46 protein-coding genes and 1 pseudogene (2 of these 47 cut by a window edge) are annotated in these 56,999 nt (G+C 71.7%); 22 read left to right on the top strand and 25 right to left on the bottom strand.

Going from position 1 to position 56,999, the window contains the following annotated elements:
- From ACZ4EG_RS09560 to sthA, 3 genes are all read right to left on the bottom strand, one after another.
- A protein-coding gene (locus tag ACZ4EG_RS09560) for a hypothetical protein (RefSeq protein WP_453546246.1) crosses the window boundary here: on the bottom strand, window positions 1-431 show its beginning. It extends 529 nt beyond the left edge of the window; only the first 431 of its 960 coding nucleotides appear in the window; the start codon lies at window positions 429-431; its stop codon lies beyond the left edge, outside the window.
- Window positions 432-442: 11 nt separating this feature from the next.
- Window positions 443-1,915, bottom strand: coding sequence for an APC family permease (locus ACZ4EG_RS09555; protein WP_467790201.1), 1,473 nt, complete (start codon window positions 1,913-1,915; stop codon window positions 443-445).
- A gap of 293 nt (window positions 1,916-2,208) precedes the next feature.
- On the bottom strand, window positions 2,209-3,618 hold the full coding sequence (gene sthA, locus ACZ4EG_RS09550; RefSeq protein WP_363301129.1) for a Si-specific NAD(P)(+) transhydrogenase: 1,410 nt from the start codon (window positions 3,616-3,618) through the stop codon (window positions 2,209-2,211).
- A gap of 178 nt (window positions 3,619-3,796) precedes the next feature.
- On the opposite strand from sthA, the gene ACZ4EG_RS09545 reads away from it, so the two are divergent.
- Window positions 3,797-4,945 carry a sulfite oxidase gene (locus ACZ4EG_RS09545; RefSeq protein WP_467790200.1) on the top strand — a complete coding sequence of 383 codons (1,149 nt, stop codon included), beginning with the start codon at window positions 3,797-3,799 and terminating at the stop codon, window positions 4,943-4,945.
- A 153-nt stretch (window positions 4,946-5,098) separates the two neighbouring features.
- On the opposite strand, the gene ACZ4EG_RS09540 is transcribed toward ACZ4EG_RS09545, so the two are convergent.
- The gene (locus ACZ4EG_RS09540) at window positions 5,099-5,305 is read right to left on the bottom strand and encodes a hypothetical protein (RefSeq protein WP_453546253.1); all 207 of its coding nucleotides are present in this window, start codon (window positions 5,303-5,305) and stop codon (window positions 5,099-5,101) included.
- 167 nt (window positions 5,306-5,472) lie between these two features.
- Between ACZ4EG_RS09540 and ACZ4EG_RS09535 the strand changes: the two genes are divergently transcribed.
- Entirely contained in the window at window positions 5,473-7,305 is a 1,833-nt protein-coding gene (locus ACZ4EG_RS09535) for a glycoside hydrolase family 15 protein (protein ID WP_453546255.1), read from the top strand.
- A gap of 74 nt (window positions 7,306-7,379) precedes the next feature.
- Window positions 7,380-7,859 (top strand): putative zinc-binding protein, encoded by a 480-nt coding sequence (locus tag ACZ4EG_RS09530; protein ID WP_390705968.1) that lies wholly within the window; start codon window positions 7,380-7,382, stop codon window positions 7,857-7,859.
- 7 nt (window positions 7,860-7,866) lie between these two features.
- On the opposite strand, the gene ACZ4EG_RS09525 is transcribed toward ACZ4EG_RS09530, so the two are convergent.
- From ACZ4EG_RS09525 to ACZ4EG_RS09515, 3 genes are all read right to left on the bottom strand, one after another.
- The gene (locus tag ACZ4EG_RS09525) at window positions 7,867-8,616 is read right to left on the bottom strand and encodes a helix-turn-helix transcriptional regulator (protein WP_467790199.1); all 750 of its coding nucleotides are present in this window, start codon (window positions 8,614-8,616) and stop codon (window positions 7,867-7,869) included.
- A 78-nt stretch (window positions 8,617-8,694) separates the two neighbouring features.
- Window positions 8,695-9,069: a hypothetical protein gene (locus ACZ4EG_RS09520; RefSeq protein WP_467790198.1), complete on the bottom strand. Its 375-nt coding sequence runs from the start codon at window positions 9,067-9,069 to the stop codon at window positions 8,695-8,697.
- Window positions 9,066-11,471: a nitric-oxide reductase large subunit gene (locus ACZ4EG_RS09515; RefSeq protein ID WP_467790197.1), complete on the bottom strand. Its 2,406-nt coding sequence runs from the start codon at window positions 11,469-11,471 to the stop codon at window positions 9,066-9,068. Before ACZ4EG_RS09515 ends, ACZ4EG_RS09520 begins: the two co-directional genes overlap by 4 nt.
- A gap of 428 nt (window positions 11,472-11,899) precedes the next feature.
- Between ACZ4EG_RS09515 and ACZ4EG_RS09510 the strand changes: the two genes are divergently transcribed.
- Window positions 11,900-13,408 (top strand): FG-GAP repeat protein, encoded by a 1,509-nt coding sequence (locus ACZ4EG_RS09510; RefSeq protein ID WP_453546264.1) that lies wholly within the window; start codon window positions 11,900-11,902, stop codon window positions 13,406-13,408.
- A 283-nt stretch (window positions 13,409-13,691) separates the two neighbouring features.
- Here ACZ4EG_RS09510 and ACZ4EG_RS09505 read toward each other — a convergent pair whose 3' ends face one another.
- From ACZ4EG_RS09505 to ACZ4EG_RS09495, 3 genes are all read right to left on the bottom strand, one after another.
- The gene (locus ACZ4EG_RS09505) at window positions 13,692-15,011 is read right to left on the bottom strand and encodes a tetratricopeptide repeat protein (protein WP_467790419.1); all 1,320 of its coding nucleotides are present in this window, start codon (window positions 15,009-15,011) and stop codon (window positions 13,692-13,694) included.
- 66 nt (window positions 15,012-15,077) lie between these two features.
- Window positions 15,078-17,816, bottom strand: coding sequence for a SpoIIE family protein phosphatase (locus ACZ4EG_RS09500; RefSeq protein WP_453546268.1), 2,739 nt, complete (start codon window positions 17,814-17,816; stop codon window positions 15,078-15,080).
- An 84-nt stretch (window positions 17,817-17,900) separates the two neighbouring features.
- Window positions 17,901-20,411 carry a SpoIIE family protein phosphatase gene (locus tag ACZ4EG_RS09495; protein WP_467790196.1) on the bottom strand — a complete coding sequence of 837 codons (2,511 nt, stop codon included), beginning with the start codon at window positions 20,409-20,411 and terminating at the stop codon, window positions 17,901-17,903.
- 304 nt (window positions 20,412-20,715) lie between these two features.
- On the opposite strand from ACZ4EG_RS09495, the gene ACZ4EG_RS09490 reads away from it, so the two are divergent.
- Window positions 20,716-21,720: an AraC family transcriptional regulator gene (locus tag ACZ4EG_RS09490; RefSeq protein ID WP_467790195.1), complete on the top strand. Its 1,005-nt coding sequence runs from the start codon at window positions 20,716-20,718 to the stop codon at window positions 21,718-21,720.
- A gap of 23 nt (window positions 21,721-21,743) precedes the next feature.
- Here the strand turns inward: ACZ4EG_RS09490 and ACZ4EG_RS09485 are convergent, their stop codons facing one another.
- From ACZ4EG_RS09485 to ACZ4EG_RS09470, 4 genes are all read right to left on the bottom strand, one after another.
- The gene (locus tag ACZ4EG_RS09485) at window positions 21,744-22,430 is read right to left on the bottom strand and encodes a 2-phosphosulfolactate phosphatase (protein WP_467790194.1); all 687 of its coding nucleotides are present in this window, start codon (window positions 22,428-22,430) and stop codon (window positions 21,744-21,746) included.
- 43 nt (window positions 22,431-22,473) lie between these two features.
- Entirely contained in the window at window positions 22,474-22,761 is a 288-nt protein-coding gene (locus ACZ4EG_RS09480) for a DUF1232 domain-containing protein (protein ID WP_453546278.1), read from the bottom strand.
- 15 nt (window positions 22,762-22,776) lie between these two features.
- Window positions 22,777-23,934 carry a hypothetical protein gene (locus tag ACZ4EG_RS09475; protein WP_467790193.1) on the bottom strand — a complete coding sequence of 386 codons (1,158 nt, stop codon included), beginning with the start codon at window positions 23,932-23,934 and terminating at the stop codon, window positions 22,777-22,779.
- Window positions 23,935-24,258: 324 nt separating this feature from the next.
- Window positions 24,259-25,224, bottom strand: a complete 966-nt coding sequence (locus ACZ4EG_RS09470) for a DUF1152 domain-containing protein (protein ID WP_467790192.1) — start codon at window positions 25,222-25,224, stop codon at window positions 24,259-24,261.
- Window positions 25,225-25,316: 92 nt separating this feature from the next.
- On the opposite strand from ACZ4EG_RS09470, the gene ACZ4EG_RS09465 reads away from it, so the two are divergent.
- Window positions 25,317-26,066, top strand: a complete 750-nt coding sequence (locus tag ACZ4EG_RS09465) for a hypothetical protein (protein ID WP_467790191.1) — start codon at window positions 25,317-25,319, stop codon at window positions 26,064-26,066.
- A gap of 64 nt (window positions 26,067-26,130) precedes the next feature.
- Here the strand turns inward: ACZ4EG_RS09465 and ACZ4EG_RS09460 are convergent, their stop codons facing one another.
- The gene (locus ACZ4EG_RS09460; RefSeq protein ID WP_453546286.1) at window positions 26,131-27,495 is read right to left on the bottom strand and encodes an FAD-dependent oxidoreductase; all 1,365 of its coding nucleotides are present in this window, start codon (window positions 27,493-27,495) and stop codon (window positions 26,131-26,133) included.
- Window positions 27,496-27,740: 245 nt separating this feature from the next.
- Here ACZ4EG_RS09460 and ACZ4EG_RS09455 point away from each other — a divergent pair, with 245 nt between their 5' ends.
- Window positions 27,741-28,793, top strand: a complete 1,053-nt coding sequence (locus tag ACZ4EG_RS09455) for an NAD-dependent epimerase/dehydratase family protein (RefSeq protein WP_453546289.1) — start codon at window positions 27,741-27,743, stop codon at window positions 28,791-28,793.
- Between the two features lie 30 nt (window positions 28,794-28,823).
- On the opposite strand, the gene ACZ4EG_RS09450 is transcribed toward ACZ4EG_RS09455, so the two are convergent.
- The gene (locus tag ACZ4EG_RS09450; protein WP_467790190.1) at window positions 28,824-30,164 is read right to left on the bottom strand and encodes a C40 family peptidase; all 1,341 of its coding nucleotides are present in this window, start codon (window positions 30,162-30,164) and stop codon (window positions 28,824-28,826) included.
- A gap of 411 nt (window positions 30,165-30,575) precedes the next feature.
- Here ACZ4EG_RS09450 and ACZ4EG_RS09445 point away from each other — a divergent pair, with 411 nt between their 5' ends.
- A complete protein-coding gene (locus ACZ4EG_RS09445; RefSeq protein WP_467790418.1) occupies window positions 30,576-32,558 on the top strand; it encodes a DUF1996 domain-containing protein in 1,983 nt (660 codons plus the stop codon).
- A gap of 59 nt (window positions 32,559-32,617) precedes the next feature.
- On the opposite strand, the gene ACZ4EG_RS09440 is transcribed toward ACZ4EG_RS09445, so the two are convergent.
- Window positions 32,618-33,325: a lipoprotein gene (locus ACZ4EG_RS09440; protein ID WP_467790189.1), complete on the bottom strand. Its 708-nt coding sequence runs from the start codon at window positions 33,323-33,325 to the stop codon at window positions 32,618-32,620.
- Window positions 33,326-33,450: 125 nt separating this feature from the next.
- On the opposite strand from ACZ4EG_RS09440, the gene ACZ4EG_RS09435 reads away from it, so the two are divergent.
- Together ACZ4EG_RS09435 and ACZ4EG_RS09430 are read left to right on the top strand one after the other, a co-directional pair.
- Complete coding sequence (locus ACZ4EG_RS09435) at window positions 33,451-33,909, top strand: flavodoxin family protein (protein WP_453546294.1); 459 nt, start codon at window positions 33,451-33,453, stop codon at window positions 33,907-33,909.
- A 119-nt stretch (window positions 33,910-34,028) separates the two neighbouring features.
- Entirely contained in the window at window positions 34,029-35,333 is a 1,305-nt protein-coding gene (locus tag ACZ4EG_RS09430) for a beta-ketoacyl-[acyl-carrier-protein] synthase family protein (RefSeq protein WP_467790188.1), read from the top strand.
- Here the strand turns inward: ACZ4EG_RS09430 and ACZ4EG_RS09425 are convergent.
- Together ACZ4EG_RS09425 and ACZ4EG_RS09420 are read right to left on the bottom strand one after the other, a co-directional pair.
- Entirely contained in the window at window positions 35,330-37,825 is a 2,496-nt protein-coding gene (locus ACZ4EG_RS09425; protein WP_467790187.1) for a helicase associated domain-containing protein, read from the bottom strand. The genes ACZ4EG_RS09430 and ACZ4EG_RS09425 overlap by 4 nt on opposite strands.
- Before the next feature lie 103 nt (window positions 37,826-37,928).
- A complete protein-coding gene (locus ACZ4EG_RS09420; RefSeq protein WP_453546299.1) occupies window positions 37,929-38,837 on the bottom strand; it encodes a DUF6424 family protein in 909 nt (302 codons plus the stop codon).
- Between the two features lie 340 nt (window positions 38,838-39,177).
- Between ACZ4EG_RS09420 and ACZ4EG_RS09415 the strand changes: the two genes are divergently transcribed.
- From ACZ4EG_RS09415 to ACZ4EG_RS09405, 3 genes are all read left to right on the top strand, one after another.
- Window positions 39,178-39,732 (top strand): hypothetical protein, encoded by a 555-nt coding sequence (locus ACZ4EG_RS09415; protein WP_453546301.1) that lies wholly within the window; start codon window positions 39,178-39,180, stop codon window positions 39,730-39,732.
- A gap of 125 nt (window positions 39,733-39,857) precedes the next feature.
- A complete protein-coding gene (locus ACZ4EG_RS09410; protein ID WP_453546303.1) occupies window positions 39,858-40,505 on the top strand; it encodes a class F sortase in 648 nt (215 codons plus the stop codon).
- Between the two features lie 48 nt (window positions 40,506-40,553).
- The gene (locus tag ACZ4EG_RS09405) at window positions 40,554-41,027 is read left to right on the top strand and encodes an SRPBCC domain-containing protein (protein ID WP_467790186.1); all 474 of its coding nucleotides are present in this window, start codon (window positions 40,554-40,556) and stop codon (window positions 41,025-41,027) included.
- Between the two features lie 107 nt (window positions 41,028-41,134).
- On the opposite strand, the gene ACZ4EG_RS09400 is transcribed toward ACZ4EG_RS09405, so the two are convergent.
- A complete protein-coding gene (locus tag ACZ4EG_RS09400) occupies window positions 41,135-42,220 on the bottom strand; it encodes a glycerophosphodiester phosphodiesterase family protein (protein WP_467790185.1) in 1,086 nt (361 codons plus the stop codon).
- 510 nt (window positions 42,221-42,730) lie between these two features.
- On the opposite strand from ACZ4EG_RS09400, the pseudogene ACZ4EG_RS09395 reads away from it, so the two are divergent.
- Window positions 42,731-43,576, top strand: a pseudogene (locus ACZ4EG_RS09395) (carboxylesterase family protein); the annotation flags it as partial.
- Window positions 43,577-44,000: 424 nt separating this feature from the next.
- Here ACZ4EG_RS09395 and ACZ4EG_RS09390 read toward each other — a convergent pair.
- Together ACZ4EG_RS09390 and ACZ4EG_RS09385 are read right to left on the bottom strand one after the other, a co-directional pair.
- Window positions 44,001-44,990 carry an aldo/keto reductase gene (locus ACZ4EG_RS09390; RefSeq protein ID WP_453546307.1) on the bottom strand — a complete coding sequence of 330 codons (990 nt, stop codon included), beginning with the start codon at window positions 44,988-44,990 and terminating at the stop codon, window positions 44,001-44,003.
- A gap of 79 nt (window positions 44,991-45,069) precedes the next feature.
- Entirely contained in the window at window positions 45,070-46,527 is a 1,458-nt protein-coding gene (locus ACZ4EG_RS09385) for a purine-cytosine permease family protein (protein ID WP_453546309.1), read from the bottom strand.
- Between the two features lie 204 nt (window positions 46,528-46,731).
- Between ACZ4EG_RS09385 and ACZ4EG_RS09380 the strand changes: the two genes are divergently transcribed.
- The 3 genes from ACZ4EG_RS09380 (at window position 46,732) to ACZ4EG_RS09370 (ending at window position 50,359) form a co-directional block, all read left to right on the top strand.
- Window positions 46,732-49,425 (top strand): winged helix-turn-helix domain-containing protein, encoded by a 2,694-nt coding sequence (locus tag ACZ4EG_RS09380; protein ID WP_467790417.1) that lies wholly within the window; start codon window positions 46,732-46,734, stop codon window positions 49,423-49,425.
- A gap of 65 nt (window positions 49,426-49,490) precedes the next feature.
- Window positions 49,491-50,009, top strand: a complete 519-nt coding sequence (locus ACZ4EG_RS09375) for a hypothetical protein (RefSeq protein WP_467790184.1) — start codon at window positions 49,491-49,493, stop codon at window positions 50,007-50,009.
- Window positions 50,010-50,152: 143 nt separating this feature from the next.
- A complete protein-coding gene (locus ACZ4EG_RS09370; RefSeq protein ID WP_316754361.1) occupies window positions 50,153-50,359 on the top strand; it encodes a hypothetical protein in 207 nt (68 codons plus the stop codon).
- 21 nt (window positions 50,360-50,380) lie between these two features.
- Here the strand turns inward: ACZ4EG_RS09370 and ACZ4EG_RS09365 are convergent, their stop codons facing one another.
- Window positions 50,381-50,950, bottom strand: a complete 570-nt coding sequence (locus ACZ4EG_RS09365) for a potassium channel family protein (protein ID WP_467790183.1) — start codon at window positions 50,948-50,950, stop codon at window positions 50,381-50,383.
- A 224-nt stretch (window positions 50,951-51,174) separates the two neighbouring features.
- Between ACZ4EG_RS09365 and ACZ4EG_RS09360 the strand changes: the two genes are divergently transcribed.
- From ACZ4EG_RS09360 to ACZ4EG_RS09350, 3 genes are all read left to right on the top strand, one after another.
- The gene (locus tag ACZ4EG_RS09360) at window positions 51,175-51,309 is read left to right on the top strand and encodes a hypothetical protein (protein WP_453546317.1); all 135 of its coding nucleotides are present in this window, start codon (window positions 51,175-51,177) and stop codon (window positions 51,307-51,309) included.
- Between the two features lie 81 nt (window positions 51,310-51,390).
- The gene (locus ACZ4EG_RS09355; RefSeq protein ID WP_467790182.1) at window positions 51,391-51,864 is read left to right on the top strand and encodes an SHOCT domain-containing protein; all 474 of its coding nucleotides are present in this window, start codon (window positions 51,391-51,393) and stop codon (window positions 51,862-51,864) included.
- 33 nt (window positions 51,865-51,897) lie between these two features.
- Window positions 51,898-52,326, top strand: coding sequence for a DUF7144 family membrane protein (locus ACZ4EG_RS09350; protein ID WP_453546321.1), 429 nt, complete (start codon window positions 51,898-51,900; stop codon window positions 52,324-52,326).
- 84 nt (window positions 52,327-52,410) lie between these two features.
- On the opposite strand, the gene ACZ4EG_RS09345 is transcribed toward ACZ4EG_RS09350, so the two are convergent.
- Both ACZ4EG_RS09345 and ACZ4EG_RS09340 read right to left on the bottom strand, forming a co-directional pair.
- Window positions 52,411-53,856 carry a glyceraldehyde-3-phosphate dehydrogenase gene (locus ACZ4EG_RS09345; RefSeq protein WP_453546323.1) on the bottom strand — a complete coding sequence of 482 codons (1,446 nt, stop codon included), beginning with the start codon at window positions 53,854-53,856 and terminating at the stop codon, window positions 52,411-52,413.
- Between the two features lie 106 nt (window positions 53,857-53,962).
- Window positions 53,963-54,181, bottom strand: coding sequence for a hypothetical protein (locus ACZ4EG_RS09340; RefSeq protein WP_467790181.1), 219 nt, complete (start codon window positions 54,179-54,181; stop codon window positions 53,963-53,965).
- A 197-nt stretch (window positions 54,182-54,378) separates the two neighbouring features.
- Here ACZ4EG_RS09340 and ACZ4EG_RS09335 point away from each other — a divergent pair, with 197 nt between their 5' ends.
- The gene (locus tag ACZ4EG_RS09335; RefSeq protein ID WP_467790180.1) at window positions 54,379-55,338 is read left to right on the top strand and encodes a LysR family transcriptional regulator; all 960 of its coding nucleotides are present in this window, start codon (window positions 54,379-54,381) and stop codon (window positions 55,336-55,338) included.
- A 146-nt stretch (window positions 55,339-55,484) separates the two neighbouring features.
- Window positions 55,485-56,999 carry the 5' portion of a collagenase gene (locus tag ACZ4EG_RS09330; protein ID WP_467790179.1) on the top strand. Its footprint extends 402 nt past the window's final position, so the window shows 1,515 of its 1,917 coding nt (coding positions 1-1,515); it begins with the start codon at window positions 55,485-55,487; its stop codon lies beyond the right edge, outside the window.

Genomic DNA, 56,999 nt, shown 5'->3' with positions numbered 1-56,999 from the left:
CGCACCCCTGCCGGATACAGGCGGGCCACCGAGATCAGCGAGATCCAGGGCGTGGGGTCCTCCGGCCACGCCTCGGTGGCCTGCAGACAGGCCAGCACGGCGGTGTCGATACGGTCCCGGTCGATCGGCACCCCCCGGCCCGCGGAGATGGCCAGTGTGAAGGCCCTGGCCGTCTCCGTGGCCGCCCGCAGCACCAGCGCGTCGGCGCTGCGGGGCTCGGCGGCCAGCCAGGACTCCACCGTCGAACTCCCCGTGCAGGCCTGGGCGAGCTGCCGGATCCGGTGCCCCCGGGAGAGCCAGTCGGTGCCGGTGGCCCGCAGCAGTTCCCGCAGGCCCTGCCAGCGGCCGATCACGATGTCCTGCCGTGCCGAGCTGAGGGGCGAGTCCCCGCAGTCGGGATCGAAGTCGGGCGTGAAGCGGTCTCGCGCCATCGGGTGCTCCCTCAGAAGTCGGTGGGGAGACCCTCGTAGGCGCCGGCCCGCGCGGTCGTGCGGTCGTCGGGGACGTAGTCGGCCTCGACCGTGTGCGTCGCGTCGAGCCTGGCGGGCCGGTAGTAGTCGCTGCCCTGCTTCCAGTACCAGAGCATCGGGATCAGTCCGACGGCCAGACCGCCGAGGCCGATCGCGATCGCCGCGCCGCTCAGCTCGCCCAGGGACTCGACGAAGATCCAGAACATGAACAGGGCGCCGAACAGCGGCCACAGCCCGCCGAGGACGAAGTTGCCCACGGACTTCAGCAGCATCTTGCGGTAGGCGACGACCACCGCGAGACCCGCGAGACCGTAGTAGACGGCGATCTGCAGACCGATCGCGGAGATGGCGTCGGAGAGGATGTCGCCCACCGAGCCCAGGGCGTTGGAGGCGATGAACATCACCAGCGCCACCCCGCCGACCACGGTGATGGCGACCCAGGGCGTGTTCCAGGTGCGGTGCACCCGGCCCAGCGCGGATGGCATCGTACGGTCGCGGCCCATCGCGAACAGCGAGCGCGTGACCTGGATGAGCGTGGTCTCCAGCGTGGCGATGGTGGACAGCATCACGGCGACGATCAGCAGCTTGCCGCCCCAGCCGGGCCAGACCTCCTCGCCGAGGACGGCCAGCACATTGGCGTCGTTCTCCTCGATCTGCTTCGAGGACAGGATCACGTTCACCGCGATCGTGAACACCTCGAACAGCAGGAAGACCACGCCCACGCCGATCAGGCCCGCGAGCCCGGTCGTACGACGGCTGTTGCGGGTCTCCTCGCTGAGGTTGCTGGTGACGTCCCAGCCCCAGTAGTAGAACGCGGCGATCAGCGCCCCCGAGGCGAACCCGGCCATCCCGTCGAAGTGGGAGAAGCCGAACCAGGACCAGTCGAAGGCGCGGGCGTCGCCGGTGTGGAAGAGCGCCAGCACCGCGAACAGGCCCAGAACGACCAGCTCGACGCCGGACATCAGCAGCTGCGCGCGGACGGTGAGCCGGGCGCCGCCGAGCACCACCCCGAGCATGATCAGGAACCAGGCCGCACCGATCACCGTCGACAGGGCCGTGTTGTCGGCGAGGTTCTCGTCGAACAGCGCGAGCGTCATCGAACCGGCGGGCAGTGAACCGGCCACCATGAAGATGGTCGCGGAGACCACCAGCGCCCAGCCGCTGACGAAGCCCAGGAACGGGTGCAGGGTGCGGCCCACCCAGGAGTAACTGGCGCCCGCGTTCACATCGATCCGGCCGAGGTAGCTGAACGCCAGCGCGATGCCCAGCATGGGTATCGCGCAGTACAGCAGGGCCGCCGGACTGGCCAGTCCCACCGCGCCGACCAGCACCGCCGTGGTCGCGGCCAGCGAGTACGCCGGTGCGCTGCCCGCGACGGCCATGACCACGGTGTCGAACGTACCGAGGGCATTGGCCTGCAGCCCTCTGCCCCTGTTGTTGCTCATGGATGTGCTGCTTTCGGTTGTGCACGCGCACGGACGGGCCGGCCCGCGGCGCACGGGTGGGGGGTGTGGGACCCGCCTCGAACCCGTAGAGGGATGGCCTCGGGTCAGCGGCCGGCCAGGAGAAGAAGAAAGACTGGTGAATTCCGATCAGCCCTGCGTCGACAGTCGGTCACACCGCGTGTGGGTGTGATGATAGCGGCCCTCTTTGACCTTTCAAGATTGACCAGCCGGTAATCTCCCTCGCCGGGCGAGGGCCCAACTCCCGCCCCGGAAGCGCCCCTTCCACGCCCCGGTCAGTCCTCCAGGTGGTCGATCTGGCGCAGTTTGTTGGTGGCGTCCAGTGCCGCGACCTTGTACGACTCGGCCAGCGTCGGGTAGTTGAAGACGGCGTCGACCAGGTAGTCGACCGTGCCGCCGCAGCCCATCACGGACTGCCCGATGTGGATCAGCTCGGTGGCCCCCGTACCGAAGCAGTGCACGCCGAGCAGCGTGCGGTCCTCGGGGGAGACCAGCAGCTTGAGCATGCCGTGGGAGTCGCCGATGATCTGCCCCCGGGCCAGTTCCCGGTAGCGGGCGATGCCGACCTCGAACGGCACGCAGTCCTCGGTGAGCTGGTCCTCGGTGCGGCCCACGAAGCTGATCTCCGGAATGGTGTAGATGCCGATCGGCTGCAGGTTGTGCATGCGGCCGACGGGCTCCCCGAAGGCGTCGTACGCGGCCGCCCTGCCCTGCTCCATCGAGGTCGCGGCGAGCGCCGGGAAGCCGATGACGTCGCCGACGGCATAGATGTGCGGAACCTCGGTGCGGTAGTGCTCGTCCACCCGGATCCGGCCGCGCGGGTCCGCGGCCAGCCCCGCCTTGGCCAGGTCGAGTTCATCGGTGAGGCCCTGGCGTCCCGCGGAGTACATCACCGCGTCGGCGGGGATCTTCTTGCCGCTCTCCAGGACGGTCAGGGTGCCACGGGCGTGCCGCTCCACGGCGGCGACGGTCTCCCCGAAGCGGAAGGTGACGGCGAGGTCCCGCAGGTGGTACTTGAGCGACTCGATGACCTCGACGTCGCACAGGTCCAGCATCCCCGGGCGCTTCTCCACCACGGTCACCTTGCTGCCCAGCGCGGCGAACATGGAGGCGTACTCCATGCCGATCACCCCCGCGCCGACGATGACCATGGACCGCGGCACCCGCTCCAGCGTGAGCACGTTGTCCGAGTCCATGATCGTGCGCCCGTCGAACTCGACGCTGTCCGGCCGGGCGGGCCGGGTGCCGGTGGCGATGACGATGTGCTCCGCGCTCAACAGCCTTTCGTGGCCGGTGACTTCGCGCAGGCCGATGGTGTGCGGGTCGACGAAGCGGCCCGTACCGGCGTAGAGGGAGACGTGGTTGCGGGACAGCTGGCTGCGGATGACGTCGACCTCCCGGCCGACCACGTGCTGGGTGCGCGCGGTCAGATCGGCGACGGTGATGTCCTCCTTCAGCCGGTAGCTCTGCCCGTACAGATCGCGCTGGGTGAGACCGGTGAGATACAGCACCGCCTCGCGCAGGGTCTTGGAGGGGATGGTGCCGGTGTGGATGGAGACCCCACCGACCATGTCGGGGCGGTCGACGACGGCGACCCGGCGGCCGAGTTTGGCCGCGGCGATGGCGGCCTTCTGGCCGCCCGGGCCGGATCCGATGACGAGCATGTCGAAGTCGAAGTCGGGCACCTTCCGGAGTGTGTCAGCCCTCGGGCTCTCTTCGAAAGGGTGAACGGGAAACCATCGTCCCGAACGGAACCCGCATCCGGCTCGCGGGAGTTGCCCGACCCCGACCCCGACCCCGACCCCGACCCCGACCCCGTCGACGTACTCGCCGTACCGCACCAGCCGGAGGGACAATACGGTCATGGGCCGTCGACTCGACGATGTGAGCGCACCCGCCCGGCTGGCCGGACCCGAGGAGGGCATCGGTCCGGACGAACTCGCGCTCGCCGCCCGCAACCACGGACTCCCGCTGGAAGCCCTGCGCCACGACATCACCCCGCCCGGCCTGCACTACGTCCTCACCCACTACGACATCCCGTACGTCCCCGACGCCACCCGCTGGCGCCTGACGGTGGACGGCCTGGTCCGCCGCCCGCTCCGGCTCACCCCGGCCGACCTGCGGGCGTTGCCCGCGGTCACCACCCGGGTGACCCTGGAGTGCGCCGGAAACGGCCGTGCCCTGCTGGCGCCCCGCCCGGTGAGCCAGCCCTGGCTGGTCGAGGCCGTCGGCACGGCCGAGTGGACCGGTGTGCCGCTGCGGCTGCTGCTCGCCGAGGCGGGCGTGGACCCGGCGGCCGTCGACGTGGTCTTCACCGGAGCCGACCACGGGGTGGAGCGCGGGATCGAGCAGGACTACCAGCGCGCCCTGCCGGTGGCCGTGGCCATGGGCGACGACCCCGAGGTGCTGGTGGCGTACGGCATGAACGGCGCCCCGCTGCCCCCGCAGCACGGCCACCCGATCCGGCTGGTGGTGCCCGGCTGGTACGGCATGGCGCAGGTGAAGTGGCTGCGGGACATCACGGTGAGTGCGCGACCGTTCACGGGATTCCAGCAGGCCGTGGCCTACCGGCTCCGGCAGTGCCCCGAGGACGAGGGCGAGCCGGTCACCCGTATCGCGGCGCGGGCCCTGCTGGTCCCGCCGGGCTTCCCGGACTTCATGTCCCGGACCCGGGTGGTCCGGCCGGGACCGGTACCGCTGGAGGGCCGGGCCTGGTCCGGGCAGGCGCCGGTGACGGCGGTCGAGGTCAGCACCGACGGGGGAGCGAAGTGGCACCCGGCCGGCCTCGACCCGTCGGACGGGCACCGCTGGGCCTGGCGCCGCTGGCACTGGACGTGGACCGCCACCTCGGGACCCCATGTCCTCGCCGCCCGCGCGACCGACGCCGACGGCCACACCCAACCCGCGGACCAGCACTGGAACCGCGGCGGCTTCGCCAACAACGCGATCCAACGCGTCCGGGTCGTCTGCGTGACCACGGAGGACGCCGGTGAGGGCAACGGCTGCCGGTGAGGGCAACGGCCAGTGCCCCCGCATCCGCCCCCAGGACAGCGCCGAGCGCCCGGTCCGCGTCTTCGGTGGAGTCGTGGGCCGGGCGCGTGCCGCGTCTCCGGTCGGTCGTGCCGAGCCGGTTTCCCCCGTCTGTGAGTTGACCCCGGACGGCCCTCAGGGGAGCAGCTTCTCGATGGCTATCGGGCCCTCGGTCTCCAGCTTGCGCCGTGCCCATTCGAGATTGGCCGGTGTGATGTCCCGGCCGCTGGCGAGTACCAGATCCTCGGGCGCCACGCCCGTGCCGGGGCAGGTGTGGAGCAGGGCGTCCGGGGTCGCCCGGTCGTCGGCGGACCGGGACTCTTCGGGTTGTGACGTCGACATGATGCCTCCTCCTCCGGACCGGCCGCCCGCACCGCTGCCGGTGCCGCGAAACCGGCCCACTCTCACGATTCACCGCCGGAGCCCGCCCTGCATCCGGAAGAGCCCACGGCCCCCATCCCTCCTAAGCTGGAGACAGTCCGCACGCCCGTATCCGGGAGGCTGCCGCGATGACCGAGACGCCGTACCAGGACGCACCCGGGAGTCCCCGCTATCTGCCGATCGCCGAGCACGGACTGATCGGCGACCTGCGGAGCGTGGCCCTGGTGGGCAGCAACGGCACGATCGACTGGTACTGCAGCCCGTCCTTCGACTCCCCGAGCGTCTTCGCGTCGATCCTGGACGCGGAGCGCGGCGGCTGCTTCGAGCTCGCCGCCTCCGTGCCGGCCCGTACCAAGCAGTTCTACTTCCCCGACACCAATGTGCTGATCACCCGGTTCTTCACCGACGACGGGGTCGGCGAGGTCCAGGACTTCATGCCCGTCACCGGAGAGTCCGCGGAGGCCGACCGGCACCGTCTGATCCGCCGCGTCCTGTGCGTCCGCGGCACCGTCCCCTTCCGGGTCCGGGTGGCCCCGCGCTTCGACTACGGCGCCGCCCCGCACACGCTGAAGCTCCTCGGCGACACGGCCGTCTTCGAGTCCCCGGAGATGGCCCTCGCGCTCACCTCCACGGTGACCCTGGAGAGCGACGGCGTGGACGCGCGCGCCGACTTCAAGCTCGCCGAGGGCGAGTCCGCGGTGTTCGCCCTCGACCGGGTCGGCGACGCCATAGCGCCCCGCGGCTGCGCCCGCATCGAGGCCGAGCACGAATTCGAGGCCACGGTCCGCTACTGGCGGCGCTGGCTGCACCAGTCCCGCTACCGCGGGCGCTGGCGGGAGATGGTGCACCGCTCCGCCCTCACCCTGAAACTGCTCACCTACGCGCCGACCGGCGCCATCGTGGCCGCGCCGACCACCAGCCTCCCCGAACAACTCGGCGGCGAGCGCAACTGGGACTACCGCTATGTGTGGATCCGGGACGCCGCGTTCTGCGTCTACGCACTGCTGCGGCTGGGCTTCAGCGGCGAGGCCCGGGCGTTCATGAACTTCCTGACCGGCCTCATCGGCCCGGGCGACGGCTCGCCCTCGGGCCCACTGCAGATCATGTACGGCATCGACGGCCGCACCGACCTGCCCGAACGCGAACTCGATCATCTGGAGGGCCACCTGGGATCGGCTCCGGTCCGGGTCGGCAACGCCGCCGCCGACCAGCTCCAGCTCGACATCTACGGCGCCCTCATCGACTCGATCTATCTCTACGACAAGTGGGCCGAGCCCATCTCCAGCGACCAGTGGGACAACGTCTCCCGGCTGGTCGACTGGGTCTGCGACCACTGGGACCAGCCCGACGAGGGCGTGTGGGAGACCCGCGGCGGCCGCAAGAACTTCCTGTACTCGCGCCTGATGTGCTGGGTGGCGATCGAGCGCGCCATCCGGCTCGCCAACCGGCGTGGCCTGCCGGCCGACCACCGCCGCTGGCGGACGAGCCGTGACGCCATCTACCGGCGGATCATGGACCTCGGCTGGTCGCCGGTGCGCCGCACCTTCGTCCAGCACGAGGGCGGCGAGGTCCTCGACGCGTCGCTGCTGATGATGCCGCTGGCTAAGTTCATCGCACCCACCGACCCCAAGTGGCTGTCCACCCTGGACGCCCTCACCGACGACCTGGTCTCCGACTCCCTCGTCTACCGCTACGACCCCCAGGCCAGCCCCGACGGGCTCCGCGGCGACGAGGGCACCTTCTCGATCTGCTCCTTCTGGTACGTCGAGGCGCTGGTGCGCGCCGGGCGGCTGGACGAGGCGCGGCTGGCCTTCGAGAAGATGCTCACCTACGCCAACCATCTCGGCCTCTACGCCGAGGAGATCGGCCGCACCGGCGAGCAGCAGGGCAACTTCCCCCAGGCGTTCACCCACCTGGCACTGATCAGCGCCGCGTTCAACCTGGACCGCGCCCTTGGCTGACCTCCCCGAGGAGAGGGGGGCCTTTCGGCACCGCGGGGGGAGCCCAACGGGCCCACACCTACCCCGCCCGGCCCATGCCGCCGACGGTCGCCCGGCCTAGGCTCGCGGGACGCGTGCCGTACACCGCCGCGCCGCACACTGTCCGCCGTAACCAGCGAGGCCCCCGGGTGAACCGTCGTCGTGATCTGCCCCTTGTCTACTCCTGCTCGGGTTGTTCGAGCGCGGCCCAGATGACCAACTGGATCGCCGTGCAGCTCGACCGGCGCGGCATCGCCGAGATGTCGTGCATCGCCGGTGTCGGCGGAGACGTGCCGAGTCTGGTCCGCAAGGCCCGCAGCGGTCGCCCCGTCATCGCCGTGGACGGCTGTGTGCTCCAGTGCGCCCGCAACTGCCTCGCCCGGCACGAGGTGCAGCCGGTGGTGCACCATCTCCTCAGCGACGACGGGGTGCGCAAGCGGCTGGGCGAGGACTTCGACCCGGAACAGGCCGAGCAGGTGCTCGACGGGCTGATCGCCCGCATCGCCGAGGAGACCGGCTCGGCGGCGCACACCTGACAGAAGCTCAGGCCCCCTCGGAGCGCCGCAGGGTGGCCACGCACAGGTGCGGGGTGACGAAGGGCTCCAGGCTCTCCGCGGTCAGCGGGGCCCGCAGCGTCTCCACCGTGCCCTGCATCAGGCCGAGATGGATCGCGCAGACGATGTCGGGGCGCCGCTGGGCCACCTCACGGAACGGGCAGTGGTGCAGAAGCAGTCGCCGGTCGGTGGTTCCGGCCTCCGGCTCCGTGCCCGCCTCGGGTTCCCGCTCCTGCTCCTGCGCGTGCTCCTGCTCCGCTTCCGTGACGAAGCCCATGCCCTCCAGGGTCGCCACCAGCCGGCGCTCCCCTTCCTCCGCGCCGATCCGCTCGGTGGGCGCGGGAGGGGCGGTCAGGTACGAGCCCCAGGAGCGGCCGGCCCGGGTCGCCGCGGTCACCGGGTCCTCCACCGAGGAGGACACGACACCGAGCAGAATGTCCGACAGCAGCTGGAAACTGCGCGAACCGTCCGACCCGTCCGAGGCGACGGCCGAGTAGACGATCTTCGGTCGCCCCGGCTCACTGCGGGGCGCGCTGTCACGGACCGCCAGGCCGTCGGCGACCAGCGCGTCCAGATGGAAGCGGGCGGTGTTGAGGTGGACCCCGACCCGCTCGGCGGTCTCTGCCACGCCCAGCGGGCGGCCGTCCTCCGCGCGCAGCAGTTGCAGGACGGCAGCGCGCCTTCCCCTTTGCGCCGGAGCGCCGGTACCCGCGTCGGTGAGCTGTCGTCGTGGAGCCATGGAGAAATGATACGACCGCGAGGGTTAGAAACAAGAAGCCTCGTTTTTAACCCTCGCGGCAGGAGGGTGACGCGTCGGTCACTGCGGTGGCGAGACCTTGGCCTGTCGCAGCCTGCGGCCCAGCAGGGTGAGCAGCACGCCGTGCGGGAGGGTCACCGCCGCGAGGAGCGCGAGCTCCGCCGGGGCGTGGTGACGGAGCGCCTCCCCGCCCGCCAGGACGAGCGCGACCACGGACACGAACAGCGACACGGCCCGGTGGAAGCGGTGCACCTCCGAGTGCGGCCACGCGTCACGGCTGACCGGTTCGGGGCTCTGCCCGGCCGCCCGGTGGTAGCCGGTGAAGATGCGCGACTCCCAGGCGCCGGTGCTCTGCCGGCCGTAGAGGTCGAGGCCGATCACGACCAGCAGGAGCACCCCCAGGTATCCGGCGGTGAGCAGGGTCTCCCCGCTCACGGCGCCACCGCCGCCGCGGCGGGCGGTTCGGGGGAGCGCCCGTCGTCCTCGTCAGCGTCGTCGTCCGGCACGCTGCCCTCGGCCCCGGCCGGGGCGGGTCCCACCGCGGTGAACAGCAGGCTCAGCTCTGCGTCCGCCGGCTGCCTGGTCCGGCCGGCGCGATGACGCACGCCCAGCCAGGTCAGCCACAGCAGCGGCAGTACGCCGCCGACCAGGAACACCACGTCTCCGGGCAGGCGCAGCCACTCCAGGAAGACATTGGTGTCGCCCTGCAGATAGCCGAGGCTGCGCGCGTCCGCGTAGCCGCTCTCGACGACCTTGTACAGCTGAAGGGCACCACCGGGCAGCAGCGTGGCGAACGACATCCACGCCAGCCCGAGGTTGAGCGACCAGAATGCCATCCGGGGCCAGCGGTCCGACCACCGGTTCTCGGGGATGAGGTAGCGCAGCGCGAACACCGCGAAGCCGACCGCCAGCATGCCGTACACGCCCATCATCGCGGCGTGCGCGTGGTTCGCCGTCAGGCCCGTGCCCATCTCGTAGTACGACACGATGGGCAGATTGACCAGGAAGCCGAACACACCTGCGCCCAGGAAGTTCCAGAAGCCGACCGCGGCCAGGAACATCACGGCCCAGCGGTGCGGGAACGGCGTGCTCGACGGGCTGTGCCGGCGGGCGCCGATCTGCAGGAAGCTCCACGCCTCGACGGTGAGGAAGAGCAGCGGCACCACTTCGAGGGCGGAGAACGTCGCGCCCAGTGCCAGGTGCTCGGCGGGCTCACCCGAGAAGTACAGGTGGTGCATGGTGCCGATCACGCCGCCCGCGCCGTACAGCACGATGTCGAGGAAGATCACGGACAGTGCCACCCGCTCACGGACGACACCCAGCAGCACGAACAGGTAGGCGACGGTCGCGGTGGTGAAGAGCTCCATGAAGTCCTCGACCCACAGGTGCACCACGATGAAGCGCCAGAAGTCGGCCGCGGTGAACTGCGATTCGGGACTGGCCAGCAGGCCGACGGCGTAGAACGCGGGCAGCGCGAGCGCGGCCAGGAAGAACAGCCACGGCATGTTGGCGACGCTCTCCCGGCGCAGCCTGCGGCGCAGTCCGCGGAAGAGGATCACGACCCAGATCACCATGCCGCCGGTCAGCAGGACCTGCCACACCCGGCCGAGGTCCAGATACTCCCAGCCCTGGTTGCCCAGCGCGCTCCACAGGTTGCCGAGCCAGCCGCGCTGTCCGGCCAGTTCGCCCAGCAGGCTGCCGACGACCACGACGACCAGCGCGCCGAGCAGGATCCTGCTGAGCAGGGCCTGCTTGCGGGGCTCCCAGCCGCGGGCGATCAGCGGGGTGATGAAGATACCGATGGCCAGGAACGAGGTGACCACCCAGAAGATCGCCAGCTGGGTGTGCCAGGTGCGGACCAGGTTGTACGGCAGCCAGCGGTCGAGCGGGATGCCGAAGAAACTGCCGAGGTCGGCCCGGTAGTGCTGGGCGGCCGCGCCCAGCAGCGCCTGGGCCAGGAACAGTCCGGCCATCGCGAAGAAGAACCAGGCCGTGGTGCGCTGCGCCGGGGTGAGCCGGACGCTGTCGGGCGCGTGGAAGCGCAGTTCCCGGTGGTCGCGCCGGTGCCAGCCCAGGAAGTTCCAGCGTCCGAAGGCGGCGAACAGCGCGCCGGTGCCCACGAGCAGGAAGATCAGCGACAGCACGCTCCAGGTCACGGTGTGACCGGTCGGCTTGTTGTGGACCAGGGGTTCCGACGGCCAGTTGTTGGTGTACGAGTAGTCGTGGCCGGGGCGGTCGGCCGCGGAGGTCCACGCCGTCCAGCCGAAGTAGGCCGTGACGTCGTGGATCTCGCCCGGATCGGTGATCGCGTCCGGCCTGAGGCCCTGCTTGCCGTCGGGCCGGCCGAGCAGGTCGGCGTAGTGCTTCGTCAGCTCGGTGAAGGCGGCGGCCTGGGCGTCGCTCCACACCAGGGTGCCGGTCGCCTTGTCGTAGCGGTTGGTCCGGTACTCCGCGGCGGTCCGCTCGTCGGCGTTCGCGACGCCGGAATCGGTGTACTGCTTGTGCACCATGGTGGCGCTGCGGTGCAGGTAGTCGGCCGTGAAGTCCGGTCCCAGATAGGCGCCGTGGCCGTAGATCGAGCCGTACTGCATCAGGCCGGCGCGCAGGAACACCTTCTGGCCGTCGCGGACGTCGTCACCGGTGAAGACGATCTGGCCGGAGGCGGTGACGGTCCGTTCCGGTATCGGGGGCTGGGCCTGGTAGGTCCGCATCGCCAGCAGCCCGAGGACCAAGAATCCGCCGAGCGTGACGAGGACCGCCGCCTGGACCCAGCCCCGGGCGATCATCCGTGGCCGCTTGTCTTCACCGGGGCTGCCGCCCGCTGGTGATCTTCCCATCTCCTGTGCCCTCCTCGAGATCCGGCACCCGTCGACGCGGGTGTCGCGCACTGCAGGGAGAGTAATACCAATCAGGATTGGTATTTAACAGGGGGCCTCGTCTAAACTGGCCGACAGGTGGCCACCGAACACCATCGGACGACCGGCGTGACGGCGGAGAGGAGAGCCTCTGAAGGGACGCAGGAAGACCGGGAGGCTTCCCTCGCCACGGGATGCCTCGGTGCGGATGGACGGCGGAGCACCCCCGGCGCGATACGGGGGTGCTCCCCGTGTCTGTGCTCCCCGCGTCCGTGCTCCGCCGGAGTTGTCACCAAATCGTCACAGCCCTTCGCGGCGCCACAACTCCCTCCGGGACCCCCGTGTCGAACCCGGTGTCGGCAAGACCAGCCGACCTGACGACCCATCAACATCCCACGGGGGAAACGAAGATGAGCAGCACCGCACGCCCTGCCCGCCGTTCCGGAGTCTCCGCCGCCGTCACCGCGGCCTCCTTCCTGCTGCTGGCCGGCGCCGGCATCCTGGCCGCGCCGTCCGCGTTCGCGGGCGTCCCGGGCGGCACCTCCGCCGCCGACCGCAACAGCGACTTCAACGGCGACGGGTACACCGACATCCTCACCGGCGTCCCGGAAGGCACCGTGGACGGCAAGGAGGGCGCCGGGTACGTCACCGTGCAGTACGGCGCCCCCAACGGCATCGGTACCAACACGACCGTGCCCAAGGGCCGTACGGCGGTCATCAGCCAGTCCACCAAGGGGGTGCCCGGCACCTCCGAGGCCTGGGACGACTTCGGGCAGGCCGTCGCCACCGGCGACCTGGACGGAGACGGCTACGACGACGCCATCGTCGGCGCGCCCGGCGAGGACGAGGGCAGCGTCGCGGACGCCGGCCGGGTGACCGTCCTGTACGGCTCAAAGGCCGGCCTGGGCGCCGTGCGCACCGCCTCCGTCACTGCCGCCGAGCCGGCCGCGGGCGCCCGGTTCGGCCTCGGGGCGGCCGCCGCCCGGTTCACCGGGGACACCGACGCCGACCAGCTCGTCGTGGCCGACCAGAAGGTGGGCCTGCACGTGTTCACGTACCACGCGGGCGTCCTGCGACTCGTCGGCGCACCGCACTCCACCGGCCACAGGCTCCAGCCCGGGTATCTGACCACCGGTGACTACGACCACAACGGTTTCGCCGACCTGGTCGTCTCCGGCTACAGCCCCGACGACGCCTACACCAAGGGCTGGTCCGCGTACTACGCGGGCGGCAGCGACGGCCTGACCTACCGGCGGGACCTGCCCGGCGGCCTGGGCACCGCCTCCGGCGACATCGACAAGGACGGCTTCGACGACCTGGTCGTCGGCCAGCTCAGCAGCGCCGACGACGAGGCGGAGGGCGACGCGGGCGGCAAGATCGGCGTGTACTACGGTGGCGAGGATGGCCCCGCGGGCGTGGACGGCCCCGGCACCGGCCCGCAGTGGTGGTCGCAGAACTCCCCGGGTGTCCCGGGCTCGTCCGAGGCCGGGGACGCCTGGGGCGCCGACCTGTCCGTCGCCGACGTGAACGGCGACGGCTTCGCGGACGTGGCCGTCGGCGCGCCGGGCGAGGACGTGGGCACCGTCGCCGACGCCGGCGCGGTCTGGCTGCTGCGCGGCTCCCGCGAGGGCCTGACCGCGGCACATGCCCAGTCCTTCGACCAGAACACCCCGCACATCCCCGGCACCGCCGAGATGGACGACGCCTGGGGCGCCCAGGTACGGCTGGCGGACACCGACGCGGACGGCCGCGCCGAACTCCTCGCGGCGGCCCCCGGCGAGAACGCGGGCGACGGCGCGCTGTGGCTCCTGCCCGCGAGCAACAGCGGCCTGCTGGCCCCCGGTTCATGGTCGTACGCCGCCGGAGCCCTCGGCGGAAACGCCCACGCGGCCCGTTTCGGCGCGGTGATCGACGAGTAGTAAGGGCGCCGCGATTCGTGTGCCCGCGCTTGCACGGCTGCAGGTGCGGGCGCTGTCGTTGCTTTCAGGGGGAGGGCGGGCGCGGTGGGTCGCCACCGGCCGATGGTGGCGGCGCCCTTGCCGGGCGTGGCGCAGATGCCCACGCCGGCCGTTTGGGTGCGGTGATCGACGAGTGGGCCGGGGCCGCGATTCGTGTGCCCGCGCCTGCATGGTGGCAGGTAGGCCGCGTGCCCGCACCGGGGCAGTAGCCGGTGCGGGTGCTGGCGTTGTTCTTCGGTGTGTCTCAGGTGAAGCGGGAGCTGGGGACCGGGCCCGAGGACGACAGGCGGGCCCGGTCGCCGCGCAGCCAGGTGGCGCGTGTTGCCGTGACGAAGGCCGTGAACGCCTCGTCGGAGTCCCGCGGGGCCTTCCCGTCGGCCTCGTCCGGGGTCGGGTCCGCGCCGGTGATCTCGGCGGCGAGTTCCGGCTCCGGGCGGTCGTCGGCCGGTGCCTGCTCGACGTCGCCGTCGGCCCCCTGGCGCAGTTGCTCGCCCCACGGTGCCACCACCGACTGGTGGAGCAGCGTGACGCTGTCGGCGGTGACGACCGGGGTGTCGGTCCAGGAGCTCGCGTGCTCGTGCAGCACCTGCCCCGGGGTCCGCTCGAAGAGCTGCCCGAGGATCTCGGGGCCCTCGTCCTCGCGGGCGACGTCGTTCAGGTCGTACGCCACGACGACGGTGTCCTCACGCCCGGCCGCGAACGGCTCCGCCGGCAGCCCCAGCACCTCGGCGGCGGCCAGGCCGAGGATCCGCGATCCCCGGTCGGGCAGCAGCGACACGGACCGCGGGCGCACCTCGGCGGCATCGAGCAGCGTCCGCAGCCGCAACAGGCCGCGCAGGCACTGGTCGGGGGTGTCCTGCAGCCAGGCATAACGCCCCGTCATCCCCGCGTCGAAGCCGTACGGGGAGAGCGTGCCGAGCACGGTGCCGCCGATCACGTACTGCCAGCCGCGCAGATCGGTGAGGTCCAGCGCGGTCGCGGCTCCGACGGCGGCGGCGCGTTCCAGCATGCGGCTCTGCCGGGCCTGCGTGGGCAGCCACATGGGGTCCTCCGGGTCCGGCAGCAGCGCGTGCTGGCGCCGGGCCAGCGCGAGATCGCCCGACATGATCGCGTTGAACACCAGGAGGTAGCGGTCCGGCCAGTCGGCGAAGTCGGCCTCGTGCAGGGCCAGTTCCTCGGCCGCCTCGCGGTGCCGCCCCTCGCGTTCGTACGCCGACACCAGCTCCCGCACGACGCCGAGGCGGCCCGGGTTGCCGCGCAGGACCTCGCGCAGGGCGGGGATCGCCAGATAGGACAGCCCGCGTTCGACGCACGCGTACCCGAAGTCGAAGAGGGCCTGGGCATGTTCGGGCCGGGCCACCAGCGCCGCCGCGGCCTGCTGAAGATCGTCGAAGCCCGCAGCGCCCGCGGCCCGGCCGACCACGAGGGCCACCTCACCGAGGGGCTGCTCCTCCCCGCCGGCCCGCAACTGCCGCAGCGCCCCGGGTATGTCTCCGGAGTCCAGGCACTCCCAGGCCTTGAGCAGTTCGGGGGTCTTGGGGCGGCGATTCCTGCGCGAGAACATGAAGGAGATCATCTCCGATCCCGTGACCGGCCCTCAACACAATTCCGCGCGCCCGCTCCGACGGCCTCAGGGCAGGGCCTGCTCGGCCCAGATGACCTTGCCTCCGGGGATGTACCGGGTGCCCCAGCGCTCGGCGAGCTGCGCGACCAGGAAGAGGCCGCGACCGCCCTCGTCCGTGGTCGTCGCGTAGCGCAGATGCGGTGAGGTCGTGCTGCAGTCGGAGACCTCGCAGATGAGGGTGCGGTCGAGCAGCAGCCGTACCCGGATGGGCGCACGGCCGTAGCGGATCGCGTTGGTCACCAGCTCGCTGAGGATCAGCTCCGTGGTGAACGTGAGCTCCTCCAGCTCCCACCGCGCCAACTGCCGTGTCACCGACGCCCGTATCTCGGAGACGGCCGCCGGATCGGACGGCACCTGCCACTGCGCGACCCGGTCGAGCCCGAGCACGCGGGTGCGGGCGACGATCAGGGCGATGTCGTCGCCGGGCCGTTCCGGCAGCAGGTCGAGTACGGCCCGGCAGGTGTCCTCGGGCCCGTCGCCGGACTGCTCCAGGGCGGTGCGCAGCAGCTCCAGCCCCTCGTCGATGTCCCGGTCCCGGTCCTCGACGAGCCCGTCGGTGTACAGGACCAGGCGGCTGCCCTCCGCCAGCTCCAGCTCGGCCGTCTCGAACGGCAGGCCCCCCAGACCCAGCGGAGGCCCCGCGGGCACCTCGGGGAACTCCACGCTGCCGTCGGGCCGGATCACGGCCGGCGGCGGATGGCCGGCCCGGGCGACGGTACAGCTGCGGGCGACCGGATCGTAGATCGCGTACAGACAGGTCGCGCCGGTGACCGCCGCGGCGCCGTCCGCGGGTGTCTCGTCCTGGTCGATGCGGCCGACCAACTCGTCCAGGAGACTCAGCAGTTCATCGGGCGGCAGATCGAGGGCGGTGAAGTTGTGCACCGCCGTGCGCAGCCGTCCCATGGTGGCCGCGGCATGCAGCCCGTGCCCCACGACGTCCCCGACCACGAGGGCCACCCGGGTGCCGGACAGCGGCAGTACGTCGAACCAGTCGCCGCCCACCCCCGCCTGCGCGGGCAGATAGCGGTAGGCGATCTCCAGGGCGCTCTGCTCGGGCAGGCTGCGCGGCAGCAGACTGCGCTGCAGCGTCACCGCCATGCCGTGCTCGCGGGTGTAGCGGCGGGCGTTGTCGATGGACACCGCGGCGCGGGCGGCGAGCTCCTCGGCGAGGGCCAGCTCGTCCGAGTCGAACGGCTCGGGCTTCTCCGAGCGCCAGAAGTTGGCCACGCCCAGGACCAGGCTGCCCGCGCGCAGCGGCACGGTGATCAGCGAGTGGATGCCGTACTCCACCACCTGCTCGGTGCGTTCGAGGTCCTGTGCGAGCCAGCCCGGCGCCTCGCGCAGCCGTGGCTCGACCACGGAGCGGCCGGAGGTCAGGCTGTGGGCCTGCGGCGAGGACTCCACGAACCGGATGCGCTCGCCGACCGGGTAGAGCGGGGCGTCCTTGCGGACACCGCTGGAGGCCGCCCGGCGCAGCGCGTTCCCGGGCTGCGGCTCCTCCCCGCGCAGCACCGCGTCGTACAGGTCGACGGTGGCGAAGTCCGCGAACCGGGGCACTGCCAGCTCGGTCAGCTCCCCGGCGGTACGCGTCACGTCCAGGCTGGTGCCGATGCCGACACCGGCGTCGTACAGGATGTTGAGGCGTTCGCGTGCCACCTCCGCGCGGCCGGACAGGGCGCGCAGTTCCGTGGAGTCGCGCAGTGTGGTGACGCTGCCGGGCGGGCCGCCACTCGCGTCCGTGGGCCGCTGGTTGATGGCCAGCAGCCGGTCCTTGACGAGGTGGACCTCGTCGGTGGCCTCGCGTCCCGAGGCCAGCAGCTCCGCCGTGTCGGCGTCCAGGCCCAGCTCCCGTACATCGCGCCGCTCGGCGTCCTCGGGCAGCTCCAGCAGGCGGTTCGCCTCGTCGTTGGCGAGCAGCAGACGGCCCTCGCCGCTGACGATGAGCACGCCCTCCCGCACGGCGTGCAGCACCGCGTCGTGGTGTTCGTACATCCGGGTCATCTCGTGCGGGCCCAGGCCGTGCGTCTGCCGCAGCAGCCGTCTGCTCACCAGCGCCGTGCCCGCCGTGGCGAGGGCCATCGCCGCCGCGGCCGCGCCGAGCAGGAGCGGCAGTTGCTGGTCGGCGGTGCCGCCCACGTGCTCGGTCGTGATACCGGACGAGACCAGGCCCACCACGGTGCCGTCGGCCGCCTTGACCGGGACCACGACCTGGACCAGCCGTCCGATGGTCCCGTTGATCTCCTCTTCGACGGTTCCGCCGGCCACCGCGGGCGCGATGGTCCCCACGAACTTCATGCCGATGCGGTCCGGCTTGGGATGGGTGTAGCGGATCCCCTCGGTGTTCATCACGACGATGAAGTCCACCCCGGACGCCTTGCGGGCGGCCTCGGCCTTCGGCTGGAGGATCGCCGTCGGGTCGGGACTGCGCAACGCCGCGACCGTGCCTGGTGCGTTGGCGAAGGTCTCGGCGACGGCGAGGGAGCGGTTGAGGGCCTCCTGGGTGATGTCGTGCCGTACTTGCAGGACCTGTGCGACCACGGCCGACACGACCAGCAGCAGCACGATCACCACTTGCAGTATGAACACCTGTCCGGCGAGGCTGCGGCCGCTCACCGCCGACCACAGTCTCCCGGCCCAGGTACGGCGCGGCCCGGTCTCCTCCTGCTGAGGCGCGTCGAGGGCTGCATGCGGATCCCCGGGGCGACGGGGCGGCCGAGTATCGGGCCGGCCGGGCAGTCGGACCATGTGCCATGTCTACACTGCCGGGCCCCTGTAGGCGAGGGGCGTTGCACGAGGTGACCGCACTGATCCGACGGATTTCGTGGCGGGTCAGCGGCGTTGCCGGGGCGCGGTGTGCCGGGTGGCGAGCAGCAGCGCCACGTCGTCGGGCCGGTCGGTGGCCTGCCGGGCCGTCGCGGTGAGCCGGTCGGCGACCATCGCCAGCGAGCGGCCGCCGCGCCGCCCGGCGAACGTTCCGGCCTTCTCCAGAACCGTGCGCAGCGCGGCGATGCCCTCGTCGATGTCGGTGTCGGGCTTCTCGACGAGCCCGTCGGTGTACAGCGCGAGGATGGCGTCGGGCTCCAGGCGCAGCCGCGCCACCGGGTAGTGCGCGTGCGGGTCCACGCCGAGCACCACGCCGCCCGGTATCTGCAGCACATGGGTCCGGCCGTCGGGGGCGCGCAGCAGCGGAGGGAGATGTCCGGCGCGGGCGACCCGAGCCAGACCGGTGACCGGGTCGAGCCGGAGGTAGCAGCAACTCGCGAACTGGCCGGGATCGAGGTCGATGAGCAGGTGGTTCGTGCCGCTCATGACCTCGTCGGGCGGATGGTCGCCGAGCGCGAAGGCCCGTACGGCGCTGCGCAGCTGGCCCATCGTGGCGGCCGCCTGGACGCCGTGTCCCTGGACGTCGCCGATGACCAGCGCCAGTCCGTCCCCGGCCTCGACGACGTCGTACCAGTCGCCGCCCACGTCCATGCCCTGGGTGCCGGGCAGATAGCGTCCGGCGGTCTCCACCAGCGGGTGCTCGGACAGCCGCCGGGGCAGCAGGGCCTGCTGGAGGCCGCGGGCGAGGGCGGCCTCGGTGTCGTAGCGCTGCGCCTTCTCCATCGCGTGCGCGATCAGCCCGGCGAGCGCGGTCAGGAGCGTACGTTCCTCCGCGCTGAAGCTGCGGGAGCGGTCGAAGCCGAGGATGCAGGAACCCACCGGCCGGCCTGAGGCGATCAGTGGGAGGAAGGCGCGGGCGCCCTCCGTCGCGTCCAGGGGTATGCCGGGATAGGCGGCGGCCAGCTGCTGCATGGATTCGAAGAAGATCGGGCGGCCGTGGGTGAGCGTCTCCACACCCGGCAGATGCGCGTCGAGGCCGACGCCTTCGAAGGGCGCGAGGAAGCCCTGGGGGAAGCCGGTCTCCCAGGCCAGGAAGAGATGCCGCTCCTGGAGCAGATAGATGGCGAGGCGGCGGCCGTCGAACGCGGGGAGCAGCTCCTGGGTGACGACCGCCGACACCTGGCGGGCAGTGACTGCGTCGGTCAGCGCGATGGCCAGGGCGATCGGCCGGTACAGCGGGGCCATCGAGGGGCCCGCGGCCACGGTGGGGTCGGTGCCGGGCGCCTCGGCCGTCGCGGGGTCGACGGGCGTCAGGCCGACCGGGGTGTCCACGCGGTTCGCGGCCACGACGGTGCAGGTGAGGATGTCCGCGCCAGGATGGAGGGACAGCGCGAGCCAGTCGGGCTCGTCGTCGGCCGGGCGCCGGACGTGGAAGTACACCGGGCCCGGGGAGAGCAGGGCGCTGCGGAGGTGGTCCTCGTACGGGGTCTGGTTCAGCCACGGCAGGGCCTCCCACAGGGGGCGGCCCAGCAGCTCGGCGCGGTCGGGGCGCAGCAGGCGTTCCGCGGCCGGGTTGGCGTACACGATCAGGCCCATCCGGTCCAGGCAGAACACACCCTGCGGGAGCAGGTCGGCCGCACCGTCGGCGGACGGCGCCGGACCCGGGTCGAGGACGATCCCGCTCACCACGCACGGGTCGGCCGGGCTCGGCGCGGGCCACAGCTCCAGCAGACGCGGGCTGCCGTCCTCGGCCCGCACCTGGAGCGGTGCGGGCGGGGGTTTTCCGGCGGCCGTGTCGCTCAGCGCGGCCAGCAGCTGATGGGCGTCCGCGGGCGCGACGGCGTCCGCCAGCGCCTGCGCGGTGCCGGCGAAGTCGCCCGGCCGCACCCCCAGCAGGTCGTGCAGCCGGTCGTCCACGGTCACCGCCGAGCTGGCCGGATCCCAGGTGAACCGGCCGAAGCGCCCCACCGTGGGACGCACCGCGGGCGGCCGCACGCACAGCGGCTCGCCGTCCCACAGAACCGACGGCTCGTCCCCCTCGGCGAGGCCGCGCATCCCGGCGCCGAGATCCTCGGCCAGCTGGGTGAGGATCTCCTGGCCGGGAATCTCCTCGACCGAGTCCTGGGCCGACGGGCGCAGCACCGTGAGCACGCCGTACGGCGTCGACGGTCCCGGCACGGGCACGTAGACCGAGCCGAACTGGAACGGCAGACCGGCCGCGAACTGCGGATAGCGGCGCACCATCTCCGTGGCGTTGGGCAGGGTGACCTGGACGCCCAGCCGGTAGGCGTCGGCGACGGGGAACGGAGCGTTCACGTGCAGCCGCCACCAGGGGCGGAACAGCCGGCCGGGGAGCCCCGTGAGCACCGCGAGGCGCAGCATGCCGGGGGTGCCCGAGCGCAGGTACACCCCCCCGACGCGGCCGTCGGCCGCGTCGAGTGCCCGGGTGGAGGCGTCGACCAGCAGCGCGGCCAGGGTTCCGCGCGTCCGGCCTGCGTCCTCCCCGCTCCCAGCCATCGGTCCTACCTCGTCCGTGCGCCGCCCGAGTGGGTGACACAGCAAGAATGCGTCACGACGCCCGCGGACCGCACCTGGGCGGACAGGACGTGACAGCCGCACCGGTACCCGTCGGGTTCGGCCGCCTCGCGAGGGCCGCCTGCCGGGTGGTCCTGAGCCGGGTGGGGTTCGTGCGACGCGCGACCGTGGGCGCGGGCCGGGTGCGGCGGCCGTCGGTGCCGTGACCGCCCTGTATGCCGCTCGGGGTCCGGCCCCTAGGCTGGCGGAACGGGTCGGCCCAGTCATCGAGAGGAGGCCGCGTCCCGTGGCGGAGACCGCTGACTTTCCGAAGCGCACGGACCCGGCACGCACACGTCTCACTCTGCGCACGGCGGACCTCGACGAGGCCCGTGCCGCGATCGGTGCCCTGTTCTACGACACCGTCATGGACCTGCTGGAGCCGGGGGCGAGCCTCGACGCGGACTTCGAGATGGCCCGCCTCGGCCCGCTGACCCTCGGTGAGCTGCGCTGCGGCGCGGACGTCCGGATGCGCTTCGACGACCTCGGCGCCTACCACGTCGACGTCCCCCTGACGGGTCACCTGGCCTGGCGGCAGGCCGCACAGGACGTGGCGGTGGCCGGCCCCGCACGAGCCGGGGTGTTCCAGCCCGAGGGGCGGACGACGCTGGAGCGATGGGACCGCCACTGCCGGCTGCTCGCCGTGAAGATAGAGCCCCGCGCGCTCGTACGGCACCTGGAGGCGCTCACCGGCGACGCCGTCGGCCCCTCGCTGCGGCTGGCACGGACGATGGACCTCACCACCGGGCCGGGTCGCACCTGGGCGCGGCTGCTGCGGCTCGTGGTCGACGAGACCATGGACGACCGCGGGCTCCTGCGGCAGCCGCTGCTCGCCGCCCGGATGCGGGACTCGCTGCTCACCGGACTGCTGCTGGCCACCGACCACGCCTATCGGGAGGCCCTGGACCGGCCGGTCCCGAGCGGCTTCGCCCGGCCGGTCAAGCGCGTCGTGGACGCCATCCACGCCCGGCCGGAGCACCCGTACACCACCACGGAACTCGCGGACCTCGCCGGGGTGAGCGCGCGCTGGCTGCAGGAGGTGTTCCGCCGTCAGGTCGGCAGCTCGCCCATGACGTATCTGCGGGACGTGCGCATGGACCGGGTCCGCGCCGAACTCGCTGCCGCCGACCCCGACGCGACGACCGTGGGCGCGGTGGCCTACCGCTGGGGCTTCGGCCATCTGGGCAGGTTCGCCGAGAAGTACCGCGCCCGGTTCGGCGAACTCCCCTCGGAGACACTGCGCTCGCGCTGACGGCACCGGGCAGGTCAGCGCGGCTACTCGTTCTTCACCGGGCGCAGCACCAGGTGGTTGTCCTCCCGGGCGGCCGCCATGGCGAACGGGAAGGTGTCCATCTCCAGGCACAGATCCACGTCCTCGGCGTGGACACCGCCCCAGCCGCGACGCACCCCGTCGGCGAGGCGCGCCGCGGCGTCCGAGCGTCTGGCCCGGTCGACGAACGGTGCGGCGTCGGTGGCGCCGGACACGGCCCGTGCCGCGATGTACTGCGCGCACGCCAGGTCCTCCTCCGCCTGTCCGCCGTCCCCCGTGACCACGTAGGTGACCGCGTCCGGCCACGTGTGCCGCAGCACCCGCGCCGTCGCCTCCGCCACCACGAAGCTCGCACAGAGCAGGAGTCGGGCGTCGGCCACCGCCAGGGCGCCCACGGTCCCGGCGGTGGTCTTCTGCACCACCGTGCGGCCCGCGACGTCGAGCGACCGCAGCCGGGCAGGTGAGTTGGCGAGGTCGAACCCCGGCACCGGCGGACCGTCCTGGAAGGCCGGCCAGCCCGGGTTGCGGGTCTTCAGCTCCAGGGCCTCGTCGAGCGTGCCGGTGAAGACGATCTTCTCCGCCCCGCGCCGGAAGGCCCAGGCGGCCACGGTGAACGCGCGCATCACATCGACGACCACGGCGACTTCGGGCGTCGCGGAGAGACCGGACACACCGGTGAAGGTCGGTTGCATCACCCCATGGTGAGGCACCCGAGAGCGTGGCGGGTGCGCCGGTTCAGGACTCGGCCCCGTCCGTCGGCAGCGTACGGGCGGCGCGCAGGGAGCGCAGGGCCAGCAGCAGGACGCCGATGTCGTCCAGATACACCGGGTCGGGCAGCAGGTCGGTGGGCAGGACCAGATAGAGGACGGCACCCCAGAAGACCCAGCGCGGCCCCGTCGGCAGTCCGGCCCGCCGCAGCGTCCGCCGGGCGCCGACCAGCCGCACCAGCAGGCCTACGGCCACGACGAGCAGGGCCGCCGCGACCACGGCGGCGACCACGAGCACGGTCGTGGTGGTGTCCATGGGGCCTCCTGACCTCTACGACGCCTGGTCGGCCTCGCCGGTGTCGTCCCCGTCCCGCGAGGCATCAGCGGTGGTGGGCGCCGGGGGCAGCCCCTTGGCGGTGCCCTTCCACCGTTCAAAGGTACGTGTCAGCTGCCGGAACGGGGAGGCTGCCGGGGCGCCGGGCTGACCGGCGGGCGGGGCCGGCGTGTCCTTGTAGGCCGCCAGCGCCTCGTGGGCCCGCTCGGCGGCGTCCCGGTAGAGGTCCCGGGACCGGGTCATCGCCTCCAGCGCCTCGGCGTACATGGCCACGAGCCTGCGTTCGCGGGCCAGCTCCTCCTCCAGGGTCAGCAGCGTCCACCGCTCGCGCAGCCCGGTCAGCGCCTCCTCGACGCCCCGCGGCATCGGCTTCGCCACGGCCGCGAAGCGCCGCAGCACATCCAGCAGTTCGGTGGGTTCGGAGCCGTCCAGGAACACGCTGCGCACCGCGTACTCCGGGCCGTCGTAGCCGGCCGGTGCCGGATCCGGGGGCACGATCACGGCTCCGCCGCGCGGCACCCAGACACCGAGGTCGCGCAGCGCCCAGTTGACGGCGCGCAGCTGGTGCGGCGCGGCGCGGTGCTCCACCACGCGGTGCCGCAGCCCCGGCGGCAGCAGCTGCGCCAGCGGTTGCCGGCCGCGCTCGTCCGGGGTCATGGCCTCGTGCACGACGACGTTGACGGACCAGGACTCTCGCGCGGCGTTCCTGATGACGCGCCGCATGGCCTTGTCGTCGGACGGGAGCGGGCCGACACCGCCCAGGCGCAGGCCGGTCACGGCATGGTGGTGGTCCCAGGAGGCCTCGTCCTCGTCGGGCCAGAACATGGTGGCGGGGGAGGGCCACCACTCGCTCCAGGGCTGCTCCGCCTCGGCCAGGAGCTGCCACACCCGCCCCTCTTCCTGCTCCCGCGGGGGCGCGAGCGTCAGGCGGGCCCGCACCGTCACCTCATCGGCGACCCGCCAGCGTGCCTCGAAGACCCGCTCCGGGTCGTCCTCGGTCGTCTTGGGTTCCGTGAAGTCGTCGAGGACCTCATTGTCCTTGAGCCGGCTCAGGTGCCGGCGCAGGACGTCCTCGGCGTCGGGGCCGATGTGGCGGCCGCGGGCGGGCCACACCGTGTCGGGGGTCGTGGGGCTGTCGGTGGCGGAGTTCGACATGGGCCAATCTGCGTCGGGGGCGGGGTGGGCCTTCCAGTATCACTCTCGGCGATCGTGGCACGTCGGCTGGGGGCATCTGCGGCGGGTCGTCCGCGGCGGGTCCGGAGCGCCGAGGCGCCGCACCCCCGGGAACCGGCCCGGTACACACGGGAAGTGTGCGCCGCACTCGGGGTGCGTATGCCGCACTTCACGTGATCGTCGTTCACTCATGCCGGTGACCTGTCCGGACCACGACAATGGGTCCGGTGAACGGGGCCCGCCCGCCCATCCGCTTAGGGGAGGGCCCTGTTCGCTTGCCGTGCCACGTGTGGCCGTCCTCGCCCCTCAGTGCGGGAAGGCCCGGGGCGGCCGCTGCCGCGGCAGCTCGTCGCGGAACTCCGCGATGACCGTGCTGATCTGCCGCATCAGGGACGTCTTGGCCAGGCGGTCGAGGTAGAGGTTGCGCCGGGCGAGTCCGGGCAGGTCCACGCAGAAGTACAGGGCCATCAGCGGGTTGACGAACAACTCGCTGTTCCTGGTCCGCTCGGTGAAACGCACGTCGCCGAAATCGCCGCGCACGGCGGCGGCGACGGACCCCTGGACAATGCTGGGACGGCTCGCGGTGGCCTGCTGGGCGTGGGCCACCGCGTCGAGGTAGAGGGCGCCCTCGCGGCTCTCCCTGGGGAGCGAGAACGCGCCCAGGTAGGCGCCCTCGCGGTCCAGGGCGGCAAGGTTCTCCAGGACCAGCGAGTGATTGACGCCGTGATACGCGTCCACGCCGAAGCCCAGGCAGGCCACCAGCCGGTGCGGGACCTCGTCGAGCCCGTCCACGGCGGCCAGGCTGGCCATGTCCTCCTCCGGAGTGCCCAACCCGTGCTCGTCGCCCCTCATCAGGATGTCCGTCCCGCCGTCCACCAGCACGACGGCGTCGACACCGCCCAGATGCGCGAGGAGCGCGCGGTAGGCGGCCCGCAGCGGGCCGACACCCGTGCGGGCGAACGCGTACACGGTGGACGGCAGCTCCTGTGCCGCGAGCCACTGGGCGAGCGCCCGCTCCGGGAAGTAGTCGCCGCGCAGCGGTGTGTCCGGGCGGACCGCCGCGACGTCCTGGTCCACCCACACATCCAGGTCCAGGCCGTACAGGTCGGCGAAGGACAGGTTCGCCAGATGCACCTCCTTGCCCTCCGCCCGCAGGGCGAGGGTCAGCGGAAGTCCGGCGTAGACGTCGAAGCCGCCGCCCGCTCCGACGACGAGCACCCGCCGCGCGTCGCGCAGGCGGGTGAAGAAGGCGGGTTCACGAAGGGAGAACACCGCAGGACGTTAACAGACCTCCGGAACAGGGACGTTGGAAGCTGTACGAGCGGCTGCGGGCGCGGCTGGACGACCCCGGAACGCTCATCGACGTGGGCAGGGACAAGTCCCTCGCCGGGTTCGCCGCCGGGGACGCGGAATTCCGGCCGTACGAAGGCGTCGTACTCCCGTGTCCGCAACCGCTGCGCGACGGGGTCACCGTGTCCACGGCGGTCGACGACGGGCTGTTCGTCGTCGCCGTCCCCGGCGCCGATGTGTTTCTGCGTCCGGCGGCACTGGCCGAACCGGGGCGCCTGGAGCGGGCGTTCGCCCTGTGCGACCGGCTGGAGCTGCCCTGGCTGCCGGAGCGCCTGGAGAAGACCCGGGCGCTGCTGGACGGGCTGGACCGCATGGCGGCCGGAGCCACGACGACGCCGGTGCCCGCCGGCGGGTACGAGGCCAACCCGGCACTCAGCGCCCCGGACCTCGTCGCCGAGACCTCCGGCGTACTCGGTGTCGGCCCCGACGCCGCCACCCTCCACCTGCAACTCCGCGCGCTTGTCCGGCCCACGGACCGCAACATCCGCCGCTGGAACGGCTGGACGGCCGCCCGGCACAAGGCCGCCCAGGCGGAGCTGGTGGCCGTCGGAGCGGTGCAGACCGGCAGACGGGCCCGCGCCGGACGCACGGCGTTCGTCCCGGGCGAGTGGCAGACCTTGGACGCGCCCCATCTGCCGGTCGAGAGCCGCAAGTTGTCCACCCATCTGGCCGGGGTCGTGGGCAAGGACGCGCGTGGCCCGTTCGCCCGGCTCCTGTCACCGGTGCCGCTGCACGAACTGTTCGCCCGGGCCGTACGGGAGTGATGGACGAGCGGGGGGCCGGCGGCCACCGGCCGCCCGCCCCCCCGCCGCATATCCGGTCCGGGAGTTACGCCCCGCTCTCCCGGAGCATGTCCTCACGCTCGACGATCTTCACGCGCTCGCGGCCCTGCGGCTCGCCCAGCGCCTTCTCGGCGGCGTCGAGGCGGTACCAGCCCTCCCAGGTGGTGAAGCGGACGTCCCGCTCGGCGAGGAAGGCGTCCACGGCCTGGGGCTCGGGCGAGGCGGGTGTGTGCAGACGGCCGCCCGCGAAGTCGTCCAGCAGGTTGGACACCGTCTCGTTGGCGTCGCCCTTGGTGTGGCCGATCAGACCGATCGGGCCGCGCCGGATCCAGCCGGTGACGTAGGTGGACTGCAGGTGCGCGCCGCCGTCCTCGACGACACGGCCGCCCTCGTCCGGGACCGTGCCGGAGTCGAGGTCCCAGGGCAGCTTGGGCAGCTTCTCGGACAGGTAGCCGACGGCGCGGTAGACGGCCGTGACGTCCCAGTCCTTGAACTCGCCGGTGCCCTTGACGTTGCCGGTGCCGTCGAGTGCGGTGCGCTCGGTGCGCAGGCCGACGACCTTGCCGTCCTCGCCGAGGATCTCGGCGGGCGACTCGAAGAGGTGCAGGAACAGTTTGTGCGGACGGTCGCCGACATCGCGGATGGCCCAGTTCTCCAGGGTCTTGGCGACCATGTCGGCCTGCTTGTTGCCGCGCCGCGTCTCGATCGAACCCGCGTCGTAGTCGATGTCCTCGGGATCGACGATGACCTCGATGGTGGGGGAGTGGTCCAGCTCCCGCAGCTCCATCGGGCTGAACTTCGCCTGTGCCGGGCCCCGTCGGCCGAAGACATGGATCTCCAGCGCCTTGTTGGCCTTGAGGCCGTCGTAGACGTTCGGCGGGATCTCCGTCGGCAGCAGCTCGTCGGCCGTCTTGGCCAGGATGCGGGCCACGTCCAGGGCGACGTTGCCGACGCCGAGGACCGCGACCTTCTCCGCCTCCAGCGGCCAGGTGCGCGGCACGTCCGGGTGGCCGTCGTACCAGGAGACGAAGTCCGCGGCGCCGTAGGAGCCGTCGAGGTCGATGCCGGGTATGGACAGGTCGCGGTCGGCCGTCGCGCCGGTCGAGAAGATCACGGCGTCGTAGAAGGCGCGCAGATCGTCGAGGTTGAGGTCCGTCGGGTAGTCGACGTTGCCGAACAGACGGATCTGCGGCTTGTCGAGCACCTGGTGCAGGGCCGTGACGATGCCCTTGATGCGGGGGTGGTCCGGAGCGACGCCGTAGCGGATCAGGCCGAAGGGGGCGGGCATCCGCTCGAAGAGGTCGATGGACACGCCGGGCTCGGCGGCCACCTCGGACTTGAGCAGAGCGTCGGCGGCGTAGATCCCGGCGGGGCCGGCTCCGACGATGGCTACCCGCAGGGGGCGCGGCATGATCAGGTTCCCTTCGAGCGAAAACAGGCGACTCGTACGGGGAGCCTAAGCTGAGGCAGCCCTAAGTCAGTACACGGGTCCGGTCTATGACCCCATAAGTCGATCTTATGCCCCTTGGGGAGACGCGCAGGTCGCGGGCCCGTGCAGGCGGGTGGACACCGGTCATGGGCATGCCCGAGGCTGGGCCGGGACCGGGATCATCCCGCTCCACGACGAACCGTCGGCCGGAACCGAGGAGTGACAGCGTGGGTGGACGCGGGGAGACGACCGTCGCGGTGACCGGCGGCAGCGGGTTCGTCGGCAGCCATCTCGTACGGCGTCTGCTGGAACGGGGATACCGGGTCCGCACCACCGTGCGCAACACCGCGAACCCGGCGAAGGTACGGCCGCTGTGGGACCTGCAAGAGGCGTTCCCCGACCGACTCACCCTCTTCCAGGCCGACTTGCTCACCGAGGGCTCCTTCGACGAGGCTTTGCGCGGCTGCTCCGTCGTCTTCCATGTCGCCTCGCCGTTCTTCATGCCGGAGAAGATCGAGGACGGCCAACGGGACATGGTGGACCCTGCCCTGCTCGGCACCCGCAACGTCCTGGGCAGCGTGGAGCGGACGCCGACCGTGGCGACACTGGTCTTCACCTCGACGGTCGGGGCGATGTTCGGCGACTACGCGGACGTCCTCGACATGGACGAACAGGTGCTCTCGGAGCGCTACTTCAACACCACCAGCACGGTGGCCGACAACCCCTACCACTACGCCAAGACCGTCGCCGAACGCGCCGCCTGGGAGGCCGAGGCCGCCCAGGACCGCTGGCGCATGGTCTCGGTCAACCCCGGCCTGATCCTGGGCCCTTCACTCACCCCGGCCTCGGAGTCCGGCAGCCTGTTCCTGCTCGACGAGCTGTTCAAGGGCTACTTCTGCTACGGCGCCCCGGACTTCAGCTTCACGACGGCGGACGTACGCGACGTGGCCGACGCGCACATAGCGGCGGCGGAGAACCCCGAGGCCAAGGGGCGCTACATCGTCGCGGCCGAGACCATGACGTCCTTCCACGAGATGTCCCGCATCATCCGCACCCGCCATCCCCGCGACCTCCGTCTGCCGCGCACCGCGCTCCCGCACTGGCCGGTGCGCGTCCTGGGCCCCGCCTTCGGCCTGACCCAGGACTACATCCGCAAACACCTCGGCATCCGCTTCCGGGTCGACAACAACAGGAGCGTGCGCGAACTGGGCATCACCTACCGCCCGATCGAGGAGACCCTCCTGGACCACTACGAGAGTTGGCGCGCCCGACGCAGGTGAATGGCACCCGGCACGACCGCGCCCCGGGCCTCACGCGGGCCTGATCACCTGGTGGATCGCCGACTCCCCGGCGCCGTAGATCGACTCCTCGCGGATGGACGAGCCCGGACCCGGCGCGTGGATCATCATTCCGTTGCCGGTGCAGAAACCGACATGGCTCGCGTTGTCGAAGAAGACGACGAGGTCACCGATCTGGATGTCGGCCACCGCGACCGGCGTCCCCGCGTGGGCCTGCTCCGCCGCGGCACGCGGCAGCGCGACCCCGGCGGCCTTCCACGCGGCCTGGGTGAGGCTGGAGCAGTCGTACGAGTCCGGCCCCATCGCACCCCAGACACACGGCCTGCCGATCTGCGCGCGGGCGAAGGCGAGCGCCTTCATGGCCTTGCCGCCGTACACCGACTCCGGCACGCCGCCCGCGCCGACGGGGGCTGCGAAGGAACCGGTGTCCGTGAGGGCGCCGGTGGCGAAGGAACCGGTGGCGAGGGAGCCGGTTGCGTAGGGGTCCGTTGCGTAGGGGTCTGCCGTGACGGCGGGCATGTCCGTCTGCAGGGGCAGGGTGCCGGTCGCAAAGGAGCCCGTGCCGGTGAGGGGGTCCGTGGCGAACGGGGTCATGGCCGCGCCGGGGACGGCCGGTTGGACGGGCAGGGTGCCGGTGGTGAAGGAGTCCGTCGCGCCGAGGGCCGGCTGCGGGAACCAGGATTCCTGTGCGGGCGGCAGGGACTCGATCGCGGCGATCGGGGCGCTGCTCCGGGCTGCGTACCGGCTCAGGAGGTCGCGCGCCGCGGTGAGCTTGCGCTGGTTCTGCCCCTTGGAGTCGGCCGGTGAGGGCCGACGCGGCCCGGGAGCGGGCACGGGCAGCGGCGCGCCGGGGGCCGCCTCCAGCTCCAGCCGCCGCTCGGGTGCGGCCGGCAGTGCCGCGACCGGCCGGGCGGTCAGTTCGGCGATGGGACGGCCGGGCAACTCCGGCACGGACCGGCCGGGCAGCTCCGCGATGGGCCGGCCGCTCAACCCGGCGGTCAGCTCCGGCGGCAGAGGCCGCGCGGCCTTCTCCAGCTCACCACCGGGGAAGCCACCCCGTGCCGGAGCGGCGCCACGATTCCCGGACGAGCGCTGCTGGGGCATCCGGTCGGCAGGCAGTACGGCGGGCACGGTCGGACCCAGCTTGGAGCGCGCCGCGTCGAACCACTGACGGGTCACCTGGTCGAGTTCGGGATCGGCGCCCCCGCCCGGCCGCTTGCGGAGCGGAACTCCGCGGCCACGGTTCCCCGCGGACATCGCACGGGTCGCGTTGTAGTTCCCCGTGGCGTTCTCGGCCCGGTCGTAGAGGTTGTCGATCCGTCGCCGAACCTCGTCGCGGCTCTCCGTCGCCATGGGAGACGTACTCCTTCCGTACTCCGCCCCCCCGAGTCAGCTGCCGGGTCCGGGCGGTCGAGCCGTGCGGCCTGGTCGTCAACCTAGCCAACTTGTGTGCCTCGTGTGAAGGTTGACGTGTGAAATGTCCGATACGTATTTGTGACATTCGCTTGGAGGTTCGGTGCTGAGGGTCCTCGGTGACACAGAGCCGTACCACGATCAACACCGTGTCGTCGCCGGTGTCCCCGTTCTCTGTGGGGTCGCGATGAATCTCTGGGGCCGTTGAACACGGTCGCCTTCGGGTCCGTATAAGGCGGGGGATTTCCATGCCGAGCCGGCCTCGACGAGACCAGAGGTACTTCCGTGGGACGCAATACGCGCAGACGCCCGACAGGCGCACGACGCGCGACCTTCGCAGCGGTCGCACTGATGCTGGGCGGAGGGGGGTTGATCGCGGCGAACGTCTATGCCTCCGCCACCGAGAGCGGCTCGGACCAGTCGAGCCAGACCGGCCAGGTGCTGGCCGCCGGCGCGACGATCGACTGCCCGGACGTGGGCAGCCGGTTGACGGATGTGCCGGACGGGGCGAAGGAGAGCGTCGACAAGGAACTCGCCCTCCTCGACCAGCAGGTCGCCGCGGCCTACCAGCAACTGCAGCAGTGGGGACAGGCCCAGCAGCAGAACTCCGGGTCCGCCGACGACGCGATCATGAACCCGCTGAAGGAGAAGCGCACCGAGGCCATCGGGCGCATCTCGGAGGCCATCGACCAGGTGGGTGACCGTCCGCAGGGTCTGGATGACATGGCGGCGTGCACGCTGCAGCCTTCCGGCAACCAGAGCCAGACCGGCGGCGACGCGGGGCAGGGCGCCCCCAGCCAGAGCCCGGCCGACGGCGGCCAGGGGCAGACCGGGGGCGGTCAGGGCAACGGCGGCCAGGCCGGCAACGGCCCGGTGGTCGCGGACTACGCGGACATCACCTCCGTCCAGCCCAACGCGCAGACCCCTGCCCCGCAGTCCGACGCCTCCCGCGGCACCTTCAGCAGCAGCTGTGGCGTCAACGCGAACGGCAAGTTCAACTCCGACAACGTGATCGTCGCCCCCGGAGTCTCCAACGGCGCCCACCACTTCCACGACTATGTCGGAAACCAGGCCAACAACGCCTTCGCCAGCGACGACGACCTGGCGAACGGCGACACGAGCTGTGTGGACAAGGGCGACAGGTCCACGTACTACTGGCCCGTGCTGCGCCTGCAGAACGGCAAGCAGGAGCGGGACGCCGGCGCCCCCGGCGGCGGAACCGAAGGCAACGCCGGGCAGATCGTCACGCCCAAGCAGGTCACGCTGACCTTCGTGGGCAACCCCCGCAGCAAGGTCACGGAGATGCCGCGCCTGCTGCGCATCATCACCGGCGACGCCAAGGCGTTCGTCAACGGCCCCGCCAACGCCAACGCGTCGTGGAGCTGCACCGGGTTCGAGGACCGGCAGCTCAAGGACAAGTACCCGCTGTGCCCGTCCGGCAGCGACGTCGTGCGCACGTTCAAGTTCCAGAGCTGCTGGGACGGCCGCAACATCGACAGCGCCAACCACCGCACCCATGTGGCGTTCGCCGACGCCGAGGGCAACTGCCCGAACGGGTTCGAGGCCATTCCGCAGCTGGTGCAGCGCATCGTCTACGACGTCGACGCGCCGAGCCTCCAGGACGGCGGCCGGACGGTGCCGCTGTTCGCCGTGGACTCCTTCCCCGAGCAGCTGCACAAGCCGGTCACGGACCACGGCGACTTCATCAACGTCTTCGACGAGAACCTGATGAAGGAGATGGTCGACTGCATCAACTCCGGTCGCACGTGCGGTGCAGGCGCCGACCCCGGTCAGGACCCGAGCGGGAACCCCAGCGAGCCGCCGGCCTCCAGCCCGGCCTCGCCCGGCAACGGCAACGGTGCGGAGCCGGCTCCCGGCGACACCGCGACCGAGCAGCCCTCTCAGGCCCCGGCCGACCCGCCGTCCGCCGAGCCGACGGACGCCGGTACGGCGACCGCTCCCGCCAGTGAGCTGCCCCGGGTGTACAGCTCCTCGTCACCCACGCACGTCACCTCGGACAAGGGCCACTCCGGCAAGGGCGGTTCGCAGAACTCCGGCTCCGGCAAGGGCGGTTCCGACAAGACCGACTCGGGCACGAGCGGTTCGGACAAGGGCAGCGGAGGTCAGGCGACCCAGCCCACCGAGATCGGTGAGCCGGCCCAGACTCCGGCCGCCGCGGCGAACAACCCGTCGGCAGCCGCCGTGCAGACCCAGCCGCAGGCCCAGGGCGGACTCGCGGAGACGGGCGCCAACCTGTGGCCCGCCGGGCTCGGCGCGCTGCTGGTGATCGCGGGCTTCGTGGTGCTGCGCCGCATGGGACGCCGTTCCGTGTGACGTCCGCCGCCGACGGTCGGCCGTCGCGGTCCGGGTGCACGAAGGGGCACCCGGACCGCTCAGGCCACGCGCAGCGTGCGCTTGGCGAGTTCGTACGCCGGGAGCATCGCCTCGTGCTCCTCCGTGTCCAGCCCGCCGAGGTGCAGCACGACCGGCCCGTCCGGAGTGCTGACGGCGAGGGCGTGTTCCTTCTTCACCTCGTCCAGGAGCTTGCTGGTGTAGAGGTACTCCACCTCGACGCCGGAGAGGTCGCCCGCCTTGAACGTGCGGTACTTCTCCTTGCTCGTGTTGTCCTCGGCCGCCACGAAGGCCCGCAGTACGGTGCGTGCGTCGGCGTCGGTCGGCGAGCCGGTCCACACGCGCAGGAAGCCGATGTTCCCCGCGGGCTTGGCGTCGATCTCGCACGCGGCCGTCACGGGACCCTGGTGGAGGAGAGCGTCGGCGACATCCTCCGCGAGCTCGTTGTCGGAGCCGCCCGAACTGCCCGAAGCCGCACCGGAGTCGACGGCCTTGGCCTTCCAGCCCTTGGCGACGGCGAAGGTGACCGGCAGCTCACAGGCCGAGCCGTCGGCGCCGATGGTGCCACCGCTCTTGGCCGCCGCACCCGACGCGCCCGTCGTCCCTTCGGCCCGAGCCGTCGCCGAAGCCTTCGGGTCCTCCTTGGGCGACTCGCCGCAACCCGTCAGCACACCCGCCAGCAACAGCACAGGGGCCAGTCCGCCCCGCACGGTCCCCATCGTGATCCGCAACACCGTCTCCCACCCCATCGATCCAGGTGGGACACTGTATCCGAGGGTACCGACAGCGCCGTACGAGTCCCGGACAGGCGTGGAAGAGCACGGTGTCCACCACCGTTTGCGGACGGAAGGGCCGCCACGGCAGGGTTCGGGGTGTGGCTACCTTGCTGATCGTTCATCACACGCCGTCGCCCAACTGCCAGGCGATGCTGGAGGCCGTCGTGTCCGGTGCGACGACGCCCGAGATCGAGGGTGTACGGGTCGTGCGGCGGGCGGCGCTGTCGGCGACCGCGTCCGACGTGCTCGCCGCCGACGGCTATCTGCTCGGCACGCCGGCGAACCTCGGCTATATGTCGGGCGCCCTCAAGCACTTCTTCGACCAGGTCTACTACCCCTGCCTGGACGAGACCCGGGGCCGGCCCTTCGGCTACTACGTGCACGGCGGCAACGACGTCACCGGAGCCGTACGGGGGATCGAGTCGATCACCACGGGCCTCGGCTGGCGGCGCACGGCGGACGCGGTGACCGTGACCGGTGAGCCCGCCAAGTCCGACATCGAGGCGTGCTGGGAACTGGGCGCGACCTTCGCGGCGGGACTGATGTCCGAGGGCTGAGGAGCCGAACCCGGTCCGGCAGGACCGTTCCCGCATCCGGGTGGTAGCGCGTTCGCCTCTCGGCCGAACGGAGTGGCCGAAGCGGGCGGAAGCGCACGGGCCATCGATAATCACCGCTCATGCAGCTGGTGAATCCACGGCGTTCCCTGCGGCGGCCGCCGGTGGCCGTCACGGGTCTGGGGCTGGTCACTCCGGCCGGTGTCGGCAGGAACGAGGCCTGGGCGGGGCTCTGTGCCGGGATCTCCACCGCCACGGCCGACCCGGGCCTCGACGGGCTGCCCGTCGCCTTCTCCTGCCGGGTTCCCGACGTCGACGTACGCACCCTGCTGGGGCACCGGCTCAGCCGCCGCCTCGACCGCTTCACCACCTTCGCGCTGCTCGCCGCCCGGGAGGCCGTGGCCGACGCCGGGCTCCGCCCCGCGGGCTGGGACGGAGCGCGCGTGGGCGTCGTGATGGGCGTCGGCACCGGGTCCATGCAGAGCTGGCAGGCCGAGTTCGACCGGCTCGCGGACCTGGAGCCGGAACGGATCTCGCCCCTCGCCCTGCCCCGCAGCGTGCCCAACATGGCCGCGGCCGAGATCGCGCTCGACCTCGGCGCGACCGGCCCCAACATGGCGGTCAGCACCGCGTGCGCCTCGGGCACCAGCGCCATCGGCCTGGCCCGCGACTGGCTGCTGTCCGGTCACTGCGACCTCGTACTCGCCGGGGGCAGCGAGTCGGCCCGGCTGCGGATGACCGCCGCCTGCTTCGCCCAGATGCGGGCCCTGTCCCGCCGGGCGGGCGAGCCGCGGGCGGCATCGCGCCCGTTCGACCGGGACCGCGACGGATTCGTGCTCGGCGAAGGGGCCGCGGTCCTCGTCCTGGAGCGCACCGAGGACGCCCGCGCCCGGGGCGTACGCCCGCAGGCCCTGCTGTCCGGCTTCGGCGCGTCCTGCGACGCCCACCACTTCACCTCCCCGCACCCCGAGGGCGACGGCGCGGCACGCGCCATCAACGGCGCCCTGACCGACGCCGGACTGGCCCCCGACGACATCGATCACATCAATGCCCACGGCACCTCCACACCTCAGGGAGACACGGCCGAACACAACGCGCTCCGCCAGGTCTTCCGCCGTCCGCCGCCCGTCACCGCCGTCAAGGGCACCATCGGCCATGCCATCGGCGGCGCCGGCGCCATCGAGGCGGCCTGTACCGTGCTGACGCTCCGGCACCAGGTCATCCCTCCCACCGCCAACCTGGACACGCTCGACCCGGCCATGGACCTGGACGTCGTGGCCAAGGCGCCCCGGCCGCACCGGATGGAGCACGCGGTGAGCAACTCCTTCGGATTCGGCGGGCAGAACGCCGTACTGGCCTTCACCGCCGCCTCGTCCTCACCGCTGCCGGCCAGTGCGCGCGTACCTGGCCCTCCGGTACCGCTCTAGGCCCAGCGCATGCCGAGGTCGGTCAGCTGCCGGACCCGTTCGGGGGCGAGCGCGGCGGCGCGGCTGCGCTGGTTGCTGATCCAGGCGCCGAGCTTGACCTGGCGGTCCTCGCCGGAGCCGACGGTGACGGTCTCCACGTGCTTGCGCGGGACACCGAGATGGCCCTCGCGCTCGAAGAACTGCGCGGCGGCGGCCAGGTTGACCGCCCAAGTCGCCGCGTGCGACACACGTGGCTTCGGCCGTTCCTCCGCGGCGGCGGGCCCGATCCCCAGAACGTTTTCGCACAGCCACTGCTGACCGACGGTCAGCCCGTCCCAGCCGAGGCGCTGCGCGCCCACCCACCGGCCGAGGTCCTCTCCCTGCCGTACGGCCTCGCCCGCGGCGGTGGGCAGCTGTCCGCCCTCCTCCAGATGGAGCCGGGTGAGATGGAAGCGGCGTTGCCACTCCACCGGCCAGGCGGGGCACCAGGCGGGGTCGATCTCGTCGAGCTGCTCGCGGCGCTCCTCGGACAGCGCACCCGCCGCCGGTGCCGCCGTCGCGTCCTCGGCCGGCCGCTCCTCGTCCTCGGCCGCCTTCCGTGCGGCGGCCCGCTGGTTCTTCAGCCAGACACCGATCCTGAACCCCTGGTGCGTGGCGTCGTGGGGTGCCAGAAGGTGCCCGTGCTCGGCCGCCCACGCGCGGGCGGCGGTGAGCCCCTCCTCCCAGGCGAGGTCGAAGTGGGACCAGACCATGCCGAGCTGTTCGAGCAGACGGGCGCGGTCGTCGTCGAGGGTGCCGCGGGTACGGAAGCGGCGGGCGTCGGCGATCCACTGTCCGAGAGGGAACCCGGCGAGCGAGACCGGCCACCCCTCGGCCGCCGCCTCCTCACCCCCGGGCACCCGGAACGTGAACGGCACCCGCAGATCGCCGTGCACGCGCGCGTAGAGGCCGGCCGCCTCGACACCGCGCCGCCAGTGCGCGTGTTCCGGGTTGATCACCCGCAGTTCGATGAAGGCGGCCAGCCGGGCCGGATCACGCGGGGTGGAGAACTTCAGCAGGGCCCTGGCAGGGGCGCTCACGCCCGGGAGTTCCGCGTCGCCGTGCTCCTCGCCCGCCCCGCCCACATTGCGGCCCTTGGGGGAGTGGCTGGGCACCTGCGGCTCCGCCAGGCGCTCCACGATCCGCGCGTCATGGGCGCGCAGCGCCTCCAGGAGCCGGGCAAGGCCCGCATAGGCCCGGCTGGTGAGCATGTTGTCGGGTGTCTCGCCCGGCCCGAGCAGCACCGGCACCACCAGCGACGCGGTCTTGCCCTCACCGGGCCGGATGCGCAGCGCGCGCCCCACAGCCTGCACGAGGTCGGGCATGGAGCCGCGGACGTCGGCGAAGTACACCGAGTCGCAGTGCTTGGTGTCGACGCCCTCGCCGAGCACCCGCACCGAGCTGAGGAACGCCCTGGTGCCCCGGCCGCCGACCCGGGCGAAGTCGTCCAGGACCCGGCGCCGGTGCTGGGGCGCGTGGTCGCCGCACAGCCAGTCCGCCCACACCGTGCGCGGGTAGCGGCCGGGCTCGGCCGTGTGCAGCTGCGCCGCGACCGCCGGCAGGCCCGTCGCGAAGGCCTCGGCCTCCCGTACGAGGTGGTGGAACACGAGCGTGCGCCGCAGCCCCTCCTCGTCGGCCGCCTTCACCAGCGCGGCCTGCAGAGCGGCGAGCCGGGCCCCGCGCATCTCGTCCGTGCGGCCCTCCATGCCGAGCAGCTGGGCGGCCTGCAGCTGGGTGTCGGTGACGTCCACGCACACGACCTGGTACGGCGCGCAGATCCCCCGGTCGATCGCCGCCGACAGCGTCAGCGTGTGGCAGCGGGCGCCGAAGGGGCCGTCCGGGTCGTCGTCCATGGAGGCGACCAGCTCACCGGGCACCCCCTGCGCCGGCTGGTCCTCCTCCGGCTGCCACAGCCGGGGCGTCGCGGTCATGTACAGCCGCCGCAGCGACGGAATCCGCGCGTTGTCGTGCACGACCGCCCACGGCTTGCCGATCCGCCCCGAGGTCCGGTGCGCCTCGTCGACCACGATCAGGTCCCAGCCCGGCAGACCGGCGGCGTGCGCCCGCTCCAGCGTGCCCAGACCGAGGGAGGCGTACGTCGCGAAGACCGTGACCTTGTCGAAGGGGCGCACCCAGGCGACCAGTTCCCCCGCGTCCGTGGTGTTCGGGAACACCGCCTGGTCGCCCCGGAGCGAGGACACCCCGATCATCGGCCCCCGGCGGCCGCCCGCACGCCACGCCGCCTCGGTCTGGGCGAGCAGGTCCAGCGACGGCACCAGCACCAGCACCCGGCCCGCGCGCAGCTCCTCGGCGCCGCGGACCGCCACGAGGGTCTTCCCGGACCCGGTCGCCATGACCACCTGGGTCCTGAGCCCACGCGGGGGCAGGGACGCTCCTGTCGGCGGCTGGAGTGCGCGTACCACCGCGTCCACGGCTTCGCGCTGGTGGGGGCGTAGTCTCACGCAAGCGACCATAGTCCACCGGACACCGGCACATCGGGCCCCGTCGGCGAGGCCGACGAGGCCCGTGGCGAGGAGAGCGAAGGGGCTGGGTCCAGGAGGTTCGAGGCGGCAGGTCCTAGGCGGAGCGCCGGTTCCCCGGAGGGTGCGTGCCGCCGTGTCGTGCCGTGTGGCCGGCCGGCGTGGCGGCAGCGGTGCGGCTGCCGGGGGTGATCTGCGCCGAGAACGCCTGGAGGGCGGCGGAGCTGTTGGGCGGCAGCACCGCCATCAGCCCGAGGTCCTGCGCCCGGGCCAGCGCCGGGGCCGCCTCGCTGCCCTCGGGCACGAAGGCCAGCCGCACATGCCCGTCGCCGGAGCCGCGCCGGTCCACCGGAGCGACGGCGCCATGCGTGCCGTCGGGCAGGGTCACCCACAGCTGGAAGTCGTCGTACCGGACGAAGTCGGCGCCCTTGACCGGCCAGGGGTAGTGGTGCTCGCCGGGCACCTTGGGCAGGATCCCCTGGTGGTTGCCACGGCTCATCGGCACGCAGGCGTTGAAGAGGGAGTCGGTCCACGCCTCGACGCCGTCGGCGTCCTTGACCGGGGTGCGCAGCAGTTCCTCCGCCTCCTCGTAGCCCAGGTCCCGCAGTGCGGGCAGGGTCAGCGGGAAGGCGTCGAGGAGTTCGGCCGCCTCCCGCCGGAGCCGGTCGACCTTCACCGGTTCCGCGCAGAACTGCATGCTCCACTCGATGCCCACCCGGGCGCGGTACATCCGCCAGCCGCTCTTCCCCTTGACCCAGAGGCTGCCGCCGTGGTGCATCTCCCAGTGCTCCGGGGCGGGCGGCCGCGGGCCGTAGGGCAGGTCGTCGTCGCTCACCTCACGCAGGATCTGCTGTGCGGCCCGCTTCGCCGCGCGGAAGAAGGAGGACTCGAAGCGCTTGGGATGCTCGACCAGACGTATGCGCCAGGGATGGTTCTCCGATTCGACTCCGCCGGGCGGGAGCGTGACCGGTTTGCGGGACCTCTCTCGCGCAGGGGCGACGGTCATGGCTTGCCTCCTCGTGCCGACCGCGGGCTCGCGTCCGGCCCGCGGCGCGAACTACCCCTGCCTTCATCGTGCGCCCGGAAAACGGGGACGTCGACTCGAACGGAGCAGTCCGGCGTGCGCGGCTCGGCGGACCGGCTCCGCACCGGTACCGCCCGCTCCATACCGCCATCTGTGTCTCGGATCCCGGCACAGAAGGGGCTGGCCGGGGTGTGTTGGTAACCCGGCTGGGCGGCCCGGATGGTGTGCTTCGGGAGCCTGACTGACGGTGGTTCATGTCGGGGCCGGGTGATTCCAGCTGATGGAGTGTCGGCTGCCCGGGCCACGGCGGAAGGACTCCCACATGCGTTCTGCCCGCATGATCCTGGCCACGGCGGCCGCGACCGCCGCCCTCGCGATCGCCGCTCCAGTGGCCCTTGCCTCCGGAGGTGACGAAAGCCATGACGACTCCTCCTACAGCAAGGAGGACAGCAATTCGCACGGCAAGGGCGACTCCCAGAGCAAGGGTGACTCTCACGGCAAGGGCGATTCTTACAGCAAGGAGGACGAGGACGACGGCAGCCGCGACGAGCCACGCGGCGGCATGCACACGGGTGGCGGTGCGCTCGCCATGCTGAGCAGCGACGACAGGAGCTCGGACGGCGACAACAGCAAGTACGACCCCGAGACCTACAAGAACAAGGACTCCGGCAACAACAGCGACGAGGGGTCGGACAGCGACCGCGGCAAGGACTCGTGGGGCGACGACTCCGACAAGCCCAGCGGCGGCATGCACACCGGAGGCGGCGGCCTCGCCGCACCGGGTGGCGTCACCACGGGTGGGCTGGCGGTACTGGCCGTCGGTGCCACCGGCCTGTACGCGCTGCGCCGCAAGAAGGTCGCCGAGCAGGCCTCCTGACCCGCGTCCGACCGAGCCGAGGCCGCCGCCGTGTGCGCACCGTGCCGGCGGTCGGCTTCCCCTCCGCCGTGACCGCTCTGCTGCCGTGACCGCTGTGCTGCCGTGTCCTAGTGAGGTGGAGTCCGATGGCAGCTTCTCCGTCCGCGACCCCCGGCGAGCCGGAGCCGGGCGCACCGGACGCCCGCTCCGGCATGCGCATGGTGATGTGGGGTGTCGCGATCCTGCTCGTGGCCGCCAGTGCGATCGGCGGTCATGGCAAGCCGTCCGACTCCTCGCAGGCCGGCGGGTCCTCGCCCACCGCGCACCCGGTCGGCAGACATCTGCCCCGCTCCTCGCCGACGCGCCTGCTCATCCCGAAGATTGACGTGGACGCACCCTTCACCACCCTGACCATCGGCCCGTCGGGGCAGCTCCTGCCACCGCCCGGGGACGATGTGAACCTCGTCGGCTGGTACGCCAGGGGAGTCTCGCCCGGAGAGGCGGGCACCGCCATCATCGCCGGGCACGTCGACACGACCACGTCCGCCGCCGTCTTCGCCGACCTCGGGGAGCTCGAGGCCGGGGACCACTTCTCGGTGGCACGGGCCGACGGGAAGAACGCGACCTTCGTCGTCGACAGTGCCGAGACCTTCGAGAAGGACCAGTTCCCCAGCCACCGGGTGTACGGCGACACACCCCGCGCCGAGGCACGCCTCATCACCTGCGCCGGGGACTACGACCGGGCGGTCGGGGACTACACCGAGAACCTCGTCGTCTTCGCCCACCTCGTCTGACCACCCGCCGCGCGCCCGCCCGTCCCCTGGGCGGAGTAGCTTGAGGGCATGTACGCCACGCGAGTTTCCCGGCATCTGCAGGCGCCGCCGGCCGTCGTCTACCGGGCCCTGGTCGACCCGGACGCGGTCGCCGCCTGGCGCGTACCCGACGGCATGACCGCCCACGTCCACGCGTTCGACGCCCGCGAAGGCGGCGCCTTCCGTGTTTCGCTCGTCTACGACGAGCAGGGCGTCCCAGGAAAGTCCGGCGGACGCACGGACACGTACCGAGGGCACTTCGCGCGCCTGGTATCGGACCAACTGGTCGTCGAGGAGATCGAGTTCGAGTCGGACGACGGCGCCCTGCGCCGCCCGATGACCCTGACCACCTCGCTGACCGGGGCCGACGGCGGGACCGATGTCGTCATGGTGCACGAGGGGATCCCCGACGAGATCCCCCGGGAGGACAACGAACTCGGCACCCGCATGGCCCTCGACAAGCTCGCCCGGCTGGTCGAGCGGACCGGACCGGCGACCGCCTGACCGAAAGCAGAGGGCCGGCGCGTACGAGGCGAAGGAGCACGCCGACGGCATCCTCTTCGGGCTGGGAGCCCGCCGCGCGTGCCGGGGGCGGGCTCCGCCGGGCGTGCTCAGGCTTCCCGGTGCGGGCGGTACGGCCGGGGCAGGCGCATGCCACGGTCGGCCATGATCTGCCGTACGTGATTGGGGTAGTTGGTGATGATGCCGTCGACGCCGAAGTCCATCAGCGCCTCCACGGTGGCCGGGTCGTCGCAGGTCCAGGGCACGACCTTGAGACCCCGGGCGTGGGCCTCGGCGACCATGGCGGCGTCCGAGTAGAAGCGGAAGCCCGGGTCGCCGACCTTGCCGCTCTGCGGGAAACCGTAGTTGGGGGAGAGGGTCGTGACACCCGGGACGGTGGCGGCCGCCCTGACGAAGTCGCCGTCGTAGTCGTCCGCGTCGATCCCGCCGAGCCACGGCGAGGCACCGGGCTGACCGACCTGCAGGAAGTCGTAATTGGTGAGCGCCACCAGGGGCCACTTGGGGGCGAGCCGGTGCATCACCTTCAGCGCGCCCCAGTCGAAGGACTGGATGGTGACCTGGTCCTCGATGCCCGAGCGGTGGATCTCCTCGTACACGCGGCGGACGAACAGCTCGCGCGGTGCGGTCTGTTCGGGCGCGCCGGCCTCGACCTTCGTCTCGATGTTCAGCTTGACCTGTTTGGCGTGATAGCTCTTGACCAGGTTCAGGACGTCCTTCAACTCGACCATCCGGAACCCCTTGACGACCTCCTGCTCGGGGAAGCCGGGCAGCTGTTGGTAGCCGCAGTCCATGGTCTTGATCTGGGCCAGCGTCAGATCCTTGATGTACTTCCCGACGTACGGGTACGTCGGGTCGCCGGGCGTGACCGGCGCGGTGTCACGGCACTTCGCGGCGCTGATCTGCCGGTCGTGGTTCACCACGACCTTCTGGTCCTTGGTGACGTGGGTGTCCAGCTCCAGCGTGGACACCCCGAGGCGCATCGCCTTGCCGAACCCCTCCAGGGACTCCTCGGTGGTCATGCCGATACCGCCCCGGTGGGCCTGCAGATCGAAGCGGGCCCGGTGGGCCGGCACCGGCGGCACACCGGCAGGGCCGGACGTCGTCGCGTGGGCGGCCACCGGGAACGCGAACACCGGCACCAGCGCCAGGCCGACGAGGATGTGTCTTGCGGACATGAGACCTCACTCGTGTCGGTTCGGGCGGACAGACGACGGTAGTCCCGCCCCGCACCTGCGGAAGGGGCGTGGGCGTGATGCTCCTGTGAACGGCGCGTTGCGCGCCGCCGTCGGCCGCTCCCCGCGGAACCTGTGAGTCCGGCCGATTCGCTTGCCGCGCACGGGAGTTCGCCGCAGCATGGGGCGACTCACCCGCCCCCCGTTCGGACAGGGAGTCGCCGTGAGCCTGCGTGACGTCCCCCACCGTCCCGGGTCCGCGGCACTCGACCGCCGTGGCTTCCTCGGCCGTGCCGCGCTGTCGCCGCCGGAGCCGCGCTGTCCGGCGGTCTGGAGTGCGCCCACGCCGCGGCCGCCGAGAGCCGAGCCGCGAGGAGCGCTGCCACCGACCCGGTGACGACGGAGTCCGGCCAGGTGACCGGTGCCTCGGGCGGGCTGAGGGGGGTGACCGTCTACAAGGGCATCCCGTACGCCGCGTCCACCGCGGGCGAGAACCGCTGACGTCCGCCGCAACCGGCGCCGTCCTGGGAGGGCACCCGGAAGGCGACCAGTTGGGGTCCGGCCTGCCCGCAGCCTGTCACGGGCATCCCCGACGGCCAGGTCCCCGAGCTCAGCGAGGACTGCCTGAACCTCAACATCTGGACGGGCGAGGCCACTTCGGAGCCGCGCCGCCCGGTCCTCGTGTGGGTCCACGGCGGCCGCGACACGGCGATGTGGTCCGGGCAGGAGATCTACGACGGCTCGCTACTGGCGAGCAAGGGCGTGGTCTTCGTGAGCTTCAACCACCGCGTCGGCCCTTTCGGTGGCCTCGCTCACCCGGAACTGAGCGCGGAGTCGGGGTACGGCGCGTCCGGCAATTGGGGTGTCCTGGACGCCGTCGCCGTACTGGAGTGGGTGCGGCGGGACATCACCGCGTTCGGCGGCGACCCGGACCGGGTGACCCTGGCCGGCTGGTCGCACGGGGCCTGTGTCGTCAACATCCTGCTGGCCTCCCGGGTGGCCCGCGGCCTGTGCCACCGTGCGCTGCTGTCCTCCGGTGTGCGGTACGCCAAGGGCCCCGCGCTCGGCCATGTGCCCGGTGCCCACCGCCCGTTGGCGGCCGCCGAGGCCTGGTGCCGGCGTGTACTACCTGCTCGGCTTCCTCCACAACACCGACCGGCCCTGGACGGCACACGACTACGACCTCGCCGACACCACCGCGTCCTATGTGGCGAACTTCGCGGCCACCGGCGACCCCAACGCCGACGCCCTGCCGACCTGGCCGCCCCTCACCACGGACACGCCGTGCACGAGGCAACTCGGCGAGGCGTTCGCCCCCCCTGTCCGCAGCGGACAGCGACGCCAAGTACGCCTTCCTGAAGACCTACTTGGAGTCACAGACGACGTCGTTCTGAAACGAGCGGCTGCGCGAGCCGGCCCACGACGCTTCGGTCGTCTGCTGGGCCTTACGGCCCCGGACTCGGCGACGTCATTCGCGGGCACCGCGCTCGGCTGCGAACGGGACCGTGGCGCGGGCCGGAGCACAGATGCTGCCCGTCGGCGGAAGCCGTGCGTACGCCGTCCGCGGGCTCGACCGCGCACCGGTCGGCTGGCTCGTCGCCGCGGCGACCGCCGGGCCGCTGGTCGGCCGAGTCCCCGCGCGGTCGCGGCCGGGCTGCTCGCGCAGTCGTTCGGCGCGCTGCCCGCGCGACGCGCAGACTGCAGCGCGTTACGGACCATTCCCGTCCGGAATCCCCGCCCCCAGCCCGGAATTCCCGCGCCGGCAAGGGGAACACGGCCCGCGCTACAGGTTCACGCTCCTCATACCGGCCTCGTTGTAGCGCTCGCCCGACACCTGCGGGAGCTCGGCGTCGATGCGGGACAGGTCTTCCTTGGTGAGTTCGACGTCCACCGCGGCGGCGTTCTGCTCCAGGTAGGTGCGTCGCTTGGTGCCCGGGATCGGGACCAGGTCGTCGCCCTGTGCCAGGACCCAGGCGATCGCCAGCTGTGCCGGGGTCACGTCCTTCTCCGCGGCGATCTCCTTCACCTTTGCCGCGAGTCGCAGGTTGGCGTCCAGGTTGTCGCCGGTGAAGCGCGGACCGGTGCGGCGGAAGTCGCCCTCGTCCAGATCTTCGGGGGAGGAGAACCGGCCCGCGAGGAAGCCGCGGCCCAGCGGGGAGTAGGGGACGAAGCCGATCCCGAGTTCCCGGCAGGTGGGCAGCACCTCTGCCTCCGGGTCCCGCGTCCACAGCGAGTACTCGGTCTGCAGCGCCGTGATCGGGTGGACGGCGTTCGCCCGGCGGAGGGTCTCGGGACCGGCCTCGCTCAGGCCGATGTGACGGATCTTGCCCTCCGCGACCAGTTCCCCGAGGGCACCGACGGTCTCCTCGATCGGCACATCGGGGTCGACGCGGTGCTGGTAGTAGAGGTCGATGTAGTCGGTCCCGAGCCGCTTGAGCGAGCCGTGGACCGAGCTGCGTACGTGCTCGGCGGAGCCGTCCTGCCGGCCGACGGTGCTCATGTCGCCCGGAACGGCGTCGTCCATCCGGTAGTTGAACTTGGTGGCGACGACGTACTCGTCGCGATGCCCCTTGATCGCCTCGCCGACCAGGCTCTCGTTGGTGAGCGGCCCGTACAGCTGCGCGGTGTCGAGGAAGTCGACGCCCAGTTCGAGTGCGCGCCGGATGGTCCTGATGCCCTCGTCATGATCGGTGGAGCCGTAGAACGCGGACATGCCCATGCAGCCGAGGCCGATGGCGGATACCCGGAGGTCTCGCAGAGTGCGCTGTTCCATGGGAGTCCCAGCCTTTCCTTGCGGAATGGATCGTCGTGCCGTTACGTCCGGGACGTTAGGACTTGGAGTGCTCTCGAAGTCAAGGCGAGGGTTCGCGGTGTTCGTGCGCGGCCCGTTCCAGCTCGATTGCCTCCGCCTCGGCCACCCGCTGCTCGGCCGCCACGTCGATCGACCGGGTCAGCCACCAGTACAGCAGCGCCGAGACCGGCAACCCGATGAACAGGGAGATGTCCGCGCCGTCGAGCGCCTTGGCCGCGGGGCCGACAAAGAGGGTGCCCACCGAGAAGAAGGGAATCATGACGGCGAATCCCACCAGGTAGGAGACGATGCCGTGCAAACCCCAACGGCCGTAGATGCCGTACGGGTTGAAGATCTCGGCGATGGCGTAGTGCCCGCGCCGTACGACGTAGTAGTCCATGAGGTTCACCGCGGTCCACGGGATGAACAGATAGAGCACCAGCAGCAGGAAGTTGTTGAAGTTCTGCAGGAAGTGGGAGGTCGCGGCCAGCGCCCCGACCAGGGAGAGCGCCGCGGTGAGCCCGATGGTCAGCAGCCGCACACCGAGCGTCGGCCGCACCCGCTTGAACGAGTCGATCGCGCTGATGAGCGTCAGCGACCCGCCGTACATGTTCAGCGCGGTGACCGACACCAGCCCCAGCGCGGCGAACAGCAGCACAATCGCGCCGAAGCCGCTGAACACCTCGTCGCCGGCGGCGTCGATCGACGCGATCGTCTCGAAGCCCTTGCCGGCCCCGGCGGCCAGCAGGGCCCCGAGGACCATCAACCAGATACCGCCGAGTGCCGACCCGAAGTAGGTCCAGTAGAAGGTCTTGCGGACCGTCACATCCGGGGGGAGGTAGCGCGAGTAGTCCGAGACGTAGATGGCCCAGCTGATCTGGTAGCCGGCGACCACGCCGAACTGTGCGAGGAACGGGGTCCACTTGAAGCCGCTCAGGTCGAAGGAGCCCGGCGGATAGTGCAGATGGACCAGGACGCCCACGGTGAAGATCCCGAAGACGACCAGGAAGGTGTACGTCAGGATCCGCTCGGCCTTGTGGATGATGTCGTAGCCCACCAGCGCGACGACCAGGGCGATCACGGTGACCACGGCCACCCACGGCTTGACGCCCCCGTGCAGCGTGGTGTGCAGGGCCTGCCCGGCGAGGATGGTGTTGAACACGTTGAAGCCCGCGTACTGCACATACGCGAACAGCCACACCAGCAGGGCCCCGACATAGCCGAACTGCGGCCGCGACTGGATCATCTGGGGCAGCCCGAGCTGTGGACCCTGGGCCGAGTGGAAGGCCATGAAGAACGTGCCGATGAGGGTGCCGGTGACGATCGCCAGCAGCGACCAGATGAGGTTGCCGCCCTCGGTGATGCCGATCAGTCCGACCGCCAGCGTGGCGATCTGCGCGTTCGACATGAACCACAGCGGGCCCAGGTGCCACAGCTTGCCGTGGCGCTCGTCCAGGGGGACGTAATCGATGGACCGGATCTCCAGTCCCGACACCCGTGGCTGCGCTGAGGTGGTCACGGTGCCTCCTGAGTGCTCGTACACCTCTGTGGCCACATTCCTCCGCGGGGCCCCACCGGTCAATCGGACCCGATCGGCCGGATGGTGCTGCCGGCTGAGTCCGGATGGTGCGGCAGGTGAGTTCTGCGCATGTGCGGGATGTGAGTTCTGCGCATGTCTGGGATGAATGGAATCATTGAGCGGGAAAGCGCTGCCCATGGCCTGATGGACGGGGTGGTGAGCGCAGTGGCCGCGGTTGATGTGAACGAGGAGGGATCGGCGACCGACGCGTACGTCGATCCCATGGGAGAACCGTTTCTTCAGACGCGGTTCGCCCTGCCTACGGTGCCTGCCACCTTCCTGCGGCGCGAGCGCCTGGCGGGCCACCTCGACCAGGCGCTGCGGACGCCCCTGACGGTCGTCAACGGCGCGGCCGGGGCCGGCAAGACCCTGCTGGTCGCCGACTGGGCCGCAGGCATCGAGGAGACGGTCGCCTGGCTCACCAACGACGCGGGCGACCAGGGCCCCGGCATGTTCTGGGCCTATCTGCTGCAGGCCCTGCGCGCCGTCGGCGTGCCGGTGTCCGGCGAGGTCGGCTGCCCGGCGGACGCGACCCGGGTGGACCACAAGCTCCTGGCGCGGCTCGCCGCCGAGCTGAGCGGCCGCGAGCGCCCGGTGGTCGTCGTACTCGACGAGTACGACCACGTGAGCGCGCCGGAGATCGCGGACCAGCTGGAATTCGTCCTGCACCACGCGGGGAGCGGCATGCGTCTGGTCCTGGTCACCCGCACCGAACCGCTGCTGCCGCTGCACCGCTACCGGGCGGCGGACGCCATGACCGAGATCCGCAACGCCGAGCTCGCCTTCACCCCCGAAGAGGCGGCCACCCTGCTGGAGCTGCACGGATTGGCCCTTCCCGTGGAGGCCGCCGGCTCCCTGGTCGACCGCACCCGGGGATGGGCCGCGGGGCTGCGGCTGTGCGCCCTGGCCGCTCAGGAGAGCCCCGATCCCGCGACGTACCTGAAGGAGTTCGAGGCCGACCGCAGCGCGGTCGCCGACTTCCTCCTCGCGGAGGTGCTCAGACAGCAGACGGACCGGACACAGGACCTCCTGCTGCGCGTCAGCGTCCTGGACCGGTTCTGTCCCGGCCTCGCCGAGGCACTGACCGGGCAGGCCGGTGCCGCGTCCGCCCTGGCCGAACTGCACCGCCAGAACGCCTTCGTCGAGCACCTCGGACACACCTGGTACCGGCTCCACCCGCTGTTCGCGGAGATCCTCCGGGCCCATCTGCGGGCACGTTCGCCCGGTCTGGAACCGGAACTCCACCGGCGGGCCGCCAAGTGGCTGCGCGGCTCCGGCTCCCTGCCGGAGACCCTGGCCCATGGCGCGGCCGCTGGCGACTGGGAGTTCACCGCGGGCGCCCTCGTCGACGACCTGGCGATCGGGCAGCTCTTCACAGGCCTGCGCTGCGACGACCTGACCGAACTGTTCTCCCGGATGGGACCGGAGACCACCAGCCCCGCGGCGGAGCTGGTCCGCGCCGCGCGCGACCTGTCCCGGCACGACCTCGACCGGGGCCTGACCCATCTGCGCCAGGCCGAGGAGCGGCTCGCCGCGGACGGGTCCGACCTGACGGCGTGGCTGAGCTGCGCGCTGCTGGAAGCCCTGGCGGCCCGGCTCGCAGGTTCTCCCCGCAAGGCCGAGAAGGCCGTGGAGACGGCCGATGAGCTGCGCCACGAGATACCCGCCCACCTGCTGGAGAAGCACCCAGAGCTGACCGCCCTGCTGCTCACGCACCTGGGTTCGGCGCGCCTGTGGGCCGGTCACTTCGACGACGCGTGCGCCGCCCTGTCCTCGGTGGTCGGCGGCCCCGGCGGAGCGTCGACGGCGCTGCCCCGGGAGGAGTCCCTGGGCCATCTGGCACTGATCGACTACCTCAACGGCTGGCCCGGCCGGGCCGAGCACAAGGCCCTGGCGGCGATGACGGAGACGGAGCGGGTCGGCCTGCCCCAGCCGTCCGGCTGCGGCATCGGGCGGCTGGTCCTGGCCGCCGTGGCCGTCGACCGGGACGAACTGGCCCGGGCCCAGGCGTTCCTCGACGAGGCGGCCGACGCCAGCCCCGACGTCCAGGACCCCGTGACCGCGGCGGGCCGGTCCATCGCGGCGGCGCGTCTGCTGCTGGCGCGGGGAGACGCGCAGGCCGCCGTGGCGGCGGCCGACCCCGCCGTCCCCGCCGACGTTCCCTCTCCCTGGGCCAAGGGCCACGCGGCGCTCATCACGTCCGCCGCCCACCTCGCCGAAGGGCGGCCCGACAGCGCCGCTGAGGTGCTGGAGCAGGTGCCCTACGACGACCAGCCGGCGTGCGCCGTGCAGGCGGCGCGCGCCCATCTCGCCGCGGGGCGCCGCCGGGAGGCGATCGATCTGCTCGACCGCCTGTGCACCAAGGGCCGGTCCGGTCCCGCGGTCACCGTCCGGGCCGCGCTGGTACGCGCCCAGGCCGCCGACGAGGAGGGGGACACCGGCACCGCCCGAAGGCTCGTCGCCCAGGCACTCCGGGAGGCCCGGCGCGAGCGGCTGCGGCGGCCGTTCCTCGAAGCCGGACCACGCGTCCGGCGGCTCCTGTGCACGGCCCCGCTCCAGGGACTGACCGAGGGCTGGCTCACCTCCGACGGTCCACGGCACGGCGGGCCGCCGCGGATCACGGTGGAGCCCGCGCCGTTCATCGTGGAGGAACTGAGCGGACGCGAGCGCGACGTGCTGCAACGGCTGGCCCAGATGATGTCCACGGAGGAGATCGCCGCCGACCTGTTCGTCTCGGTGAACACCGTCAAGACCCACCTCAAGAGCGTCTACCGGAAACTCGCGGTGAACCGGCGCAGCGACGCCGTGCGCCGGGCACGCGAACTGGGACTGCTGTGACCGCACCGGCATCCCTGGGCACTCCACCGGCATCCCTGGGCTGCTGAGAACCCGCGGAGACCACCATGGCCTCGTCCGAACGCGCCACCTCCCCGGCACGCCGTGCGGAGCATCGGGCCCATGCCGACTACACGGGAGGCGTCTACGGCTCCATGCTCGCCGCCTCCGTGGTGGCCGGCGCAGGCCTCCTGGGCGCGTTCCCGCGCGTGGAGCTCGTGCTGTTGCTGCTGCTCACGGGCGTGGTGTTCTGGGTCGCGCATGTGCATGCCGAGCTGTTCGGGGAGCGTCTGGCACAGATGGCCCTGGACCGCCGGACCGTCCTGCACGTGTGCCGCAACGAGTGGCCCATCGTCAAGGCCGCCGTCCCGCCGGCCGCGGCCGTGGCCGTGAGCCCGCTGCTGGGCCTCGGCCTGCCGGGCACGCTCTGGCTGGCGCTCGCGGTGGCCGTGGCCGGGCAGGTGGGCTGGTCGGTGGCGGCGGCCCGGCGCGCGGGTGCCTCCTGGCGGCAGTCGGCCGCCACCGCCGTGGTCAACCTGGTCCTCGGGCTGCTGATCATCGCGTTCAAGCTGGCCCTGAAGGCGTGAAGGCGTGAAGGCGTGAAGGCCCGAAGCTGCGAAGCCCTGGCAGGTCACCCGAACCGGGTGAGGCCGGACGCCACCCCGAGGCGGACGATCACAGACAGGGGGAACGGTCCGCCTGCCCCGGACAGCCCGCGGGAGAGCCGCTCATGCGCTACGAGATCCGCATCGAAGGACACCTGTCCGAGACGCTGGCCAAGGCCTTCCCCGAGCTGGACCATGCGGCGCTGGCCGGTCAGACGGTTCTGATCGGCCCGGTCGTCGACGAGGCCCACTTCTACCGGCTGCTGAAGCGCTGCCAGTCGCTGGGGCTGCGCGTGCTGGAGATGCGGCGGCTGCCGGAACGGCCGGCGTGACGGTCACGGCCTGCGTGACGGTCACGGGTTGTCCCGTCCGGCCCTTCGCCCGGCGTCCGGCTCGGGCGGCGGCTCCTGCACCCGCCGGCTCAGCCCCACCTTCACCGCGCTCGTCAGCACCCGTACGGCGACGCCCGCGAGCAGCAGGCCGCAGGTCATCTGGATCATGGTCATCACACGCCCCAGCTGGGAGACGGCGGTGATGTCGCCGTAGCCGACGGTGGCGAACGTGGTCAGCGTGAAGTACAGGGCGTCCGTCTTGGTCAGCGGCTCGCTGAAGGACCCCGGGCTGGTGCCGTCCAGCACGTAGTAGGCACTGGCGAAGAGCACCAGGAACAGCGCCAGCGTGATGACCAGGGCCTCGACGGCCTTCAGCCGTGGGTGGGGCGAGCGCAGGATGGCCCAGACCTCCCACGCGAAGACCACCAGCACCGCCAGCACCCCGCCCAGCAGCAGCGCCGAGGTGGCGGTCAGGCTGCGCTCGCGCAGGGGGAGCAGGTAGTAGGCGGTGACGAGTGCGGCCGTGATGAGGACCGTACGCGCCACGGCCAGTAGCGTCGCCCGCTTCGGGCCGTCGAACGGGCCGCTCATCTCGTGCCTCCACGCTCCATCGCGCCGGACATCTCCTCGTTCCGATCGGCCGGAAACCGGCGGGCGCGTCCGCCTTCCCCTCATCGTCACCGCGGTGCGGCGGGATCACCCGCCGAGGGTGACCCGGTGGGCGACGGCAGGGGGGACGCTGGCCGGGCGAGGCCCTCGCACACCGCCCCGTCGGCGGTCCGGGGGCGACCCGTCCGATCGCGTGAGGAGGAGCCATGACCGAGTCACGCGGCCCGGAGCCGGGTCCCGGACCGGAGCACACTCCCGACGGGGCGGCCTCCACCGAAGCGAAGAACGCACACCGAGCCGGTGTCCCGAGCGGGGCGTGCACGATCACCCTCCCCGGGTGAGGCCGACCCGTCCTTGCCGTGGGCACGCTGAATTCGGCAGCAGCCGGCTGCCGGGCGAGCGCCCGGAACGGAGGAGACCAAATGAGCGCGCAGATGTACTTGGCGTACGACTATCCGCTGCTGAGCGCCTTCTGGACCATGCTGTGGTTCTTCCTGTGGATCCTGTGGTTCATCCTGCTGTTCCGGATCGTCGTGGACATCTTCAATGACGACTCCATGAGCGGCTGGGGCAAGGCCGGCTGGCTGGTGTTCGTGGTCCTGGTGCCCTTCCTGGGTGTGTTCGTCTACGTGATCGCCCGCGGCAAGAGCATGGGGCGCCGGGAGGTGGAGCAGGCGCGCGCACAGCAGCAGGCCTTCGACTCCTACATCCGCGAGACCGCCAAGGGCGGCGGGGCCCGGCCCAGCAGCATCGACGAGCTGGCCAAGTTGTCCGAGATGCGCGCTCGTGGCGACATCACGGACGAGGAGTACGGCAGGGCGAAGGCACTGGTCCTGAGCGACTCCGGACCGGTGGGCGGCCCGAGCGGAACCGTCCAGTCAACCTCCGGTCGCTGAGCACATCCGACGATAGGGAAACGAGGCACGGGCATGACCGCTCCACGCAGCACGACGCAAGTGCAGACGACCAAGCAGCAATGGGCCGGCGGCCTGACGGCGTTCGCGGCCGTCATGCTGATGATCGCCGGCATACTGGACGTCTTCCGGGGCATCATGGCGATCGCCCAGGACGACGTGTTCGTCACGACACCGAACTACGCCTTCAAGTTCGACCTCTCCGGCTGGGGCTGGGTCCACCTGATCCTGGGCGCGGTCGCTGTGATCGTCAGTCTTGGCCTGTTCCAGAGGTCGACGTGGGGGCGGGTCGCCGGCGTGACCATCGCCGGGCTCCTCATCATCGCCAACTTCCTCTCCCTGCCGTACTACCCGATCTGGTCGATCGTGATGATCGCCTTCTCGGGCTTCGTCATCTGGGCGCTGTGCGTGTCCCCGACCGAACAGCCGTCACAACCCGCCTAGCGCCTGCCGGTCGGCGGGCCGGACACATGCGCGGTGCCCCGGCCGTGATCTCGGCCGGGGCACCGTGGCAGGAAATGGACCGGATCAGACCGCCGGGGCCGGGTACGTCGGGTACTCCACCCCGGAGACGTGCTGGACGACGCGGACGACCTGGCAGGAGTAGCCGAACTCGTTGTCGTACCAGAGGTAGAGGATCGCGTTGTCGCCCTCCACCTTCGTGGCGCCGGCGTCGATGATCGAGGCGTGGCGCGAGCCGATGAAGTCGCTGGAGACCGCGTCGGGGGCCGTGGTGAAGTCGATCTGGCGCTTGAGCGGCGAGGTCAGCGACACGTCGCGGAGGTGGTCGAGGACCTCCTCACGGGTGGTCTCGCCCGCGAGCTGCAGGTTGAGGATCGCGATCGAGACGTCCGGCACGGGCACCCGGATCGAGCTGCCGGTGATCTTCGCCTTGAGGTCGGGCAGCGCCTTCGCCACGGCGGAGGCGGCACCGGTCTCGGTGATGACCATGTTGAGCGGCGCGGAGCGGCCGCGGCGGTCGGCCTTGTGGTAGTTGTCCAGCAGGTTCTGGTCGTTGGTGAACGAGTGGACGGTCTCCACGTGGCCGCGCAGCACGCCGAACCGGTCGTCCATCGCCTTCAGCGGCGGCACGATCGCGTTGGTGGTGCAGGACGCGCAGGACAGGATCTGCTCGTCCGGCTTGATCATGTCGTGGTTGACGCCGTGGACGATGTTCGGGACGTCGCCCTTGCCGGGCGCCGTCAGGACGACCTTGTCGATGCCGGGGCGCAGGTGCTGCGACAGGCCCTCGCGGTCGCGCCACTTGCCCGTGTTGTCGATGAGGATGGCGTTCCTGATGCCGTACGCCGTGTAGTCGACCTCGGTCGGGTCGTTGGCGTAGATCACCTTGATTGCGTTGCCGTTGGCGACGATCGTGCTGTTCGCCTCGTCGACGGTGATCGTGCCCTGGAACTGGCCGTGGATGGAGTCGCGGCGCAGCAGCGAGGCGCGCTTCACGATGTCCTGGTCGCCGCCGCCGCGCACCACGATGGCGCGCAGCCGCAGGCCGTTGCCGGAGCCGGACTTCTCGATCAGCAGCCGGGCGACCAGGCGGCCGATGCGGCCGAAGCCGTAGAGGACGACATCACGGCCCTCGCCGCCCTCGATCTTGTTGGCGCCCGTGGCACCGGCGACGGCCTCGGCGGTGAACGCCTCCACCGTGAGGCCGCGGTCGTCGGCCTTGTACGTCGCGGCCAGCATGCCGATGTCGATCTGGGACGGGCCGAGGTCGAGCGTGGTGAGAGCCCGCAGGAACGGCAGCGTCTCCGTGACCGTGAGCTCCTCGCCGTCGATCTGCCGCGCGAACCGGTGCGTCTTCAGGATGCTGACCACCGACTTGTTCACCAAGGAGCGGCTGTGGAGCAGGACCGTCACGTCCCGCTCCCGGTGGAGCTTTCCGATGATCGGGATCATGGACTCCGCGATCTCTTCGCGGTTCTTCCAGTCGGTGAACGAGTCGTCGTTGACAGTCACAGGAATCTCTTTCGAGCTAGGTGGCGCTCATATGCTAGCGCCACCCTGCTTTCATCATTCAAACGGGTCATCGGAGTGAACCTCTGGACCCCTGTGAGTGCCCCGGTCAGGGATTGATGCTCATCGGCCGGCAGTGCTGGAGCCCGCTGTCGACGGCACACTCGACCAGCGGCCCGCCCACCTGGCCGATCAGCCTGGCGACGGGCTGATCGGACGCCCCCGCCCCCGCCCCCGAGCCGGCCGCCAGGACCGGCGCCGCGGTGGCGGCCAGAGCGGCGCCGGCCAGCAGCAGGATCGCCGGTACTCGCGTCGTGTGCTTCGTCACGTTCCGTCTCTCCTCACCGGGCGCCTCGCACGCGCCCGCGGTGCTTGGGCGATACGGCCCGTCCAACGAGGCGGGACGCGTGCCGGACACGGCGCGGGGCCCCGCCTTGTGTGCCCCACGGCGGGATGAAACGCTTCCTGACCGGCGGCGGAGCCGAGGGACCCCGCCGGCGGAGCCGATGGACGAGGAGTGGACGGATGGAGCTGGAGCTTCGGCATCTGCGCGTGCTGTGCGCGATCGCCGATGCGGGGAGCGTGGGCCGGGCCGCCGCGGACCTGGGGTACTCGCAGCCGGCCATCAGCACCCAGCTCCGCCGGATCGAGGGGCACTTCGGTGAGCCCCTGTTCGAGCGCGGGGCCACCGGGGTGCGGCCCACACCGTACGGCGCCGAGGTGCTCACCCAGGCCCGCGACGTCCTGGCCCGCGTCGAGACGATCGGCCACCGTCCGGCCCCCGGTGCCCCGAAGGCGCGCAGGACCCTGCGGGTGGCGGCGACCAATTCGCCGGTGCTGTCGGGCGCGGTGTCCCGGTTCCGGGCCCGGCTGCCGGACGTCGACCTCTCGGTGAACAGCGTGTACGCCTCCTCGCGGATCGTCGAGTTGCTGGAGGAGGGCACGGTGGACGCGGCCATCGCCGCCGACTACCCGGGCATGGAGCTGCGGCACTCGGCCGCGGTGACGCACCGCGGGATCGTCACCGAGCCGACCTTCGTGGCCCTTCCGTCCCGCCACCGCCTGCGGCACCGCGCCCAGGTGTCGCTGGCCGACCTGGCCGAGGACGCGTGGTTCGTGACACCGGACGACGGCGCCGGGTGGCCGGGAGTCTTCTACACGGCCTGCGAGGCGGCCGGTTTCACCCCGGTGACCGTGCACGAATTCCTCGGTGACCAGCTGCAGTTGCAGCGGATGATCGCCGACGGACTCGGTGTGTCACTCGTCCAGCCGACCATGCGGCCGATCCCGCAGGTCGTGGTCAAACCGCTGGTCGGTACGCCGTTGTGGTGCCGCTACGTACTGGCCTGGCGGCCGGGCGCGGTGGACCAGGAGCTGGCGGAGACGCTGTTCCAGTCGGCGGTCGCCGCGCATCGCGAACTCGTCGCACAGTCACCGCACTTGAGGTCCTGGGCCGCGCGCACCTGGAGCGGTGCCGGCAAGTAGCCGAGGCCGCCGGCGCCGGATGTTATGGGCCGCCGGACGTCATGTGCTATGTCACATGCCATTGTTGGCGCACGCAGCCCTTGGCACAGTGCTGGACACGCCTCACCAACCCCCATAGAGGCGCATCCATCCGTGGAGGAGCCCAGATGCGCTATCGCTCCGCGCTGCCCGGACGCAAGGCCGGCGTTCTCGCCGTCTGCGTCACCCTCGCCGGCCTGTTGTCGACGCCGGCTCTCGCAGCGCCCCCCGCCCCGGCCGACAGCACCGCAGTCACCGCCCCACACAGGCCGACGTCGGCCCCACCGCCGACCGGCTCGACCGTCCGCACCGCCGACCGTCCCGCCGTACAGGACCGTCGGCTCAGCCCCGCCCAACTGCCACCCCTGCAGCCGGCGCCCGTCCGTCAGCGAACCACCAAGCAGGCGGCCTCCTGCACACCCGCCGACTTCGGCAGCAGAACCGGTGCCGCACTCGTCGCCCTGGTCAGGGCCTCGACCACGGACTGCGTCAACACCCTGTTCGCGGTGACCGGTTCGGCCGCGCACGATGTCTTCCGCCAGTCCCAGATGGTCACCGTCGCGAACGCCTTCACCCGCGCCGCGCGCACCTACCGCGGTGACAACACGGACCGCGTGTGGCAACTCGTCCTGTTCCTGCGCGCCGGCTACTACGTGCAGTTCAACCACCCGACCGACGTCGGCCCCTACGGCCCGCGCCTGACCACGGCCACCACGAGCGGCCTGGACGCCTTCTTCGCCCGCCGGCACTCGCGGGACGTCACCGCCGCCAACGGCGACGTGCTGGGCGAGGTCGTCATCCTCACCGACAGCGCCGACCAGCAGGCCCGCTATCTGAGCGTCTATCAGCGGATGCTCCAGGACTACGACAGCTCCTACGACGACATCGCCGCCATGATCGCGGCCGTCAACGACGTCTACACCCCTCTCTGGCGAGGCAATTGGAACCCGGAGTACGTCGACGCCGTCGCCGCGGACCCGAGCGTCGTCGAGACCCTCGACACCTTCGCGCACGACCACCTCGACCTGCTCGGCACCGACCGCGCCTACCTGGACTCCAACGCCGGGATGAACCTCGCCCGCTACGTCGAGCACCCGGCGCTTCAGCCGATGGTCCGGCCCCTGGCCAAGGACCTGCTGGACACCTCGGCGATCACCGGCCCCACGGCCGGGCTGTGGGTCGCGGTGGCGACGCAGGCGGACGCCTACGACCGCGCCAACTGCTCGTACTACGGCGTATGCGACCTGCCCGGCCTGCTGACCAGGGCCGCCCTGCCGATCACCCACACCTGCGACTCCGCGCACACCATCCGCGCGCAGTCGCTCACCGCGGCCGACCTCGACGCCGCCTGCGCCAGTGTGCTGGGCCAGGACGCCTACTTCCACGGCCTGGTCAAGGACGACGGACCCATACCCGGCCAGTATGTGTCGACCATCCACCTCGTCGTCTTCGCCAGCCGGGCCGACTACCAGACCTACGCCGGGGCGATCTACGGCGTCAGCACGGACAACGGCGGCATCACCCTGGAAGGAGACCCGTCCGACCCGGCCAACCAACCGCTTTCGATCATGTACCAGAAGAACTACGACAATGGCTTCCCGGCGCGGATATGGAACCTCAACCACGAGTACACACACTTCCTC

The organism is Streptomyces sp. NPDC025638 (genome assembly GCF_055558775.1).
This window is presented reverse-complemented; position numbering and strand designations above follow the sequence as displayed.

Bases quoted from the DNA above. Each gene is read 5' to 3' on its own strand.
- ACZ4EG_RS09430 (WP_467790188.1), top strand. From the start codon at position 34,029: ATGCAGCTGGTGAATCCACGGCGTTCCCTGCGGCGGCCGCCGGTGGCC.
- ACZ4EG_RS09485 (WP_467790194.1), bottom strand. From the start codon at position 22,430: ATGCAACCGACCTTCACCGGTGTGTCCGGTCTCTCCGCGACGCCCGAA.
- ACZ4EG_RS09440 (WP_467790189.1), bottom strand. From the start codon at position 33,325: ATGGGGTGGGAGACGGTGTTGCGGATCACGATGGGGACCGTGCGGGGC.
- ACZ4EG_RS09545 (WP_467790200.1), top strand. From the start codon at position 3,797: ATGGGCCGTCGACTCGACGATGTGAGCGCACCCGCCCGGCTGGCCGGA.
- ACZ4EG_RS09390 (WP_453546307.1), bottom strand. From the start codon at position 44,990: ATGGAACAGCGCACTCTGCGAGACCTCCGGGTATCCGCCATCGGCCTC.
- ACZ4EG_RS09535 (WP_453546255.1), top strand. From the start codon at position 5,473: ATGACCGAGACGCCGTACCAGGACGCACCCGGGAGTCCCCGCTATCTG.
- ACZ4EG_RS09530 (WP_390705968.1), top strand. From the start codon at position 7,380: ATGCCGCCGACGGTCGCCCGGCCTAGGCTCGCGGGACGCGTGCCGTAC.
- ACZ4EG_RS09420 (WP_453546299.1), bottom strand. From the start codon at position 38,837: ATGACCGTCGCCCCTGCGCGAGAGAGGTCCCGCAAACCGGTCACGCTC.
- ACZ4EG_RS09355 (WP_467790182.1), top strand. From the start codon at position 51,391: ATGAGCGCGCAGATGTACTTGGCGTACGACTATCCGCTGCTGAGCGCC.
- ACZ4EG_RS09495 (WP_467790196.1), bottom strand. From the start codon at position 20,411: ATGGCTGGGAGCGGGGAGGACGCAGGCCGGACGCGCGGAACCCTGGCC.
- ACZ4EG_RS09335 (WP_467790180.1), top strand. From the start codon at position 54,379: ATGGAGCTGGAGCTTCGGCATCTGCGCGTGCTGTGCGCGATCGCCGAT.
- ACZ4EG_RS09450 (WP_467790190.1), bottom strand. From the start codon at position 30,164: ATGGCGACGGAGAGCCGCGACGAGGTTCGGCGACGGATCGACAACCTC.
- ACZ4EG_RS09445 (WP_467790418.1), top strand. From the start codon at position 30,576: ATGCTGGGCGGAGGGGGGTTGATCGCGGCGAACGTCTATGCCTCCGCC.
- ACZ4EG_RS09360 (WP_453546317.1), top strand. From the start codon at position 51,175: ATGACCGAGTCACGCGGCCCGGAGCCGGGTCCCGGACCGGAGCACACT.
- ACZ4EG_RS09415 (WP_453546301.1), top strand. From the start codon at position 39,178: ATGCGTTCTGCCCGCATGATCCTGGCCACGGCGGCCGCGACCGCCGCC.
- ACZ4EG_RS09515 (WP_467790197.1), bottom strand. From the start codon at position 11,471: ATGGGAAGATCACCAGCGGGCGGCAGCCCCGGTGAAGACAAGCGGCCA.
- ACZ4EG_RS09375 (WP_467790184.1), top strand. From the start codon at position 49,491: ATGGCCTCGTCCGAACGCGCCACCTCCCCGGCACGCCGTGCGGAGCAT.
- ACZ4EG_RS09400 (WP_467790185.1), bottom strand. From the start codon at position 42,220: ATGTCCGCAAGACACATCCTCGTCGGCCTGGCGCTGGTGCCGGTGTTC.
- ACZ4EG_RS09510 (WP_453546264.1), top strand. From the start codon at position 11,900: ATGAGCAGCACCGCACGCCCTGCCCGCCGTTCCGGAGTCTCCGCCGCC.
- ACZ4EG_RS09500 (WP_453546268.1), bottom strand. From the start codon at position 17,816: ATGGTCCGACTGCCCGGCCGGCCCGATACTCGGCCGCCCCGTCGCCCC.
- ACZ4EG_RS09525 (WP_467790199.1), bottom strand. From the start codon at position 8,616: ATGGCTCCACGACGACAGCTCACCGACGCGGGTACCGGCGCTCCGGCG.
- ACZ4EG_RS09460 (WP_453546286.1), bottom strand. From the start codon at position 27,495: ATGCCGCGCCCCCTGCGGGTAGCCATCGTCGGAGCCGGCCCCGCCGGG.
- ACZ4EG_RS09480 (WP_453546278.1), bottom strand. From the start codon at position 22,761: ATGGACACCACCACGACCGTGCTCGTGGTCGCCGCCGTGGTCGCGGCG.
- ACZ4EG_RS09410 (WP_453546303.1), top strand. From the start codon at position 39,858: ATGGCAGCTTCTCCGTCCGCGACCCCCGGCGAGCCGGAGCCGGGCGCA.
- ACZ4EG_RS09350 (WP_453546321.1), top strand. From the start codon at position 51,898: ATGACCGCTCCACGCAGCACGACGCAAGTGCAGACGACCAAGCAGCAA.
- ACZ4EG_RS09370 (WP_316754361.1), top strand. From the start codon at position 50,153: ATGCGCTACGAGATCCGCATCGAAGGACACCTGTCCGAGACGCTGGCC.
- ACZ4EG_RS09540 (WP_453546253.1), bottom strand. From the start codon at position 5,305: ATGTCGACGTCACAACCCGAAGAGTCCCGGTCCGCCGACGACCGGGCG.
- ACZ4EG_RS09425 (WP_467790187.1), bottom strand. From the start codon at position 37,825: ATGGTCGCTTGCGTGAGACTACGCCCCCACCAGCGCGAAGCCGTGGAC.
- ACZ4EG_RS09555 (WP_467790201.1), bottom strand. From the start codon at position 1,915: ATGAGCAACAACAGGGGCAGAGGGCTGCAGGCCAATGCCCTCGGTACG.
- ACZ4EG_RS09365 (WP_467790183.1), bottom strand. From the start codon at position 50,950: ATGAGCGGCCCGTTCGACGGCCCGAAGCGGGCGACGCTACTGGCCGTG.
- ACZ4EG_RS09405 (WP_467790186.1), top strand. From the start codon at position 40,554: ATGTACGCCACGCGAGTTTCCCGGCATCTGCAGGCGCCGCCGGCCGTC.
- ACZ4EG_RS09380 (WP_467790417.1), top strand. From the start codon at position 46,732: ATGGACGGGGTGGTGAGCGCAGTGGCCGCGGTTGATGTGAACGAGGAG.
- ACZ4EG_RS09475 (WP_467790193.1), bottom strand. From the start codon at position 23,934: ATGTCGAACTCCGCCACCGACAGCCCCACGACCCCCGACACGGTGTGG.
- ACZ4EG_RS09505 (WP_467790419.1), bottom strand. From the start codon at position 15,011: ATGTTCTCGCGCAGGAATCGCCGCCCCAAGACCCCCGAACTGCTCAAG.